At 72.0% G+C, this 57,671-nt stretch carries 38 protein-coding genes (1 of these 38 running past the window's edge); 17 read left to right on the forward strand and 21 right to left on the reverse strand.

Going from position 1 to position 57,671, the window contains the following annotated elements:
• Positions 1-332 precede the first annotated feature (332 nt).
• The 4 genes from ACZ7CD_RS35600 (at position 333) to ACZ7CD_RS35615 (ending at position 5,322) form a co-directional block, all read left to right on the forward strand.
• Positions 333-2,045 carry an acyl-CoA dehydrogenase family protein gene (locus tag ACZ7CD_RS35600; RefSeq protein WP_470380617.1) on the forward strand — a complete coding sequence of 571 codons (1,713 nt, stop codon included), beginning with the start codon at positions 333-335 and terminating at the stop codon, positions 2,043-2,045.
• Positions 2,032-2,907 (forward strand): alpha/beta fold hydrolase, encoded by an 876-nt coding sequence (locus ACZ7CD_RS35605; protein ID WP_470380637.1) that lies wholly within the window; start codon positions 2,032-2,034, stop codon positions 2,905-2,907. Before ACZ7CD_RS35600 ends, ACZ7CD_RS35605 begins: the two co-directional genes overlap by 14 nt.
• Positions 2,904-3,905 (forward strand): zinc-dependent alcohol dehydrogenase, encoded by a 1,002-nt coding sequence (locus tag ACZ7CD_RS35610; RefSeq protein WP_360388308.1) that lies wholly within the window; start codon positions 2,904-2,906, stop codon positions 3,903-3,905. The genes ACZ7CD_RS35605 and ACZ7CD_RS35610 overlap by 4 nt, the downstream gene beginning before the upstream one ends.
• A gap of 61 nt (positions 3,906-3,966) precedes the next feature.
• Positions 3,967-5,322 (forward strand): hypothetical protein, encoded by a 1,356-nt coding sequence (locus ACZ7CD_RS35615; RefSeq protein WP_470380618.1) that lies wholly within the window; start codon positions 3,967-3,969, stop codon positions 5,320-5,322.
• Here the strand turns inward: ACZ7CD_RS35615 and ACZ7CD_RS35620 are convergent.
• Positions 5,251-5,937 carry an SDR family oxidoreductase gene (locus ACZ7CD_RS35620; protein WP_470380619.1) on the reverse strand — a complete coding sequence of 229 codons (687 nt, stop codon included), beginning with the start codon at positions 5,935-5,937 and terminating at the stop codon, positions 5,251-5,253. The genes ACZ7CD_RS35615 and ACZ7CD_RS35620 overlap by 72 nt on opposite strands.
• Positions 5,934-7,469, reverse strand: a complete 1,536-nt coding sequence (locus tag ACZ7CD_RS35625) for an AMP-binding protein (RefSeq protein WP_458432997.1) — start codon at positions 7,467-7,469, stop codon at positions 5,934-5,936. The genes ACZ7CD_RS35620 and ACZ7CD_RS35625 overlap by 4 nt, the downstream gene beginning before the upstream one ends.
• Before the next feature lie 381 nt (positions 7,470-7,850).
• Between ACZ7CD_RS35625 and ACZ7CD_RS35630 the strand changes: the two genes are divergently transcribed.
• A complete protein-coding gene (locus ACZ7CD_RS35630; RefSeq protein ID WP_470380620.1) occupies positions 7,851-9,425 on the forward strand; it encodes an HAL/PAL/TAL family ammonia-lyase in 1,575 nt (524 codons plus the stop codon).
• A gap of 28 nt (positions 9,426-9,453) precedes the next feature.
• The gene (locus tag ACZ7CD_RS35635) at positions 9,454-10,152 is read left to right on the forward strand and encodes an O-methyltransferase (RefSeq protein WP_360388294.1); all 699 of its coding nucleotides are present in this window, start codon (positions 9,454-9,456) and stop codon (positions 10,150-10,152) included.
• A gap of 90 nt (positions 10,153-10,242) precedes the next feature.
• On the opposite strand, the gene ACZ7CD_RS35640 is transcribed toward ACZ7CD_RS35635, so the two are convergent.
• Positions 10,243-11,076 (reverse strand): L-tyrosine 3-hydroxylase, encoded by an 834-nt coding sequence (locus tag ACZ7CD_RS35640; RefSeq protein WP_470372055.1) that lies wholly within the window; start codon positions 11,074-11,076, stop codon positions 10,243-10,245.
• Between the two features lie 404 nt (positions 11,077-11,480).
• Between ACZ7CD_RS35640 and ACZ7CD_RS35645 the strand changes: the two genes are divergently transcribed.
• Positions 11,481-11,702 carry a hypothetical protein gene (locus tag ACZ7CD_RS35645; RefSeq protein ID WP_470376106.1) on the forward strand — a complete coding sequence of 74 codons (222 nt, stop codon included), beginning with the start codon at positions 11,481-11,483 and terminating at the stop codon, positions 11,700-11,702.
• 77 nt (positions 11,703-11,779) lie between these two features.
• The gene (locus ACZ7CD_RS35650) at positions 11,780-12,424 is read left to right on the forward strand and encodes a GNAT family N-acetyltransferase (protein WP_470380621.1); all 645 of its coding nucleotides are present in this window, start codon (positions 11,780-11,782) and stop codon (positions 12,422-12,424) included.
• Here ACZ7CD_RS35650 and ACZ7CD_RS35655 read toward each other — a convergent pair.
• From ACZ7CD_RS35655 to ACZ7CD_RS35665, 3 genes are read right to left on the reverse strand one after another with little or no spacing between them, the layout of a single operon-like run.
• Complete coding sequence (locus ACZ7CD_RS35655) at positions 12,402-13,277, reverse strand: alpha/beta fold hydrolase (RefSeq protein WP_470380622.1); 876 nt, start codon at positions 13,275-13,277, stop codon at positions 12,402-12,404. The genes ACZ7CD_RS35650 and ACZ7CD_RS35655 overlap by 23 nt on opposite strands.
• Complete coding sequence (locus ACZ7CD_RS35660) at positions 13,264-14,457, reverse strand: hypothetical protein (RefSeq protein WP_470380623.1); 1,194 nt, start codon at positions 14,455-14,457, stop codon at positions 13,264-13,266. The genes ACZ7CD_RS35655 and ACZ7CD_RS35660 overlap by 14 nt, the downstream gene beginning before the upstream one ends.
• Positions 14,454-15,587, reverse strand: coding sequence for a cytochrome P450 (locus ACZ7CD_RS35665; RefSeq protein ID WP_470380624.1), 1,134 nt, complete (start codon positions 15,585-15,587; stop codon positions 14,454-14,456). Before ACZ7CD_RS35665 ends, ACZ7CD_RS35660 begins: the two co-directional genes overlap by 4 nt.
• Positions 15,588-15,743: 156 nt before the next feature.
• Between ACZ7CD_RS35665 and ACZ7CD_RS35670 the strand changes: the two genes are divergently transcribed.
• The 4 genes from ACZ7CD_RS35670 to ACZ7CD_RS35685 are packed head-to-tail and all read left to right on the forward strand — an operon-like array spanning position 15,744 to position 20,857.
• On the forward strand, positions 15,744-16,850 hold the full coding sequence (locus tag ACZ7CD_RS35670; protein ID WP_360388275.1) for a methyltransferase domain-containing protein: 1,107 nt from the start codon (positions 15,744-15,746) through the stop codon (positions 16,848-16,850).
• A gap of 34 nt (positions 16,851-16,884) precedes the next feature.
• Entirely contained in the window at positions 16,885-18,030 is a 1,146-nt protein-coding gene (locus tag ACZ7CD_RS35675) for an acyl-CoA dehydrogenase family protein (RefSeq protein WP_470372052.1), read from the forward strand.
• On the forward strand, positions 18,027-19,505 hold the full coding sequence (locus tag ACZ7CD_RS35680; protein ID WP_470380625.1) for an amino acid adenylation domain-containing protein: 1,479 nt from the start codon (positions 18,027-18,029) through the stop codon (positions 19,503-19,505). Before ACZ7CD_RS35675 ends, ACZ7CD_RS35680 begins: the two co-directional genes overlap by 4 nt.
• Positions 19,502-20,857, forward strand: coding sequence for an NAD(P)/FAD-dependent oxidoreductase (locus ACZ7CD_RS35685; protein WP_360388268.1), 1,356 nt, complete (start codon positions 19,502-19,504; stop codon positions 20,855-20,857). Before ACZ7CD_RS35680 ends, ACZ7CD_RS35685 begins: the two co-directional genes overlap by 4 nt.
• Positions 20,858-20,884: 27 nt before the next feature.
• On the opposite strand, the gene ACZ7CD_RS35690 is transcribed toward ACZ7CD_RS35685, so the two are convergent.
• Complete coding sequence (locus tag ACZ7CD_RS35690) at positions 20,885-21,481, reverse strand: helix-turn-helix transcriptional regulator (RefSeq protein ID WP_470380626.1); 597 nt, start codon at positions 21,479-21,481, stop codon at positions 20,885-20,887.
• A gap of 301 nt (positions 21,482-21,782) precedes the next feature.
• Between ACZ7CD_RS35690 and ACZ7CD_RS35695 the strand changes: the two genes are divergently transcribed.
• The gene (locus ACZ7CD_RS35695) at positions 21,783-22,310 is read left to right on the forward strand and encodes a DUF2017 family protein (RefSeq protein ID WP_470376102.1); all 528 of its coding nucleotides are present in this window, start codon (positions 21,783-21,785) and stop codon (positions 22,308-22,310) included.
• Here ACZ7CD_RS35695 and ACZ7CD_RS35700 read toward each other — a convergent pair.
• On the reverse strand, positions 22,258-22,575 hold the full coding sequence (locus ACZ7CD_RS35700; protein ID WP_470372049.1) for a hypothetical protein: 318 nt from the start codon (positions 22,573-22,575) through the stop codon (positions 22,258-22,260). The genes ACZ7CD_RS35695 and ACZ7CD_RS35700 overlap by 53 nt on opposite strands.
• Positions 22,576-23,193: 618 nt before the next feature.
• On the opposite strand from ACZ7CD_RS35700, the gene ACZ7CD_RS35705 reads away from it, so the two are divergent.
• From ACZ7CD_RS35705 to ACZ7CD_RS35720, 4 genes are all read left to right on the forward strand, one after another.
• Positions 23,194-24,102 carry a cytochrome b5-like heme/steroid binding domain-containing protein gene (locus ACZ7CD_RS35705; protein ID WP_470380627.1) on the forward strand — a complete coding sequence of 303 codons (909 nt, stop codon included), beginning with the start codon at positions 23,194-23,196 and terminating at the stop codon, positions 24,100-24,102.
• The gene (locus tag ACZ7CD_RS35710; protein ID WP_470372047.1) at positions 23,999-25,318 is read left to right on the forward strand and encodes a PrnB family protein; all 1,320 of its coding nucleotides are present in this window, start codon (positions 23,999-24,001) and stop codon (positions 25,316-25,318) included. Before ACZ7CD_RS35705 ends, ACZ7CD_RS35710 begins: the two co-directional genes overlap by 104 nt.
• A 211-nt stretch (positions 25,319-25,529) precedes the next feature.
• Positions 25,530-26,030: a hypothetical protein gene (locus tag ACZ7CD_RS35715; RefSeq protein ID WP_470376099.1), complete on the forward strand. Its 501-nt coding sequence runs from the start codon at positions 25,530-25,532 to the stop codon at positions 26,028-26,030.
• 147 nt (positions 26,031-26,177) lie between these two features.
• Positions 26,178-28,286, forward strand: coding sequence for an Hsp70 family protein (locus ACZ7CD_RS35720; RefSeq protein WP_470380628.1), 2,109 nt, complete (start codon positions 26,178-26,180; stop codon positions 28,284-28,286).
• A gap of 62 nt (positions 28,287-28,348) precedes the next feature.
• On the opposite strand, the gene ACZ7CD_RS35725 is transcribed toward ACZ7CD_RS35720, so the two are convergent.
• The 13 genes from ACZ7CD_RS35725 to ACZ7CD_RS35785 all read right to left on the reverse strand — a co-directional run.
• Positions 28,349-31,693, reverse strand: a complete 3,345-nt coding sequence (locus ACZ7CD_RS35725; RefSeq protein ID WP_470380629.1) for a right-handed parallel beta-helix repeat-containing protein — start codon at positions 31,691-31,693, stop codon at positions 28,349-28,351.
• Positions 31,693-34,290, reverse strand: coding sequence for a hypothetical protein (locus ACZ7CD_RS35730; RefSeq protein ID WP_470380630.1), 2,598 nt, complete (start codon positions 34,288-34,290; stop codon positions 31,693-31,695). Before ACZ7CD_RS35730 ends, ACZ7CD_RS35725 begins: the two co-directional genes overlap by 1 nt.
• Before the next feature lie 48 nt (positions 34,291-34,338).
• Positions 34,339-35,712 carry a type VII secretion protein EccB gene (gene eccB / locus ACZ7CD_RS35735; protein ID WP_458433018.1) on the reverse strand — a complete coding sequence of 458 codons (1,374 nt, stop codon included), beginning with the start codon at positions 35,710-35,712 and terminating at the stop codon, positions 34,339-34,341.
• A gap of 3 nt (positions 35,713-35,715) precedes the next feature.
• Positions 35,716-37,119, reverse strand: coding sequence for a type VII secretion integral membrane protein EccD (gene eccD, locus ACZ7CD_RS35740; protein ID WP_470380631.1), 1,404 nt, complete (start codon positions 37,117-37,119; stop codon positions 35,716-35,718).
• Positions 37,116-41,147: a type VII secretion protein EccCa gene (gene eccCa / locus ACZ7CD_RS35745; protein ID WP_470380632.1), complete on the reverse strand. Its 4,032-nt coding sequence runs from the start codon at positions 41,145-41,147 to the stop codon at positions 37,116-37,118. Before eccCa ends, eccD begins: the two co-directional genes overlap by 4 nt.
• Positions 41,144-45,085 carry a WXG100 family type VII secretion target gene (locus ACZ7CD_RS35750; RefSeq protein ID WP_470380633.1) on the reverse strand — a complete coding sequence of 1,314 codons (3,942 nt, stop codon included), beginning with the start codon at positions 45,083-45,085 and terminating at the stop codon, positions 41,144-41,146. The genes eccCa and ACZ7CD_RS35750 overlap by 4 nt, the downstream gene beginning before the upstream one ends.
• Positions 45,086-45,174: 89 nt before the next feature.
• Positions 45,175-45,777, reverse strand: a complete 603-nt coding sequence (locus ACZ7CD_RS35755; RefSeq protein WP_458433021.1) for a hypothetical protein — start codon at positions 45,775-45,777, stop codon at positions 45,175-45,177.
• A 72-nt stretch (positions 45,778-45,849) separates the two neighbouring features.
• Positions 45,850-46,152, reverse strand: a complete 303-nt coding sequence (locus ACZ7CD_RS35760; RefSeq protein WP_143091682.1) for a WXG100 family type VII secretion target — start codon at positions 46,150-46,152, stop codon at positions 45,850-45,852.
• Between the two features lie 45 nt (positions 46,153-46,197).
• Positions 46,198-46,518: a WXG100 family type VII secretion target gene (locus ACZ7CD_RS35765; RefSeq protein WP_360388235.1), complete on the reverse strand. Its 321-nt coding sequence runs from the start codon at positions 46,516-46,518 to the stop codon at positions 46,198-46,200.
• Between the two features lie 367 nt (positions 46,519-46,885).
• On the reverse strand, positions 46,886-47,536 hold the full coding sequence (locus ACZ7CD_RS35770) for an ESX secretion-associated protein EspG (protein ID WP_360388232.1): 651 nt from the start codon (positions 47,534-47,536) through the stop codon (positions 46,886-46,888).
• 105 nt (positions 47,537-47,641) lie between these two features.
• A complete protein-coding gene (locus tag ACZ7CD_RS35775) occupies positions 47,642-49,873 on the reverse strand; it encodes an ATP-binding protein (protein ID WP_360388229.1) in 2,232 nt (743 codons plus the stop codon).
• Between the two features lie 50 nt (positions 49,874-49,923).
• On the reverse strand, positions 49,924-52,218 hold the full coding sequence (locus ACZ7CD_RS35780) for a helix-turn-helix domain-containing protein (protein ID WP_470380634.1): 2,295 nt from the start codon (positions 52,216-52,218) through the stop codon (positions 49,924-49,926).
• Positions 52,219-52,489: 271 nt separating this feature from the next.
• Positions 52,490-57,671, reverse strand: partial view of a protein-glutamine glutaminase family protein gene (locus ACZ7CD_RS35785; RefSeq protein ID WP_470380635.1) — the final stretch only. 6,014 nt of this gene lie beyond the right edge of the window; only the last 5,182 of its 11,196 coding nucleotides appear in the window; its start codon lies off the right edge, out of view — the gene reads right to left on this strand; it ends in the stop codon at positions 52,490-52,492.

Raw genomic sequence — 57,671 nt, forward strand, 5'->3', positions numbered from 1 at the left:
CGCGGTGCCCGCCAGCAGAGCCGCACTGCCCAGCAGAAGACGGCGACGGTTGACTGTCATGGAACGCTCCTCGACGCTGAAGAATCCATTGTGGACCGGACAGTGCCGGCGAACGGCGCGTTCGTCGGCAGTGGAACGACGGTACGCCCGCGACTTCGAGGTCACAGCGGAGGCATACCAGGCGGTGGGACGAGGGCGTGATCAACTCGCGGATCACCGCTAGCTTCGCCTCGGACGCTCCACCGCTCATCGGTCAGCCGCAGACCGAAGACTTCTCACCGGTACCCGCCCGTCGTGCCGCGCGTACCCGCAGATCGAGAGGATTCGACCACATGACCGCGACAGCAGGTCCTCACGAGCACCAGCTCCTCACCTCGACCGACCGCCGGCAGACGATGCGCGCCCTGTTGCGGGAGGACCTGTTCGATCCGCGGCTGCGGGACGACCTGCCCCTGCGCGACTACATGGACCTGACCATCGAGCGGATGAAGGCGATCTTCCGGGAAGGCCTCGTCGACAACGACATGTGGATGGGCCGGCCGGATGAGCACGCGTTCCGGTCCATGTGCGACGTGATGGGCCTGACGGGTGCTTTCGACTTCGCGCTCACCTCGACCATCACCGACCACCTCATCGCGGGCAGTGCGCTGTTCAACCACGGCTCTCCCGAGCAGGTCGACCGCTACCACGCCGAGATCACGCAGATGCACCAGGTCTACGCCTTCTGCTGCACGGAGATCGGGGGCGGCACCAACCTGCGGGAGATCCGCACGACGGTGACGTGGGACCGCGCGGAGCAGTGCTTCACGCTCGACACCCCCTCGGACGCCGCGTGCAAGTTCTGGATCGGGAACATCAAGCACGCCGCGACCGTCGGCATGGTCCTGGCCCGCCTCGTCATCGACGGCGAGGACGTCGGCCACCACTGGTTCCGCGTCCCGCTGCGCGACGAGGAGAACGGCCCTGCCCTGCCGGGCATCACGATCCTGTCCTGCGACCCGAAGGGCGGCATCCAGGCCAACCAGGTCGGCGGTGCCCGCTTCACCGGCGTCCGGCTGCCCCGCGAAGCGTTGATGGGGCGGTACTCGCGCATCGACGAGGACGGGCGTTTCTCCAGCACCCTGCCCGATGCCGGCACCCGTTTCGTGAGGTCGATCGAGACCTTCGTGCAGGAACGCATCTTCCCGCTCAGCGCGGGGGCGCGGGCCGCCGAGCTCGCGACCCACCTCACCTGGCGGTTCGCCGGTCACCGCGAGACCCGCGGCGCGCCCCGGCGCAGGACCCTGCTGGACGAGCCGCTGTTCCGCGACCGCCTGTACCAGGTCCAGCTGCGCAGCCTCGCGCTGCGGCTGCTGGAACGCGCCGTCGTCAGGGGTGTCGAACGCGACTGGCACACCGACCCCGGCCGCAAGAACATGCACGTCCTCACCGCGACGGGCAAGTGCGGTTCCTGGCTGGCCCTGGAGGTCCTGGGCGCGTGCCGGGAGATGTGCGGCTCGCAGGGTTTCCACGGCCACAACCAGATCGTCACCCTGCGGACCGACTTCGAGGTCAACGTGACCTTCGCGGGCGACAACTCCGTGATGGCCTACCAGGTGGCGCGCAGCGCGCTGAGCTCCGACCGGTTCGCCTCCCGCCCGCCGGTGACGTTGCCGGAGCGGGTCGAGAAGGCGCTGACCGAGACGTGGCGCAGCCGCGCGGACGGGTCGTTCACGCACGCCGAGGCCGTCGTGCTCGTCCACGCCCGCATGCTCGACCTCATCCTGACCGAGCACGACGCCGAACCGCTGGTGCCACAACAGGTCATGGACGACCTGGTCGCCGACTTCGCCGCGCACCGGCTGCGCGAGCCGCACCGGGCCGTCTCGCCCGAAGGGGAGAAGATCGACCTCCTGGCCGAGCTGCTCGCACCCCTGCCGGAGCTCGTCACCGCCCCCATGGTCGACGACCGCTACCTGGCGGAGTTCACCTCCTCCGCGCGGGCCCTGGGCGTGCAGATCCCGGTGCAGGGCAAGGTGAACCGCCGTGGCGATGCGCGTTCATGAGGAGACGCGTGCGGCGGGCGGGCTGCGGTTCCGCCTGCGGCGCGCCGGAGAGGGTCCGCTGGTCCTCCTGCTGCACGGCTGGCCGCAGACCGGCCACGCCTGGCGCCACGTCCTCCCCGCACTCGCGCGGGACCACGAGGTGGTCGCGCCGGACCTGCGCGGCTACGGGGCGTCCAGCCGGCCGCGCAGCGGGTACGACAAGCGGACCATGGCGGCCGACATGAGCGGGCTCATGCGCGAGCTGGGACACGAGCAGGCCGCCGTGGTCGGCCACGACCGGGGTGCGCGCGTCGCCCACCGGTGGGGACTGGACCGGCCGGACGAGATCAGCCGCCTGGTGTTGCTCAGCGTCGTGCCGACGCGGGAGATGTGGCGGCACATGGACGCACGCGTCGGGACCGCGTACTGGCACTGGCTCTTCCACCTCGTTCCCGACCTCCCCGAGTTCCTCACCGAGGGGAAGGGCGGGGAGTACGTGCGGTTCATGCTGGCGGCCGGGGCGGTCCGGCACGAGGCGTTCACCGAGGCGGACCTGCGCCACTACGCGGAGACCTACGCCCAGCCGGGGGCGCTTCGCGCGAGCTTCGACGACTACCGCGCCGCCCGCCACGAGGACCTGGAAGCCGACGACGCCGACGCGGAGGCGGGTCGTCGCCTGACGATGCCCGTGCGGCTGGCGTGGGGCGCCCAGGGACTCGTGGGGAGCATGCCCGTGCTCGACCTGTGGCGTGACTACGCCACCAGCGTCGAGGGGGCCCAGATCGACTCCTGCGGGCACTTCCCCGCCGAGGAGCAACCCGACGTCCTGGTCGAGCGGATCCGGGCGTTCCTCGCCGACGAGAAAGCTGTGGTGGAAGAATGAGGGCGCTGGTCGTCACCGAGGAGCGCGGGCTGAGCCTCGCGGAGGTCCAGGACCGCGAGCCGGCACCCGGCTGGGTGCGCGTGGACGTGGCGTTCTGCGCCATCTGCGGCTCCGACCTGCACCTGCGGGCCATGCCGCACGTCGTCCCCGCCGGGGCCGTGCTCGGGCACGAGATCTCCGGCCACGTCGCCGCACCGGGCGGGCAGCGGCTGGCTGCGGGACAGGCCGTGGTGGTGTGGCCGAAGGCGGGCTGCGGGGACTGCGACGTCTGCCGCACGGGCGACAACCACCTGTGCGCGGTGCAGCCGTGGCACCTGAGCTCCCTCGGCCTGGGCACCCGTCCCGGCGGCTACGCCGAGAGCATCGTGGTCCCCGAGCACACGGTCTACGCGGTACCGGACGGCGTTCCGCTGCAACACGCCGCCCTGACCGAACCGCTGTCCTGCGCGGTCCACGCCGTCGACCGCTCCGGCGTGTCGGCGACGGACACCGTCACGGTCCTCGGCGGCGGCACGGTCGGCTTCCTGCTGGCGCACGTGCTGCGGCTGCGCGGAGTCGAGGACGTGTGGGTGGTGGAACCGAGCGCCGTGCGGCGCGCACGCCTGGCCGCCACCGGGATCACCGCGGTGGACGTCGACGAGCCGATGGCGGCCGCGGACGTGGTGTTCGAGTGCGTGGGTTCGGTGACCGCGCTCGCGGAGTCGGCCCGGCGCGTGCGGACACGGGGAACGGTCGTCGCGCTCGGGGTGAACGAGCGGCCCACCGAACTGGACTCGGTCGCCCTCATCACCAAGGAGATCCGGATCGTGGGCAGCTTCGCCCAGAACAGGGGCGCGTTCGAGGCGGCACTGGGCCTCCTCGCGGGCGGCAGCGTCCCGGTTGACCAGATCATCACCGACGTCGTGCCGCTGGCCGACGGGCCGGTCACGGCGATGATGGACGCCCTCAGCGGACGGCCGGGCGACCACCAGGTGGTCATGATCGCTCCCGGCGGGTGACGCGGCCGAACGCGGTCGTCCTCCACGTGGTCGTCCGCCGGCCAAGACCGGCGGGACGCCGATGAGCCACATCGGCCTGATCGACCTCTCCCCGGAGAACCGCCCGCCACGACTGCGGTGGCATCAGCCGTCCACTCACGCCGAGATCGCCGGGGTGCCGGGCGCGCCCGGTCTGTTCCACACCACGAACGCCGCCGGCACCGGCAGCACACCGCTCCGGCGTGCCTCCGGCAAGGTCCGGGAGCTCGTCGAGCTGCTGGGGGTCGAGGGCGTCGCGGTGCGTTCCGACGCCTACGTCGAGGTTTTCGGCCACGGCTCCAGCGTCGTCCACCCGCAGGTCGAGGTGGGCGGCAACGTCTTCGCGGTCCACGTCAAAGCCGTGCGGAACCGCCTGTTCGACGGCGCCGAGCGCATCGACGTCGTGTCCGGTGTCTGCCTGTTCAGCAACCGGCGGCTGCGGGTCCTCGACGCGGCAGGACGCGACGTGGGCCTGCTGCGATCGAACGCGCAACCGCTGAGGGAGAAGATCGTCAGCCTGCGTGTCGACGACCGGCTTTCGCTCTACGAGTACGAGTCGAGCCTGCGGCAGACGGCGTTGGTCCGCGGGGTCCTGGCAGGTCTGCCGGCATCGACTCCGGTCTCGGTGCTGCTCGACCTCCCGCGGGCCCAATACTACCTCTTCCTCGCCGATGCGCTGAGGCACGGCATGGTCGGCGCTGAGCTGGCTCTCGGGTGGTTCGACGAGGTGGACACGCGCAGGCAGCGCGTTGCGCAGCTGATGACCGACGAGCTCCACCGTCCCGGCACGGGGCCTCGGCGCAGCCTCACGGTCCGGCTGGCGACCGCGTTCGACGACCTCGCCGAGCACGTGCGGTCGGTGGTCGCCACGGGCGGCGTTCTCGAGCTCGCAAACTGCGTGACCGTCTTGGACGCCGGCGGAGATCACGTGTGGCAGCTGCTCAGAACGGTGTGGAGCCCGCGCACGTTCCACGAGCTCGGCCACGCCGGTTACACGATCGAGAAGCTGCGGGCCTCGCTGTCCGTCGAGGGGATCTCCCCCGGCCTGGGCTTGGTGGTCGACAGCGCCTCCGAGCGGCGCGGCCACGCCGCTGCCGAGTCGGTCCAGCGAGACCTCGCCCGCCTCCACCCCGGGCTCTCGTTCACGATGGCCGGTCTGTACTCGCTGGAGAAGCTGGTGGTCGCCGGAGACTCCCGGCGGTCGAGATCCCTGTTCTTCAACGACCCCGGCACGGTCGCCGTCGATGCCACGGGCAACGAGGTGGACCTCTTGGAAGCGGTGGAGGAGCGCTACGGCCGAGCGGAACCCGGTGAGGTCCGGGTCCCGCTACCAGCTGAGCGGCATCGGTTCCCACGCGGTGCGCACCAGCGGGTCCTCGGCGGTCAGGTGCTCGCCTGACCGGTGGTCCGCCGTGCCCTCGACGATCCGGCGCAGCACGGCGGCCGCCTCGGCAGCCGCCGGACCGGTGACACCGGGGTCCACCGGTCCTGGGTGGTAGCTCAGCACCGCGACGCCGTGTTCGCGGGTCTCCGCCGCCAGTCCCTCCGTCAGCCCGGCCACCGCGGCCTTCGCCACCGAGCAGGCGGTCGCACGGGCTCCGGTCGCGTGGCTCACGACGGTGACGATCCGGCCGTGCTTGCGCGGCACCATGCGCGCGAGCACCGCCGCGGTCGTCACCGCCGTGCCGCGCAAGGCGACTTCAACCGCCCGCCACCAGTCGTCCTGGTCGACCTCCCAGGCCGGACCGACCGGGCCGGCCACGTCGACGACGTGCACCAGCGCGTCGAGCGGTCCGGACGCGGCTTCCGCGGCGGTCACCGCCGCCTCCACCGAAGCCCGGTCGGTGCTGTCCATGGTCACCGCGCAGACGCCGGGCAGCTCGTCGCGGGCCTGCCGCAGCGCCCCGGAGTCCCGGCCGGTGATGACGACCGCCGCTCCGGCGCGGCACATCTCCTCCGCGAAGACGCGACCGAAACCCGTGGCTCCGCCCGTGACCAGCACCCCCGGTCTCATCGCGTTCCTCCGGCAGGGACGTCGGTCAACCGGTGCACGAGCGCCTTGCCCATGGCGGAGCGCGGAATCCGGTCGACCGCGGTGATCGACCGGATCTTCTTGTACGGCGCGACCCGGCCCGCCACGAAGCCGGTCACCTCGGACAGCTCCACCGGCTCGCTCAGCACGACGAACGCGACCGGGATCTCGCCCGCGACCTCGTCCGGTGCCCCGACCACCACGGCGTCGGCGACGGCGGGGTGGCTGAGCAGCACGGACTCCAGCTCGGCCGGTGCGATCTGGTGGCCCTTGTACTTGATGAGCTGCTTGATCCGGCCGATGATCGTGACGTGCCCGTCCCGGTCGCGCCGGGCGATGTCCCCCGTGTGCAGCCAGTGTTCGTCGTCGGCGAGGCCGTGCACGGTGCCGTCCTCGTCCAGGAAGCCCGGTGACACCTGCGGGCCGCGGACCCAGATCTCCCCGGTCTCGCCGTCCGCTCCGGTCGCCGGGTCCACCAGCCGGATCTCGGTGCCGGGCAACGCCTTGCCGATCGAGGTCGGCACGGACGGGGTGCCGTCGGGCGGGGCGAAGGTGCACCCGGCCTCCGTCATGCCGTAGCCCTGCACCACCGGTACGCCGAGCATGCGGGCACAGCTCCGCGCGACGTTCGCGGGGAGCGGGGCGCCGCCGGAGTAGACCAGGCGCAGGCTGCCCGTGTCGCGGTCGCCGGTGTCACCGCGCCGGGCGAGCTCCGCGAGGGTGCTCGGCACCAGGTACGCGACGGTGACCTTCTGCGTCTCGATGACCTCCAGGAGATCGTCGACGTCGAACGGGGTGCGGACCGTGACGAGCGTGCCGCCGGCGCGGAGCGTCGGGTTCATCGCCATCTGCATGCCGTAGATGTGCCGGAACGGTGTCGTGGCGAGCACGACGTCGTCGGCGGTGAGCCGGTGCACCGCGTCGATCTGGTCCAGGTTCGACACCAGGTTGCGGTGCGTGAGCACGATCTGCTTCGGGAGCCCGAGGGACCCGCTCGACGTGGCGAGCAGCGCCGGTCGTCCGTCCCCGGTGGCTGCGGGCGCGGCGACGGCCGGCCCGTCCAGCCACTCCTGCCAGCCGGTCGTCCTGTCGCCGGAAGGGATTTCGTCGAGCACGATCACGGTGCGCACCGACGCGGCGGCCGGGAGCGCGGACAGCTGCCGCCACGCCTTCGCCGAGGCGACCACGTGGGCGGCACGGCACCGCTCCAGCACCGGCTGCCACTCGTCCGGGGTGCCCAGCGGTTCGAGCGGGAGCACGACGCCACCGGCCAGCAGGGTGCCGTGGTAGGCCACGACGAACTCGGCCGTGTTGTCGCACACGAGCGCAACGACCTCGTCCGGGCCGCGAAACCGGGACCGCAGCGCGGCGGCGAACCGTTCAGCGGCCTGCTTCAGCTCCGGGTACCGGTAGGAGCGTCCGCTGCTGTGCTCGATGAGCGCTGTGCGCCGGGACGTGGCGTCCTGCCAGACCGACTCGGCGAGGTTGGTCGACCACTGCCCATATGCCGTCATGTCTTCTCCTGCCGCTCGCACGCGCCACGCCGAGGAACCCCGCCGCTGCGGAACGCGGCCCGGTAGGACGCTCCCGACAGTAGGGGCAGAGCCGAGCAGAACACTGCTGTGGAGTTCCGCAATTGTCGCTCGCACGTGGAGGGACCAGGGCCGGCTGTCACCCGGATGCAGCAGAGCCGGCGCACCGGCCTGCCGAACCGGTTGCGCTGCCGGCCTGTGCGAACGACGTTCCAGCGCTTGGAACGAGCGGCAGACAGCACGCGTCCACCGACACACAATCAGCCGGTGGACGTCGAAGACGCGGCAGGCGCGCACCGGTGACCACGCACGAGCCGCTGGTGCACCCGTTCACCCGGCCCACCACCACCCACTGGAGCCCGCATGTCGACGGTTCACGACATCGTCACCCACGACGTCACCCTGCCGGGCCGGCTCGACGCGGCCATGCTGGAGCGGGCGGCCGGGGTGCTCCACGTCGGGTTGTCCGAGACCGCCCGCGCCGAGCTCGAACGCTGCCGCCGGTTCGTCGACACGGTCGTCGCCGACGGCCACGAGGTGTACGGCGCCACAACGGGTTTCGGTCCGCTGGTGACCTACGCCGGCCGGGACACCGCCGCCGGGCAGTGCGACAACACCCTGCAGCACCTCACCGCGGGACAGGGCGCCGACCTGCCGGTCCCCGTGGTGCGGGCGACGGTCCTGGCTCGGCTGGCGTCGCTCACGAGGGCCAGGTCCGGTGTCACACCCTCCGTTGTGGACGGTCTGACCGCGATGCTGCGCACGACGTTCACCCCGGCGGTGCCGACCTACGGGTCGGTCGGCGCGAGCGGCGACCTCGTCCCGCTCGCCTACGTCGCCCAAGCGCTGCGCGGCACCGGTCACGCCTATGTGGACGGTGTGCGGCTGCCGGCGGCCGAGGCGCTGCGGGCGGCGGGCCTCACACCGCTGGAGCTCGACGGGCGCGACGCGCTCGCGCTGGTCAACGGCACCTCGCTGACCGCGGCCACCGCGGGTCTCGCGTGGCGGTCGATCGGCCGGTCGCTGCACACCGCCGCCGCGTTGAGCGCGCTGCTGGCGGACGTGCTCGGCAGCACCACCGCGTTCCTCGACCACCGGCTGCTCGCCGCGTTCGGCCACGCCGCCGCCGGTGAGGTCGGTGCGCGGATGACCGCGATGCTCGACGGCACCCGTCCGACCGGCCTGCGGCCCTTGCAGGAGCCCTACAGCGTCCGGTGCACCCCGCAGCTCCTCGGCGCCGCGACGTCGGCGCACCGGTACGCGGGCGGGGTGGTGCACGACGACCTCAACGGGGTCAGCGACAACCCGCTGTTCTTCGTGGACGACGAGGCCGTCGCGCACGGCGGCAACTTCTTCGGCCAGCCCTGCTCGTTCGTGAGCGACCTGCTCACCACCGTCGCGGTGCAGGTCGGCAACCTCGCAGAGCGGCAGCTGGACCTGCTCGTCGACCCCAACCGGAACACCGGGCTCCCGCCGATGCTGTCACCGCGTCCCGGTGTGCACCACGGGGTCCAGGGCGTGCAGCTGGCGTCGACGGCGATCGTGGCGGCGATGCGCCGGCAGGCGGTGCCCGCGAGCGTGCAGAGCCTCCCGACGAACCTGCACAACCAGGACGTCGTCCCGTTCGGCACGCAGGCGGCGCAGAACGCGTGGGAGACCGCGCGGTTGCTGCGGCACCTGCAGGGCGGGCTGGCGGTCGCGTTGCGGCAGGCGGTGCACCTGCGCGCCGACCGGCCGACCGCGCCGTTCTGCACCGGCCTCGCCGACCGGCTGGCCGAGGCGATCCCGCCGATCGAGCAGGACCGGCCGCTGGACGCCGACGTGCGCCTGGCCGCCGACGTCGTGGACGCCCACGTCGCCGGCGCCGGGATGGCCGAGCCCTGCGACCCCGGGGGTTCCGGGGACGTCACGGCCGCCGCGTGGAACCAGGGCCTCTGAGCCGCCGCACCGACCGAGGAGGTCTGGCATGAGCGTGACCCTGAACGGCACGACCCAGGTGGACAAGCGGATCCGGTTGACCCCCGAGATCCTCGACTACGTCCTCGCCTGCACCGAGCAACCGGTGCCGGTGCAGCGGTGGCTGATCGACGCCACGACCGCCCTCGGCCAGGTCGCCGAGATGCAGATCGCCCACGAGCAGGCGGTGCTGTTCACCCTGCTCGCCGCTGCGAGCGGGGCGCGCCGGATCGTCGAGGTCGGCACGTTCACCGGCTACTCCGCGCTCGCCTTCGCCAGGGGCATGCCGGCGGACGGCACCATCGACACCTACGACATCACCGACCGGTGGGCGCCGACCGCGCGCCGGGCGTGGCAGGAGGCCGGGTTCGCCGACCGCATCCGCCAGCACATCGGCCCGGCGGCCGACCTGCTGGACCGGCTGCCCCCGGAGCCGGCCGTGGACCTCGTGTTCATCGACGCGGACAAGGTCGGCTACATCGGGTACTGGGAGCAGCTGCTGCCGCGGGTCGTCGACAACGGGCTGATCATCGCCGACAACGTGCTGTACGCGGGTGAGGCGACCAGCGCCCACTCCGAGGGCAACGCCGCCGCGATCCGCGCGTTCAACGAGCACGTGCGGGCCGACGACCGGGTGCAGGCGGTCATGCTGCCGCTGGCCGACGGGCTGACCATCGCGCGGAAACTGCCCGCCGGGTACCGGCGGTGAGCTGACCAGGACGGTTTGAGCGCGGGCACGAGAATCGAGCTGACCGAGTCGGTCAGCTCGATTCTGCTGTCACGAGGACGGCAGGGACGGTCACGGCAGTGCGGCCCCGACGGGTGCCTCGGCCGGCAGGGGCCCGGCGACGACGGCGATCAGCTCGTCGACCATGCCGGGGAGGCCGGTCGGCAGGAGGGCGAACACCTCGGCCCGCGCGTCGACCGGGTCAGCGGCGAGGTCGTCCCGGATCGCGTCCAGCCGCGTCAGCATCGCGGCGGTGAAGCCCGCTTGCGTGACCACTCCGCGGTGCACCAGGAAGAACTCGTCGAACAGGTCGCGTTCGGCGTCCGTGATGTCGTTGCCCGCGCGGCCTCCGTGGCCCTTGAACAGCGAGGCCCCCTCGGGCACCAGCATCTGCGCCACGGTCATGTGCACGAGGCGGTTGCGCTTGAGCGCTCGCTTGAGCACGCCGTCGCGGGGCACGCTCAGCGTGCCGAGCAGGCTGGCCACCCGCTCGTGGTCGCGGGCCCACAGGCCGCTGAAGGCCGGGTGCTTCGCGGCCATCCGCGGGCGGATGGACCGGGCGTAGACCTCCGGGGTGCAGCTGCCCGCGTAGAGCAGCAGCGCGCTGTAGCAGTCGTACCACCACGCCGCCCGTGCCGTGCCGGCCTCGGACAGGCCGCCGGTTCGTCCCGCGTCGGCGAGCAGGTCCGCGAGCATGCGCCACACGCCGAACGTCACGTGGTGGCCGATCATCCAGCGGTAGAACGCCCGATCCGCGTCGTCGGCCGCCACCCTCGCGACGGGCGCGGACAACTTCGGCGCCACCGGACCGGCTTCGAAGACGGGGTCCGGCTCGGCCAGCGGATCGCCGGGCATCGGCAGGCACAGGACGTCGAGCCCGAGCGGTCGCTCCCACGCGGTCGTCATCAGGCGGTCCGGAGTCCGTCGGGCGGGTTCGCGGTGAGCGGAACACCGACGCACCGACACCCGGACAGAGGGGAAATGCTTTGTGCGCACATGGTCAATCGCCTTCTTGGCCCGATGACGGAGATGTCCCGACCGGCGGAACGCCTGGTGTGCCGGCTGGTCGCGCCCTCCCGTCGTCGCCGGTGGAGCCATCGAAACCTGCTGTGCGGCAACGGCGGAAGTGCGCGTTCCACCGTCCGGGACGAGGACGGGTGCGCGCCATTACCCGTGGGCGTAAAGGAAATCAAGTGTGCGCCCAATGCCCTTGTCGTCGGCTTTCCCTTGGCACCACCACGTCTGTTCGCCAGGCTGTGCGACACATCGCCCCACCCGGGCACGCTCATGGACTTTTCGAGAGGAACAGCATGCTGAAGAAGCTGATCGCCGGCGCCGCACTCACGTGCGCGTCGCTCGTGGTGGTCGCCCCGGCCGCGCACGCCGCGTCGTTCGCGGGCGTCTACCCCAGCCACAACGCGGCGGTCAAGGCCTGCAAGCAGGGTGTCGCCCAGGGCCGTTGGTACGACACGTGCAGGTACCAGGGCTACACCAACTCCAGGCAGGTCGGTCTCTGGGTCCAGCCCCGGTAGTTCCCCCTGACCGCCCTGTCCGCGGGCGTGGCAGAGCCGGTTCGGCTCTGGCACGCCCGCACCGGTTGGAAGCCCTCATGACCAGCTCGGTGGAAGACCTCCGGATCGAGTGGCCGGACGATCCCGCGGCGTTCTTCCGCCGCCACGCCGAGGTGCTGGCGGGCATCGGCGCCGGCGCTTTCGCCCAGCCCGAAATCGTGATGAGGCACCAGGTCGCCGACCGGTTCGCCAAGGCGGCGCTCGCGCAGATCCTGCGGGTCGACGGCGAGATCGTGGGCTTCGGCTTGTTCGACCGGCTGGACGTCCCCGGACGGGAGCAGGGGCTGTGGGTCGTCGAGGGCCGGGCGATCGCACCCGCTCACCAGCGGGGAGGGCTGGGAACGCGGTGCTTCCGCGAGTTCGTGGACACCACCGGGGCGAGCGCCGTCGCCACGGTCACGCGCAACCCGGCGGTGTGCCGGATGATGGCGGCCGAGTTCCGCACGGTCCTCCCGGACCTGACGTCCGACCGTCCACTGCGGACGCTGCACCACCCCGGCGTCGCCATGGCCGTCCGCACTTACGCCGCACACCTCGGCGCCGACGGCGCGGGACTGCCGTTCATCCGCAACCGCTACCCCGGTGGGCTGTACGGAGTGCGCGATCCCGGCCTGCGCATGCCCCTGCCGGAGATCAGCCGTGACCCGTCGTGCGGGGTCATCACCGTGGGAGTGGCGTGCTGACGCGGTCGTCCGGCGCGGTCACCAGCGCGCGCACCGCCGAGGCGACCCCTGCGGGATGGGTCAGGAACCCCTCGTGGCCGCCGGGCAGGACGGCGAGGTCCTCCCCGAGCACGTCGGCCAGTCTGACCGTGGTGCGGCGCAGGAACGCCGAGCTCACCGTTCCGACCGCCGGCCGCACCCTCGCCGTGCCGGACCGCAGGGCGGCCCAGCCCTCCTCGCCGATCCGGTAGGCCCACGTCATGCCCGCCTCGACGGCGAGGAACGAGTCGATGTTGGCGATCGTCCGCCTGCTGGGCGGTTCCCAGCCGACGTCCGGCTCCCGGTCGAGCGGGTCGCGCGCCTCCGCGCCGAAGCCGACGTGCAGCAGCCTCGCCGCCCTGCGCCAGCCCGACTTCCCGTGGACCCGCCGAACCTCGTCGTGCAGCGCGTCGAACTCGACGCGTTCCGCCGCGTTGGCGAGACACCGCAGCGGGGGTTCGTGGGCGACGAGCACGCTCACCCGCTCCGGTCGCTGCCGCGCCAGCTCCAGACCGATGACCGCGCCGGTGCTGCACCCGAACACCGCGACCGGGGTGTCCCCGTGGACGTGCGCGGCCAGCGCCGCCACGTCCTCGGCGTGCTGCTCGATCGGCACCGGGCGCAGCGGGTCGGCGACCGAGGTGCGGCTCTGCCCGCGCCGGTCGTACGTCAGCACGGAGTGCGTTGCGGCGAGCCGGACCGCCAGCGGGGCGGCGCTGTGCGCGTCACTGCCGCCACTGGGCAGCACCAGGACCGGCGGACCACCACCGCGGACGGTGAAGCTGATGTCCGCGCCGTCGACCCGGAGCGTGCCCGTTCGTTCAGCGATCGCCACGGCCGGCTCCGCCGCCCCCGTGGAACCGTTCTGCCAGCGCGAGGTCGCCGTTGGACAGACCGTGGCGCCGGAAGAACATGCGGGGGTTGAAGTACACCGCGACGCGCGCCGGACCGTCGGCGGAACGCTGTGCGCTGAGGAAGGAGTGCGCGTACATCTCGCCGCTCGCGTCACCGCCCAGGAAGAACTGGGCGCACCGCTCGTAGGCCGCACGGCTTTCCGGTGACACGTCGTAGGCGTCGAGCACCTCCCGGACCATCCACTGCGCCTCGGCGTCCGAGCGGCTGCGCGGGGTGAGCCCGAACTGGTGCATGACGGACTCGATCGGGCGGGCGCGCCCCGGCAGGAACGAGACGTACGTCCCGTACGACCAGAAACGGCGGTGGTTGGAGCGCCATTCGAGGCGGGTGCGCGACGGCACGTCCTGCCGCCAGGCCGACCGTTCCCAGGCCCTGGCCGCGATCCGGGCCATCGTGGGGCCGTCGTCCAGCTCGGCCGACGGCCCGAGCCGGTCCCAGCGGGCGAGCCGGTCCGGTGTGAGGGACCCGCGGTGCTGCACGTAGAGCTTCGTCCTCGCCGACGGTCCCGCGGCGAGGTCGAGGCACAGGTAGGACACGGTGTCGTCGTCGTCCATCACGTCCGCGACGACCTTCCACTGACCGGGGAACCCCAGGGCGGTGAGCACCGCGTCGGTGCGCTCGGCCGTGGCCGACCGGCCGCCACCGGCCAGCCACAGGTGGATCTTGCCCTCCGGTGGCCTGCCCCGCACCCACCCCAGGGTGTGGAAGGCCGCCATCGGCGGACGGTCGGCCGGCCGTGGCGCCACCAGGTGCTCGATCTGCCGCAGCCTGCGCAGGTCGAGGCCGTGGACGGAGGACAGGCGCTCGCTGAGCCGGAGGGCGCTCTCCCAGTAGGACAGCGGGCTTCCGGGTTCGGCCTGCGCCTCGACCGAGGCGCGCAGCCCGAGCGGCCGGTCGCCGAGCACGACGGAGAGCTCCAGCGGTGTGCTGTCCGCGGTGAGCGTCGACCAGGCGGGCGGCGTGCCGGGTGAGCGGTGTCCCCACGACTCGCCCATGAGCCGCACGTCGGCTGCTGTCCGGTCGGCGAGGTCGGTGAGACCGCTGGCCCGGCACAGCCCGCGCACGGCGGCGTCGGCGAGGTCGGCGCACGTCGTGCTCATCGGCTGAACCTCATCGGCAGGCCCGTGATCCCGTTGACCACAGTGGACACGAGGTGGCGGGGCGGACCGGCGAGCTCGAACCGGACACCGCTGTCGGCCAGTTCGCCCACCAGTGCGGCGAGCAGCGTGCGACCGGCCGCCGCGCCGACGCAGAAGTGCGGACCGAGCCCGAACGCCAGGTGCGGGTTCGGTGCGCGCCGGGGGTCGAACCGGTCCGGGTCGGCGAACACGGTCTCGTCCTGGTTCGCCGACGCGAGCCAGGCGACGACCCAGTCCCCCGCGCGCAGGTGCGCACCGGCCAGCTCCGCGTCAGCGGTGACCCGGCGGACCAGCTGACGTGCCGGGGTGCTCCAGCGCGCTGCCTCGTCCACCAGTCCCGGCACCAGCGAGCGGTCCTCGACCACCTCCCGCCACAGCTCCGGTGTCCGCGCGAGGTGCAGCAGGAGGTGCAGCGCCGTGCTCAGCGTGGCGGTGGTGCCCCCGATCAGTGCGCTGTGGACGTTCGCCATGACCTGGCGGCGGGTGAGGGCGGACCCTTCGACCGAGACCTCCGACAACGTCCCCGGCAACGTGTGCGGCATCGTCAGCGACGTGGTCAGCGCTTCCCTGATGGCACCGAACAACCGGGTGCTCGCCCGCAGCACCGTCTCGGTCCCGTCGCCGTCGGCGTGCAGCGGGTCGTGCGGCGCGATGGTCGCGGTCGAGGCGGACACCGCCATCTCCCACGACTTCTCCGGCAGGCCGAGCATCGGCCCGGCGGCGACCATCGGCAGCCGGCGCAGGACGACGGCCAGGTCGTGGACACCTCCGGCGAGCACCGGTTGCAGCAGTTCCCGCACACCGCGGTCGATGCCGTCGGCGTGCGCCCGCACGGCCACCGGACCCAGCGCGCGTGTGGACGGTCTGCGCAGGGCGGCGTGCCGCGGCGGGTCGGTCGTCGCCAACGTGTGCCCACCGAGCGGGTCGGGTGTGCCCACCGAGGTGAGCAGGGTGCCCGAGGTGGAGCTGAACAGAACGGGATCACGCAGGATCGTCTGGCAGTCCGCATGGCGGTAGAACGACCGGAACGGCACCCCGCCCTGGCTGGTCTCCTCGCGCACCGGACAGGTCCGGCGGAGCTCCCGCCACACGTCGCGATCCTCTTCCACACCCACCCGCAGATCTTCACCGCCACCGCGGTCGTCGTCCAGGGCAGAGTTGGCTGCCCTTCCGGTCAACCGGTCCCGCCGACCCACCGGACGAGGATGACCATGTGTCCCATCAGCACCGAACCCCGGGGGTCCGCAGTGGACGATGTGGAACGCGCGATCAAGGACTTCGTGGCGGAGGTCCTCCTCGAAGGCGAGCACGTCGAGTTCGACGAGCACACGCCGCTGCTGGAGCACCGCCTGATCGACTCGCTCAACGTGGAGGAGCTGCTCGTCCACGTTGAGCAGACCTTCGCCGTGTCACTCAGCCGTTGGCCGCACTCGGACTGGAAGACCATTCACGCCATGGGAGAACTCATCCGCACCCACGCGCCCGCCGATCACGCACAGGCTCCCGACGAGGAGCCGGCGGCCATCGTCAGCGACTACGAGAAGTGGGTGGCCGGTTACTGGAACGAGAAGCAGAACGACCCCATCAACCTCCTCCTCGGCGAGGAGGACGGGCTGGTCCACCACCACTACGGCCTCGGCGAGTACGACCCCGCCGTGCTGACCGCGCCCGACCGGGAGGCCGCGATCATCCGCGAGCTGCACCGCCTGGAGTGCGCGCAGATGGACGTCGTGCTCGACGCCCTGGGTCCCATGACCGCGGACGAGCGGTTGCTCGACGCGGGGTCGGGCCGGGGCGGGGGTTCGTTCAGCGCACACCTCAGGTTCGGCTGCCGGGCGGACGGCATCACGCTCTCGCAGTACCAGGTGGACTTCGCGACGAAGCTCGCGGCCAGGCACGGCTGCACCGACGAGGTGAGCTTCCACCTGCAGAACATGACGCGCACGGCGTTCCCGGACGGCCACTTCGACCGCATCCTCACCAACGAGACGACGATGTACGTCGAGCTGGCCGACGCGTTCAGCGAGTTCGCGCGGGTGCTCAAGCCCGGCGGGCGGTACGCGTGCGTCACCTACTGCGTCAACGACACGCTCGCACCGACGAGCGAGGCCTGCGAGGCGGTGGACGCGCACTACGGCACCCGCATGCACAAGCGCAGCGAGTACCTGGCCGCGCTGTCCGCGGCCGGTTTCTCGCCCAGCCGCGTCAGCGTCCTCAACGCCGACACGATCCCCTACTGGGAGCTGCGCACCCGGTCCGAGCACAGCACCGGCGTCGAGAAGGCGTTCCTCGACGGCTACCGGTCGAACGTCCTGCAGTACGTCCTGATCGTGGCGGACAGGCTGCCCGCCTGACCTGCCGGCACCCGTTCACCTGGCCGAGGAGCCCATGGACTTCGCACCGGACCCGGACCAGTCGTTGCTCGCCCGGCGCAGCCACGAGCTCGGCCTGGCGCTCAACGCACCCGACGAGCACGACCGTTCCGGCGACCCGTGGTTCAGCAGGCGGAAGTGGCGGCGCTGCGCGGAGTTCGGCCTGCTGGGCCTGAGCGTTCCCGAACGGTGGGGAGGTCTCGGGCTGGACTCCGTGAGCACCTGCACCGCCGTCGAGGCCTTCGCCAGGGGTCATGCCGACCTGGGGTTCGTGTTCTCGGCGTGTGCGCACACGTTCGCGTGCGGGATGCCGATCGCCGAGCACGGAACGCAGGCGCTGTGCGACGAGGTGCTGCCGCGGCTCGTCTCGGGCGAGTGGGTCGCGGCGAACGCGATCACCGAGTCCGAGGCGGGTTCGGACGTGTACGCGATGCGGTCGACCGCTGTCCGCGACGGCGACCGCTACCGGCTCAACGGCACGAAGAACTACGTGACGAACGCACCTCTCGCGGACGTGTTCGTCGTGTACGCGAGCACCGACCCGAGCAGCGGCTACCTCGGCATCAGCGCGTTCGTGGTTCCCCGCGACACCCCCGGCGTCACGGTCGGGGCTCCCCTCCCGAAGACCGGGCTGGCCTCGTCCCCGCTCGCACCGGTCTACTTCGACGACGTCGTGGTGCCGGTGGAGAACCGGCTGGGCGAGGAGGGCGACGGGCGGGCGATCTTCACCGGTTCGATGGACTGGGAACGCACGTGCCTGTTCGCCGCCTACGTGGGCGCGATGGACCGGCAGCTCGCCGCGACCGTCGCGCACACCGGTGAGCGCCGCCAGTTCCGCCGTCCGCTCGCGCGGCACCAGGCCGTCGCGCACCGGCTCGCGGACATGAAGCTCCGGCTGGAGGGCGCGCGGTTGCTGCTGTACCGCGCGTGCTGGCGCCGGGACCGGGGACAGGCCACCCCGCTCGACGTCTCCCTCGCGAAGCTGGCGGTGAGCGAGGCCGCGAAGCTCAACGCACTCGACGCGGTGCACCTGCACGGCGCGATGGGCGTCATGGCCGGGTCAGGAGTCGACCAGGCGATAGCCGACGCCGTTCCCGCGGTCATGTTCTCCGGCACCTCCGAGATCCACCGCGACATCATCGCGGCGCAGCTGCGGTCATGAGGCTCGAACAGCACGTCTCCGGCTTCGCGAAGGCCACACCGGAGGCGTTGGCGGTGTGCGGGCCGGACGGCGACCTGACCTACCGCGAGCTGGACGTGCGAGCCGACGTGCTCGCACGCGAGCTGGCATCGCTCGGTGTGGCGGCGGGTGACAGGGTGGTGCTGTGGGTGCCGAAGTCGGTGTTCGCCGTCGCGGTCACCCAGGCCGTCCTGCGGCTGGGCGCAGCCTACGTCCCGGTGGACCCGAGCGCTCCCCCGGCACGGGTGGCCGCGCTGATCGCCGACTGCGGGCCCGCCGCCGTGGTGACGACCGGAAGCCGGATCTCCGCGCTGCCATCCCTGCCCGCGCTGGTCGCCGAGGACGACCTCAGCGGGTGGGCGGCCAGACCCGCCGCGCGGCCGGCGGTGGAGCGTTCGCCCGACGCGGACCTCGCGTACGTGCTCTACACGTCCGGCTCGACCGGCACGCCCAAAGGGGTGTGCGTCAGCCACTCCGCGGCCTCCGCGTTCGTCACCTGGGCGGCCGCCGAGCTGGAGGTGACCCCGTCGGACCGCCTGTCCAACCACGCGCCGCTGCAGTTCGACCTCTCCGTGTTCGACCTCTACGCGGCGTTCCGGTCGGGCGCGTCGGTCCACCTCGTCCCCGAGCTGTCGCTCCCGCGGGACCTCGTGCGGTTCGTCGTGGACCACGCCATCACCGTCTGGTACTCGGTGCCGTCCGCGCTGACGATGATGATGGAGTTCGGCCACCTGCTCGACGTGCCCCGGCTGCCGCTGCGCGCCGTGGTGTTCGCGGGAGAGGTGTTCCCCGTCGCCCACCTCAGGGTCCTGCGCGAACGCCTGCCGTCGGCGGCCCTCCACAACTTCTACGGCCCCACCGAGACGAACGTCTGCGCCAGCCACCGCGTCGGGGACATCCCGGCCGACCGGTCGGAACCGGTCCCGATCGGCACGGCCGCGGCGGGCGACGAGATCTGGGCCGTGCGCGAGGACGGCACCATCGCGGCGCCAGGGGAGGAGGGCGAGCTCGTGGTCTCCGGTCCCACGCTGATGACCGGCTACCTCGGCCATGAGCCGTTGAAGGGCCCGTACGCCACCGGTGACGTCGTGCGCAGGCTGCCAGAAGGCGGGTTCCTGTACCTCGGGCGGCGCGACGGCATGGTGAAGGTCCGCGGCTACCGGGTGGAACCGGGTGAGGTCGAGGCGGTGCTGCACACCCACCCGGACGTCCTCGAGGCAGCGGTGACCGTCACCGGCTCCGGGCACCTGGCACGACTGGTCGCGTGGGTCAGCACCCGCTCCGGGCAGCCACTGCGCGCAGGCGAGGTCAAGCGCTTCCTGGCGGCGCGGCTCGCTCCCCACCTCGTTCCCGACCTCGTGCGCACTGCCGGCCGGTTGCCCAGGACGACCAACGGCAAGGTGGACCGCCGTGCGTTGAGCGAGCAGGACAACCGTTCAGAGAGGCTCCAACCGTGACAACGGATGTCTACGACGTGTGCATCATCGGTGGCGGTCCCGCGGGCTCCACCACCGCGTCCTACCTGGCGATGGCGGGCATGCGCTGCATCGTGCTGGAAGGCGACTCGTTCCCGCGCGAGCACGTGGGTGAGTCCCTGGTGCCGAGGTCCACGGTGGCACTGGACGAGATCGGCGTGCTGGACAAGATCGACAAGGCCGGTTTCGCCCGCAAGTACGGCGCCGCCTGGACGGCCTCCGCGGACGACCTCCCGCTGCCGGACGGCGTGCAACGGCGCCGGCGGGCCCGCTTCAGCATCCCGCAGGTCGAGTTCCGGTTCGCGGAACGCGAGCAGACGGGTGTGGCGTTCGACTACACCTACCACGTCGACCGGGCCAGGTTCGACACGATCCTGCTGGAGCACGCCGCCGAGCTGGGCGCGGTCGTGCGCCAGCAGGCCAGGGTGCTGCGGGTGGACCTCGACGGCGAGACCAAGCGGGTGGTGTACCGGCACAACGGGGTCACGTCGGAGGTGCGCGCGCCGATGGTGGTCGACGCGAGCGGACGCGGCACGTTGCTCGGCCGCCAGCTGAAGCTCAAGGTGCCCGACCCGGCGTTCAACCAGTACGCCGTGCACAGCTGGTTCGAGGGCCTCGACCGGGAGGCCGCGAGCGGCACCACCGGCATCGGTGACTACACGATCATCCACTTCCTGCCGTTCGCCGGTTCGTGGATGTGGCAGATCCCCATCTCCGACACCGTCACCAGCGTCGGCGTCGTCACCGAGAAGTCGCGCCTGCGCGGCGCGAGCGCCGACCTGGAGAAGTTCTTCGACGAGTGGGTGGGCACGCGCCCGCCGCTGGCGCAGGCACTCCGCTCGGCACGGCGGCTGCGCCCGTTCAAGGCGGAGGGCGACTACAGCTACTCGATGCGCGAGCTGTGCGGCGACGGGTGGGTGCTGGTCGGTGACGCGGCCCGGTTCGTCGACCCGATCTTCTCCAGCGGCGTGGGCATCGCGCTCAGCAGCGCACGGCTCGCGGCGAGCAGCATCATCGCCGCCGCTCCGACCGGGTTCTCCAAGGCCGCGTTCGCGGAGTTCGAGCGCAAGAGCCGCAACGCGACCCAGTGGTGGCGCAACTTCATCGTCCTCTACTACCGGCTCAACGTGCTGTTCAGCTCGTACATCCGCGATCCGGAGCACCGGCTCGACCTCGTCCGGTTGCTGCAGGGTGACTTCTTCGACGACGACGAGGAACCGGCGGTGCTCGGCAAGATGCGGGAGAAGCTGGAGCTGGTGGAGAACAACCCGAACCACCCGTGGCACGACGCCCTCCGCTCGCTGCAGACGCAGGCGTGGCTCGACAGCAGGTGACAGCGGGCCGTTCCCGGTGTCGTCACGTCACCAGATGAGCCCCCGGCGCAGGGCCTGCAGGACCATCGCCGCCCGGTCGCCCGTGCCGAGCTTCCTCCCGATGCGTTCCAGGTGGGACTTGACCGTCATGGGGGACAGTCCGAGCTGCCTCGCGGCCCCGCTGTTGGTGCAGCCCGCCGCCACCAGCCGGATGACCTCGACCTCGCGCGCCGTCAGGTCGCCGGGGCACAGGTCCCCCGACAGGACCCGGCCGGCCCAGCCACCCCGCGCAGGGTGGGTGTCCGGCCGGACCAGCACACCGTCCACGCCCGCGTCGAGAACCGCCGCGTGCGCCTGTTCGTCGTGCTGCGGCACCACCGCCAGCACGCTGCTCCACCCCAGCGTGCGCAGCGCCCTGATCAGGTGTGCACCCCGCCGCCCGGTGGCCGCCAGGTCGACCAGGGCGAGCCTTCCCGGCGGTTCGTCGAGGACCAGGCGGCGCAGCGACTCGAAGCCGGGCGCCGGGTGCACCACCCGCACGTCCACCGCGTCCAGCGAGTCCGCCACCAACGACGTGACGTGCGCGTCGACGCTCACGACCAACGCGGAACCCCCGCGGTCGCCCTGGAGAGGCGGCCAGAACATCATCCCCACCTTCGCCGCGCAGCAGGTCGCGGTCATCGAACTCCGTTGTCCGGACGGCCTTCCGAGCTCCTCGGGCGGGCCCCTCCCACGGTGACACGCCCCGACGAGGTCGTTCCGCCCGAAACGGCACCTGATCACACCCGGTCCGCGACCGTGGCCCCCGCACGGCCCGGGGAGGGGTGTTCGCGCACAGTTCATGCCCAAACGGACTCGAAAGCCCAGGTGAAGTCGAGAACCTCCGGCCGTCGGACGAGCATCCTCACTCGACCTGGTGAACACCCGACGACCCGGAGGAGTCCCGATGATCAGCTGGGACCGTTGCGGCGACTCCATCTACGTCGGAGTGCTGAGCAGGTACGAGATCGAGGTGCTGCGCAGCTACGCCGACGGGCTCGTCTCGTTGCTGGACCACCACCTCGCCCTGTTCGACACGACACCGGACGGGTGGGCCTGGCCGCACCCCTCGCTGCACAGCGACGTGAGGGCCACCGCGATCCTCCTGGCCGAGATCGGAGGGCAGGAACCCGACTGGGTCCACTCCCTCTCAGCGGCCGCGTGCCTGCGCGACGTCTCGTCCCGCGCTCGCCTCATGGGGTGCGCGCTGTCGTCCACGACCGGCGTCGTCCACCTCGCTTCCCGCGCGGAAGCGGAAGCCTGGCTGGGCTGCATCCGGCTCGTCCTCGTCATCATCACCGCGGTGGCGGACGAACGGGGAGAGGTGTGCGGCAACGCCTGCGAGCCGACGGTGTCCTGGTTGACCGAGGTGTCAGCGGGGCTCAGCGCGGTGCTGGACGGCACCGCCAGCCCGACGATGACGATCGGCCGCTGACACTCGTTGTCCGTTGTGGACGATTGGCCGTTCGCTTCTCACCGATGCGGAAGCCCGGGTTTCGCGTGCCTTCCACCTGACGGGCGAGCAGGTCGAGGTGGAACGCCACCGCTTCGTGGTCATCCCGCCCGAAGGCGGCCATCATCTCGGCGGCCGCGGCGACGGCGAACTGCAGCTCTCCCACGTCCTGCGCGGCGCGGCCCTCACCGGCACTCCGCAGTGCAGAACAGAGCCGGCGCAGCACTTCTTCGAGCGACTCCGCCACGTCAGTCCACCTCACGGAGCGGAGAACTCGTCGAGGTGCTTCCGGGAGACGCGCGAGGCGTTCGCGTGCCGAGGCGTCGATCCGCGCGGAGTCCGCCTCCACGGTCCCGGTGGCCTCACCAGAGGGCCGTGCCCGTTCTCCCCACCGGGCTCAGACGTCCGTTCTCCGATCGCGGTGGTGACCGCCGCCATCGGCGGTGTTCGCACAGGACAACCGAACCAGGCTTCCGCGCCCCGAGCGGCGGCTCAAGCTCGTTGCCCGAACGAACTTGCGATCCTGCCTGGAGGAGGCGACCGACTGAAGTCCTCAGTGGACAAAGATGCATCCCGGGCCCGGCCTGGTGGCACGAACCCGGGACGGGTACACCTCGGCGCGGCGTACGAACGGCTGGATCAGCCGCCGACCACTGTAACCCGGTCACACCCGGTCCTGGTTCCGTACTGCCCGAACGCACACGGAACAGCGCCGCCGTGCACTTCCGGTCAGGCGATCAACTCGTTCCGCCCGTCGGGACGGGACGTTCTCCAGGGCAGCCCGGCGCCATAGCATCCCTCTGGGCAGCACCGGTGAGCAGTCACATCGGCACCGACCGGCGAGCTCGACGAACGCACAACGGGTGTGGGGCGAGCAGTCCGTCCAGCTCAAGGACAAAGCGCCGGCAGCCCCCACCACCCGGGACCTGCGCCGGGCGGATATCTCGAAGGATCGGGAGACATCGTGAGACGCATTCCGGAAGAGAGCGTGCGAGCGCAGGCGGGCACCTCGGTTCCCCTCGTGGTTCTGGACGGCCGGGTACTGGATCTCTCGGGCTTCCTGGAACACCACCCCGGCGGGGCGTCCGTCCTCCTCGCGAACCTCGGCCGGGACGTTTCCGCGGACTTCCACCACGTCACCGCTCACGCTCGCGCCGCGGTGACCCGCAAGCTGGACCAGCAGGTGATCGCCGAGGTCGCTCCCCTGACGATCCCGCCTGCCGCGAAGGACTTCGCCAGGTTCGTCGACTACGTGCGGCTTCTGCTCAACTCGTTCGACGTGCAGGCGGACCCGGCGCGGGACCCGATCTCCGACGTCTTCTACGTCGGGCAGCTCTACAGCCACTTCGTCGGAGACCACCTCGTGTCACTCCTGAACACGCTGGCGGAGACGGTGGGCGTGCCGGTGGAACCGGCGGCGTCGCAACGGCTGCGGCGGGTCTTCGAGGCCGTGCCCGGCCGGGTGGAGGCAGTGGTCGTCGCAGCGGACGCACCCGCCGCGACCGAGTTGTCCTGGCAGATGCAGCAGCGCTGCCGGGCGCTCCTGGACGACCTGCTGCGCATCGGCTCCGAGGCGCTCGGCGAACTGCGCGCCGCGAACGTCCACCAGACCACCTCCTGTCATGCGACCAAGATGATGTGCCTTGCGAACGAATGGATCAGTGAGGAACATGACCTCGTCAACGCTGAGCAGCACCGATGCGCGCACGAAGAACGCGCTCACGGACCACGTCCTGTCGTGTTCCGATCCCGAGGTGCTGCACCTCGACGGTGATCTGACGTTCTCCAACGGGTTCATGCCGCGCACGGCAGCCAACCGGCCGCTGACCGGAGCCCACGAGGCGTGGGAACAGCTCGCGGGTCAGCTGCCCACGCTCACCACCTCTCCGCACGCGCAGCGGATCATCGCCGACCTCCCGATGATCCCGGCGGGAGTGGACGACCTGCCCGACTCCCAGCTCAAACGGGCCGCGACGGTGCTCGGGACGATCGTCCAGTCGTACTGGCGGTTCGGGATCGGCCCGATGTACCTCGCACGCGGCGAGCAGATCTCCTCGGACCTCCCCGCCGTGGTCGAACGCCCGTGGCGGCAGGTGAACCACCGACTCGGCCGCGCCGAGGTCATTCTCAGCACCGAGGACAGCTTCTTCAACAACTTCACCTTCATCGACGCCGACCGCATCGCCGACGACGGCACCTACCGCATCGAGGACGCCAGGATCGAGCTGATCCGCCCGAAGGTGCCGGCTTTCGGCAACGCGGCCGAGCGGGTGTTCATCTCGGCGTTCGTGGAGGTCAACTCGGTGATCGCACCGGTGGTGCCGCTGACCTGCCGGCTCGCCGAACTGCTCGCCGAAGGTGGTCCTGATGCGCACGGCGAGATCAGCGCCCTGTTGTCCGGCATCGCCGACTGTGCGCGCGGCGCCATGAAGGCCTTCCGCCGCGTCAGTCCGCACAAGGGTTCCGCGACCCACTGCGACCCGGTCGAACTGGCCAAGACCTTCGCCATGTGGGACGTGCCCGCTCCCGGCTACCCGACCGGCCCGAGCGGCTCCGCGACGCCGGTCCTGCACTTCTTCGACGCGCTGATCGGCCGCTCCCGCTACGACACCGAGCTGGGCAAGTTCGCGCACCACCTGCGGGACAACCAGCTTCCCGCGAAGCACCGGGTCTTCTTCGACCTGGTGCGCGAGCTCGACGTGCGCGGCTACGTGACGGGCCTGGCGGATTCGGCGCCCGCGCGGTACCGGGAGGTCTCCGCGGCGTTCAACGAGGTCGTGTCGTCGTTCGCCGGTGACGACGGCTTCCTCGGCGTGCACAAGGGCAAGGTCGTCGACTACCTGGGGGTGGGCACCGTCGTCGGCCGCAACCAGTCCACCGCGCACGACCAGATCTTCATCGCGGACGCCACCTGGACCAGCATGGCGGACAAGCTCCAGCAGGCGAGGGACGAGCGCACCGTCCGGGCGGTGGACGAGAACCAGATCTGATCGCGCCGGATCGTCCCGGTGTCGAGCCGCTGTGCCGCGACCTCGCCGAGGCGGGCGGATCGACACCGGTCCAGGTCGGGGAAATCCGCCCGCCGTTGGACCACAAGGGAGAACCGCGCTGCCCCTGAGCACCTGTTCCCACACCGGAGCGGAACTGGCTCCTAACCTCGGAACCGCACCCGCTCACGGGTGCTCAGCGAGGAGGTGGCCGATGGTGCTCACCAAGCCGGAGCCGGCGCAGGTCGGCGCGCGGTGGTACCGCGAACGCATGCTCTGGAACACGGCGGTCGCCGGCAGGTCGATCGTGTTGTCGCTCGGCGGCGGGCTGGTCGCGTTCGAGACCACCGCTTCCCTTCTCCTGCGGGCGCGGAAGGTCATGGAGCACAGCGGGATCGAGATGCCTCCCACTGTGCTGGACCGGCGCGGGAGGACGGCGGTGGTGCTCGCGGAGTCCGACGGTGCCGTGCTCGGGCAGTGCCAGATGCCCGGTGGCGTCCGCTACCTCATGGCACCCAGCACGGTCGAGCTGCCGGTGGTGCACGTCGCCGCGACCGCCCAGGACAGGAGCTGGGTGCGCTGCCCGAAGGCCGACGACCGCCGGCTGCCGTCCGCCAGCTCGGTGCTGGCGGCCTTCATGGCGGTGGTTCCGCCCGGCCTGCGCCCGGCGAGGTCCGTCACCGCTGCCGTGCGAGCGCGGACGCTCATCGGCTGAGACCGCTCCGGCTCCGCGGTCACCGGGACGCGTGGGCCGGTCGAAGGCAGACATGTCTGCCTGTTCGGTTCGAGTTCCGGCCGGTCGCCGCGATCTCCAGTTGACTGGGATGTCACCGCAGTGCGGCAAACACCATGGAGTACTCGCATGTCTTACGGTTTGGGTGTCGACATCGGCACGACCTACACGGCCGCCGCGGTGTCGGACGCCTCGGGCACCCGTGCCATCCCGCTCGGCCGCGACGTCGTCGTGTCCTCCGTCGTGTTCGCCACCGAGGGCGGCGAGCTGATCACCGGTGACGCCGCGGACGGGGAGTCGAGGAAGCAGCCGCTGCGGGCCTCCCACTCCCACAAGCGGCGGCTGGCCGACCCGACGCCGTTGAAGATCTGCGACGTGGTGCGGTCCCCCGCGCTCCTGATGGCCGCGCAGCTGCGCGACGCGGTCTCGCTGGCGACCGCGATGCGGGGACGGCCACCGGAGTCGGTCGTGCTGACCTGCCCCGCGGTGTGGGGGCCGTACCGCCGCGAGCACTTCTCGGAGGTGCCGCGGCTGGCGGGCGTGCAGGACGCCGTCATCGTCACCGAACCAGAAGCCGCTGCCATGCACCACTCGGTGGAACGCAGGCTCGGCGAGGGCGAGATCGTCGGTGTCTACGACCTCGGCGGCGGCACCTTCGACGCCACCGTGCTGCAGGCGCGGCGGCACGGCATGGAGATCCTCGGCACCCCGGAGGGGGTCGAACGGCTGGGCGGCATCGACTTCGACGACTCGCTCCTCGCGCTGGTGGACCAGCGCGTGGACGGCGAGATCACCCGGCTCGACGCGGCCGACGCCGAGCAGGCCCGCGTCCTGCTGTCGGTGCGGGAGGCGTGCCGCAGCGCGAAGGAGGAGCTGTCCGCGGCCACGGACACCGTGCTGCGGCTGGACCTCCCCGACGGCACCCGCGAGGTGACCGTGACCCGCGCGGACTTCGAACGTGCCATCGCACCCCAGCTCGCGCTCACGACGGACGCGTTCCGCCGCACGATCTCGTCGGCCGGTCTGCGCGCGGACGACCTCGCGAGCGTGCTGCTCGTCGGCGGGTCCTCCCAGATCCCCCTGGTGGCCGACACGCTGTCCAAGGCCGTCGGCAAACCGCTCCGCGCCGGACTGCACCCCAAGCTCTCCGTCGCCCTGGGCGCCGCTGCCCTGGCGCGCAACGCGCTTCAGCGCTCCCCTGCCGTGCCGGCCGCTGCTCACCGGTCCGCCGTGCCTGCTCACGCGGTGCCCGGACACCCGGCGGGGCCGCAGGCTCCTGCGGTCGGACCGGTTCCCGTGGGCGTGCCGGTGCACGCGAACCTGCCGACTCCCTCGGGTCCGTCGGTGCCCGCGGGCGCGTCATCGCCCGCAGGCCAGCCACCGTACGCAGGCCCGTCGCCCGCAGGCCCGTCGTTGCCCACAGGCCCGTCGATGCCCGGCATCCGGCCCGTCGCCTCCGTCGACGAGCTCCCGGTGCGGCGTCGCAACGTCACGACTACACCGCCCACCAGGTCCGCGCGCAAGCGGAACACCGCGGTGATCGCGGCAGCGGCCGTGACGGTGCTGGCCGCCGGCGCCATCACCGCGGCGGTGGTGCTGACCTCGGGAGAGGACTCCGGCGAACCGCCGGCCCCGGCCGCGGCGAACGGCACCAGCGCTCCCCCGGCGTCTTCCGGCCCCAGGTTCCTGCACGACGGCCGGGACGTGGCGCCGTTCCACAGCATGGTCGGCTCCGAGGCCAACTGGGCGGGCACCGCGCTGACGGCGGACGGCAAGGCCTCGCAGCAGGCGGTCGCGGTCCGCCCCGCCGACGTCAACGGCTCGAAGGACGGGCGGCAGGTGACGTGGACCGGCAAGGGCGCGGCGCAGTTCTACGTGCAGAACCCGCAGGGCCGGCTGGACGCCACGTCCTACCTGAAGTCGGGCACCCTGACGTTCGACGTGGTCGTCGTGAAGGCGCCCACCGCCGAGGTGTCGCTCGCCGCCCACTGCGGCTACCCGTGCGCGGCGCAGCTCAACGTCACGAAACCGTTGCAGCGGCTGCCGGTCGGGCAGAAGACGACGATGCGCATCCCGTTGAGCTGCTTCGCGGGCAAGGGCCTGGACACGGCCGCCGTCGACGTGCCGTTCCTCGTGCACACCACCGGCGCGTTCGAGGCCAAGTTCGCCGAGGTGCGGTGGGAACCCCTGGGGACAACGGGTTCGGCGCCGGTCACCCCCTGCACCGACCTCTCCTGAGCTTCCTCCTGACGTGACCAGCGGTTCCAGCCCGGGCTGGAACCGCTGGTCGCGTTGGCTGCTCAGCCCACGGAGGCCAGCCCCTCCTCCGCGGCGACCCGCGGCGTCCCGCTCCTCATGAGCAGTTCGAGATCGGCGGCGGTGAGGGTGCGGGAGGCCGCCGTGGTGGCGAGCCGCTGTGCGAGCCGGTGCACGTCCCTGGCCGTCCGGCCGCGGGTGTGCGGCAGGAGGTCGCGCAGTGCGGTCGTCACCTCCTCGGGCACCTCGTGCCCGCGGCGGGTCAGGTGGCGCACGACCAGCGCCGCCAGCTGGTCCACGTCGTAGTCCTCGAAGTCCCACCGCTGCGCGAAGCACCCGCTCAGCTCGGAGGAGAACTCCAGCAGGCGGGCCAGCGCGAGGTCTTCACCGCTGAGCAGGACGACGGGTCCGGCCGGGTTGCGCCGGGTCACCTCGACCAAGGCTTCCAGCACCTCGATGCGGCGTTCCGCCGAGTCGGCGGCCCACTCGTCGTCCACGTCGAGCAGCAGGACACCGCCGCGCGCGTCGTCGAAGGCCGTGGCCATCAGGCTCATCGCCTGTCCGGGCCAGCGCGGGCACAGGTCCGTGCCGAGCGACAGCCGCGTCACGTGACCGGAGTCGACCAGCCGCAGCTCCGCCAGCGCCTGCGCGTAGTGCGCGGCCACCGCGCGCCGTCCCATGCCCTTGCTGCCCGACAGCACCACGTTCGCGTGCCGGCCGACGCCCTTGTTGCGCGCCTTGAGCCCGCACAGCTGCACCAGGGTGCGGCCCAGGGCTTCGCGGACGCCGGTGAGCCCGGACATCGCGACGACGCGTTGCCAGCCGAGCGTCGCCTCCACTGCGGCGACGGGGTTCGTGGCCGAGTCCGGTCCCGCGGTCCTGGGCGCCACCTCGCCGAGCGCGGTGACCTCGGCGGCGAGGTCCTGGCCGGTGAGCCGGTTCAGCTCGGTGTCCTTGTCCGGTGGGGCCAGCGCGAGCCGGGACGCCTGGTTGTTCACCATCGACTCGAACAGCTTGCGGGCCACGCGGCCGTTGCCGAACGTGTCGTTCTTCGGCACGCGCTCGAAGTAGTCGGTGAGCGCGTCGACCGCGTCGTCGGTCAGCTCGTAGTAGTGCTTGCGGCACAGGTTGGTGGTGATCGTGACGAGCTCGTCGACGCTGTAGTTGGGGAACTCGATGGTGCGGGAGAAGCGGGACGCCAGACCGGGGTTGGAGGCGAGGAACTGCTCCATCAGCTCGGAGTAGCCCGCCACGATCACCACGATCTCGTCGCGGTGGTCCTCCATCATCTTCATCAGCGTGTCGATGGCCTCCTGACCGAAGTCGGGGCCGCTGCCGCCCGACCCGCTCGACAGGGTGTAGGCCTCGTCGATGAACAGGACGCCGCCCATCGCCTTCGTGACGACCTCGGCCGTCTTGATGGCCGTCGCACCGATGTACTGGGCCACCAGGTCGGCCCTGGCGACCTCGATCATGTGTCCCTTGGCGAGGATGCCGAGCTCCGCGAGGACGGAGCCGTAGAGCCGTGCGACCGTCGTCTTGCCCGTGCCGGGAGGACCGGCGAAGACCAGGTGGCGGCTCATGGGCGGCATCGGCAGGCCCATCTGCTGCCGCCGCTGGGACATCTTGATGAGGTTGATCAGACCGAGCACCTCGTGCTTCACGCCGTCCAGGCCGATCAGCGAGTCGAGCTCGGCCAGCGGGCCGTCCAGCTCGGCGCCCATCGCACCGCCGAGCGCGGACGACGCCGGGGACGCGGTGCCGGAGGGGTGCTCCGGCGCGGCCGGCCTGGGCGCGGGAGCCGCGGGCTGCGCGGGCCGCTGGGAGGCCTGCTCACCGGTGATGATCCCCGTGACGGACAGCCGTTCGTGCTCGACCGCGCGGCGCACCGGGCTGCCACCGCTGCCGGTGACGGTGCAGTCCGCGACGGTCACCGCCTCCTCGGTGTCCAGCAGGACGCCGTCGCCCGCGCTGTCGGTGATCTCGCACCCGCGCACCTCTCCCCGCGCGCCGCTGAGCAGGTGCACGCCGTGCCGCCGGGCGGACCTCACCCGGCACCGCACCGCCTGCAGGACGCTGCCCGCACCGGCGCTGAGGCCGTCTCCCGCCGCCGCGACCACCTCGCTGTCCTTCATGGACAGCGAGGCGTCGTTCGCGTGGACACCGCCGCCGCGGACCAGGGTGGAGGCGAACTCGCCCCGTGCTCCGCTCAGCACGGTGACCAGGTGCTCCGCGGACCCGGTGACGCGCACGTCCGTCACCTCGGCCTGCGCCGACTCCGCCAGCGAGATGCCCGCCGCGTCACCGACGTCGATCACGGCGTCGGCGAGCAGCAGCCGGGACTGGCCCTTCACCAGGACGGCGGGACCGCTCGCCGGGGTGGTGCGGAAGCCCTTGAGCTCCACCGCGGACCCGGAGTCGACCAGCACGGCGCCGCGGTCGCTGCCCTCGACGGTGAGCTTGCCGAACACGGCCTTGGACGCCGTGTCGACGACCACCCCGACCGGGCTGGCGCCGACGCGGCAGTCGTCGAACCGGGGTGAGGCCCCGCCGGTGACGTAGACGGCGTTGCGGCCGGCCGAGGTGAAGTGGCAGCCCCGCAACCGGGGGGAGGCACCGCCCGCGATGTGCGCGGACTGCACGCCCGCGCCGGTGAACACGGAGTCGGTGACGGTGACGTCGCCGGTGCTGCGCACGTAGAGGTCGAGGCTCGCGCTCTGGCTGATCTTGACGCCCCGGACGTCCGCGTTCGCCTCCTGCTCCACGACGAGCGCGGGCTTGTCCGCCTCGACGATCTCGCAGTCCTCGACGACCAGCCGTGCGCGGCCGTTGGCGCAGATGCCGTTGCCACCGGCCTTGCGCACGGCGACCCGGCGCAGCACGAGGTTGCCGTCCTCGGTGACCACGACGCCGGACGAGGCGTTGCCGACCACCTCGGTGTCCTCGACCGTGCTGAGGACACTCGACGTGACGACGATGCCCGCGCCACCGGTGCTGGTGATGGCGCACCCGCGCAGGACCAGGCTCCCCCGCCCCTGCACGAGCACCGCCCACGAGGACGCCGAGACCCGGCAGTCGTTCAGCGCGACCTCGCCGGCCCGGATGTCGACGGCCGGCACACCGGAGTCGGTGCACGTGAGCACCAGGCCGGAGAACTGGGCCGCCGCGGCGGCCACGACCGCGACGCTGCCGGTCTGGGCGACGAGTTCCACCGTGCCGGCTCCGTCCTCGGCGGTGATGGTGACCATCCGCTCGATGACGAGGTTCTCCTCGTAACGGCCGGGCAGGACGCTGATGGTCGCGCCGTCGCGGGCTTCCCGCAGCGCGGCGCCGATCGTCGGGTAGGCGCCCGGCCGGTCGGTGGCGACCACCAGAAGTTGCCGGTTCATCAGCTCTCCTCGTGGGTCGTGGTCCTGGTGAGCCCCGGCCGCTGGACGAAGCGCGCCAGCGACGACTCGGGGACCCGTGCCTCCTGCGTGCCCGCCCCCCAGGTCTGCACGCACCGCCGCAACGAGTTGAGCGCCAGCTCGTCGAGCGCCTCGCGGTTGCGGTCGACCTTGCCCGTCGGGTCGATCTCGCCGGCGGCGAGCTCGCGCAGCAGCAACCGGCCGCGCGCACCGTCAGCGGGAGGGGTCAGCTCCAGCACCTTGAAACTCGTCCCCGGCACGAAGAGCACGCGGTCGGCGACGGCGTCGACGTCCGGTTCCAGCAGCTTCGTCCGCCGGGCCGTCATCGACCAGACGAGCACGTCGACGTCGTTCTGCTCGGACTGGCGCGCACAGGGCGCGCTCAACGCGTTGATGAAGCCCCACTCCGTGACGAGCTTGCGACCGCCGTAGAAGTCGAGCTCCTGCTCGGTCAGGGAGGTGGAGAACACCGCCGGTCCCCGGTGCGACGGCAGCCTGCTCAGCCCCGACACGACGCAGCGCGCGAACGGCACGTGCGGGCCGACCCCGCCCGAGCGCAGGGACTGGTCGAGGCCGTCACCGCTGGGCGACAGGTACAGCCGGATCGCGACGGCGTCGGTCAGCACCGCGCCGGACGACCGCTCGATCGCGCCCTGGAACCCCGGGTGCTCCGACAGCACGCGGTTCACGGAGTTGGCCACGGCCGCGTACTCCTGGCTGAGCGTGCGGCGCAGCCAGCCCCGTTCCTCCTCCAGCCCGCGCTGCGGAACGAGCGCCGCCGCGGCGGCCGCCGGGGTCGGTTGCACGACCGTCACCACCGGGCGTGCCGCGGCCTGCGGCGGTGCCGGTTCTTCTGCCGCAGGCGGTTCCTCGGCCGGGGTCGCGGCAGGCGCGGAGACCGCGGGTTCGGTGACCGCGGGTTCGGCCGGACGCTCCGGTGGCGGAGCAGCAGCGGGTTCGGCGACGGTCAGATCGGGTGCCGAGGGCGGGAGCAGCGGTGGCGTGCTCGCCGGAGGCGCGGAGACCGGTCCGAAGTCCAGCACTGGCGCGGAAGACGCCGGCGCTGGCGCCGACTCGGAGACCAGCGGCGACTGCGCCGGCAGCGGGTCCGCGACCAGCTGCCCGTTCTCCAGGCGGACCGTCGCCGTCTCGAACGACGGCTCCAGGGCGAACGGCGCGTCGGTCGGCGCCGTGGTGAACTCGCGCGGCAGGTGCGGTGCGGGGGCCGGCAGCGACGGGACAGCGGGCTCGGCCACCGGCAGCGGCAGCGGCGCGACCTCGGTGGCCGGGGTCAGCACCGGAGCGGCGACCGGCTCGGCCGGCTGCTGTTCCACGACGCCCCACGCCTTGCCGCCGACCTGGTTGCGCTGCCGCGCGACCGCCAGTGCGGGCACCAGCTCGCTCACCCGGCGCGTCTGCGAGTCGAGCCTGCCCAGCAGGTCCTGGGCCGCGCGCCGCACCTCCGGTGCCACCGCGTCGACGCCCTCCTCGAACAGCACCAGGTGCCGCTCGCCGTCCGGTTCGGCCGTCCTGACCGCCGGAGCGTGGGCGACCTCCTGCTCCAGGCGCACCCAGAGCCCCGCGGGGACGACCTCCAGCAGCACGTCCTGGGTGTACCGGTAGACGGCCGGTTCGACCTCCTCGATGCCGAACAGCGGGTCCCGGTAGCTCAGCAGGGCCGGCAGCGGTGCGGCCTGCCCCTGCTGGGCGGGGAAGTAGGCCACCTCCAGCGCGAACGGCTGCCAGCCCGGCGTGCCGTCGGAGCGCAGGGTCACGATGCGGGGATCGGTGCGCGACCCGACCGGCAGACCGTTGTAGCAGGTGATCTGCTCGCCCAGCGCGTCGGCGACGTGCTGGCCGTACGGGCCGCTGTCGGGCAGCGTCATCGGGCCGAACCTGACCACGCGCAGCTTGGCCCGCAGGTCCTGGGGCAGCCAGCTCCAGAACCGGGTGATGTCGTAGAGCGTGATCGGAGGGGCGCCGGGGCAGCCCAGCACGATCGTGCAGACGTCGGGCTGGCACGGCATGGTCTCGATCAGCCGCTGCCGGTGCTGCATCAGCAGGCTCTCCGACCCGCGCGGACGCAGCCACACCCCGCCGGGCAACGGTTCGCTCACCGCGCTCGCGCTGGTCGGCATGACCTCGGCGAGCGCGGACACGGTCTCCCAGGTGGGCCTGGGGAAGCGCTTGCCGTCCCGCTTGGGGGGCTTGCCCGGCTGGAACCGCACCCATCCGGTGCCCCAGCCCGCGTCGACGAAGAGCGAGCCGCCGACGCCCGGCATCACCGTGCCGTCGGGTGCGATCACGGTGCGGCCGAGCCGCTCGGAGAACCACTGGCCCGCGAGCACCGTCGTCTCCCTGGTGCGGCCACCGATGACGAGCCGCACGCCACGTCGCTTGCGGGGCAACAGCTTCGCCGCGGACTCCCACGTCGTGAACGTGCTCGACGGTGGCAGGTCGACCACGACGAGCTCGTGGTCGGGGTCGGCGGCGAGGTTCAGCGCCATGTCGCGGACCTCGTCGCGCAGGACATCGCGCGGGTGCACCACGAGGGCGTTGCCGATCGTGTGACTGGTCATGTCCCGGTCACCACCGCGGTGATCCGGCCTCCTGGTCAGCAGGCTCACTCAGCCACGTCCTTTCCCACTCACGCCCACGGCGGCCCGGCTGAGGCCCGGACCGCTGGGAATCTGCGCCAGCACCCCGGCGGCGACCGGTACCGGTGCGACACCGCCGAACCCGAGTGCGCTGATGCTGTCGTCGTCGGCCAGCCGGTACTTCAGGCCGCGATCGGTGATGAGGTAGCGGTCGGGCTTCGCACCGGCACCCTTCGGGGCGGGCACCGACGCGGCGAGCACCCCGGTGCCGGGCTTCGCGCGCACCCCGACCCGTTCGTTCATGCCGAACCCCGCGTCCGCGCGGTCGACCGTGACGGCCTGGCTCACGACCTCCGCGCCGTCGGGTTGCTGGCGCAGGCAGAACGCGCGCTCCCCTGCGGGAACCGGCTTCGCGGCCAGCAGGTCGGGAACGCGCTTCACGAGCGAGTCGTCGTCCGAGTGCGGTGCGCTCGCCAGCGCCTCGGACCCGATCTCGACGGCGGCGCCGCCGTTCTTGGCCTGCAGCAGCACGGCCTCGGTGCGCGACACCGGGGCCAGGCCGTCCTCGCGCAGGACGGAGAAGTTCTCGACGCCGTTGCCGGCCACGTGCCGGAACACCGTGCCGACCGGCCGCGCGACGCCCCCGACGTCCACGTTCTTCTTGCCCTGCTGGGGAATGACCGCCGGTCCCACCTCGGGACCGTCCGGCAGCGCGGAGAGCCACACGGGCGGCGCGACGGGCGGCTTGCCCCCGCCGAGCCCGAGCGCCAGGGGGACGAGCGGGTCGGTGAGCCGCAGCTTCCGGTTGCCCCACACCACGTACTGCTGGCCCTCGGTGGACGCCACCCAGAGGTACTCGGTCCCGGCGACGGGAGCCGAGGGCACGTCGGGGTCGACGGTCATGCTCATCAGACCGGTGCCCTCCACCTCGACGCCGGCGCTGCGCGGCAGGCACAGCAGCCAGTGCCCGGCCACCAGCGAGGAGGCCGGGGGCACCGGGTCGGGCGCGTCGGGGATGCCGACCGGCTGGCCGCGTTCCAGAGCGGCGAGCGACGCCCGCGAGATGGACTCGACCTTGGCACCGGCACCCTTGAGGAGCATCGCGGACGCGTGGTTGAGCACGGGCACGAGCTGTCCCCGCTCGTACACGAACCGCGCGCCGCTCTCCTTCTCCACGAGGATGGCGTTGGGCTTCTTCCACGCCATGTTGCCGCCGGGGTTGATCAGGCCGTACACCCAGAACGCCACACCGATCAGCAGCGCCAGCACCACCCCGAACACCAGGCCCATGAGGGCGCGCCGCGCGGGTGCCTCGCTGTAGTTGGTGTCCCCCAGCAGCAACGCCGAGCTCATCCGGCCGACGAGCGTCTGGTAGGCGTGGACGTGGTCCTTCTTGGTCTGCACCGCTCACCCCGCCAGTCCGCGGGCCCAGGCGAAGAGGCCCAGTGCGTGCAGGACGAACGGCACCAGCGCGAGGCAGAGCAGGTTCTCCACGACGTCGCTCAGGTGCGGCCAGATCGGCAGCACCCGGCGGTAGGACGGGCGCAGCGCCGCCAGCACGAGCAGCAGGGCGGCGGCGAACAGCATCAGCACGCCGAAGAGGCGCTCCAGGTCGCTCATACCGGACAACATGTGCAGAGCGGGCAGCACCGCGCCCCAGGTGCCGGCCAGCGCGAGGGACGTGCGCTGGCCGACGTTCAGGAACTCGCGGGAGCGCAGCAGCACCAGTGCCGCGAAGAGCCCGCTCAGCGTGTAGTCGAGCCAGCCGGGGTCCGCCACCAGGTAGACGAACCCGACGGCGAGCACCGCGGACGCCCCCGTCGCGAGCACGCTCAGGTAGCGGTCGGCGGTCCCGGTCTGCTCGATCACCTGCGCCGCGGGCATGGGCTCGACGTCGATCTTCATCTCGTCGGCGTTGCGGGGCAGCTGCGGGCCGCGCAACCGGGCGACCCTCGTCGCGAGCTTCGGCGCGAACAGCAGCAGTGCGAAGAAGGCGCTCATCAACGACGCCGCGATCTGCAGGCGGGTCAGCTCCAGCCCGAGGTGCAGCCACACCGCCAGCACCATCGCCACGCCCGCGACCGCCGCGCACCCGAACGGGACGATCGGCAGCTTCGGTGCGAGCAGCCGTTGCACCACCAGCAACACCACCGACGTCGCCATGAGCACGACGCCGCAGATCAGCACCCCGTGCGGGTCCAGGGCGAGCGCCCCGTCCACGCCGGCGACACCGATCAGGCCGGCCAGTCCGGCGTACCCGCAGCCCGCCACCCCGATCAGCCCGGCGAGCACGCCGTCCTCGATGGTGCGCGCGACGAGCACGGAGGCCAGGCACAGCACCAGCGCCAGGACACCGGCCGTGATCGTCGCCGCGACCGCGCTCGCGTTCTCGAACAGCGAGACGGCGATGGCGAGGAGCACGAACCCGCTCAGGCTGAGGAACAGCTTCCGGTTCACCGCCTCGTTCCAGCGGTTGCCCTGCCGGTTCACCGCCGTGGCCATGCCCTCGGCCACGTCGTCGAAGTCCAGCTCCGGCAACGGGTCCTCGGCGCGGGAGAGGTGGAACTGCTCGCCGTCGAGCCAGTCCAGCGTCTCCGGTGTGCCCTCCGGGTCGAACGGGGCGCCGCCGAGCCGTTGCAGCACCCACGAGCCGTACAGCTCACCCTCGTGACCCCGGTCGTGGTCGCGCACCACGTGCCGCACCAGCGTCGGCAGCAGCACCGCCACCGTCGTCGAGACCGGCACGGAGAGGTCGGCCTTGCCGCTGGGACCGTGCACGGTGATGCGACAGAGTTCGGAGGTCGTCGTCACATGCCCTCGTTCCGCGCGAACGCGCCGACACCGGCCGGCTCGTCCTGCGACTTGTCGACCGGCACGAGACCGGTCTGGATCAACTTGACGCCGCGTCGCGTCACCAGCTGGGCGCGGCCCTGCGGGAGGGTGCGCGGAGCGGCCTCGCCGAGGAACTTCCCCTCCTCCTTGGGGTAGGAGAAGAGCAGCGCGGGCGAACCGAGCTCCCACAGCCGGCGCATGACCGGGTCCATCATGCCGCGCAGGGCGTTCGCGCTGCTGCGCGCGACGATCAGGTGGAACCCGATGTGGACGCCCTGCGCCAGCAACGGCAGCAGCGTGTCGAGCGGGGTGCCCATGCCGGTGCCCGAGGTCATCAGCTCGTAGTCGTCGACGACCACGAAGAGCTGCGGTCCCTCCCACCAGTCGCGCCGGCGCAGCTGCTCGGACGAGATGTCCGGGCCCGGTACCCGCTTGTGCAGCGACACCGCGGCCTTGGTCGCGAGCTCGGTCAGCGCGTCCGAGCTGACCACGTGGCCGATCCTGTACTCGTCCGGCACCATGTCGTCGAGGTCGCGGCGCGAGTCCGCGACGAGGATCTTGGCCTCACCCGGCGGGAAGCCCTCGACGATCGACCGGATCACGAGCCGCAGCGCGTTGGTCTTGCCGGTCTCCGCGTCGCCCATCACGAACAGGTGCGGGATGGCGTTGAAGTCGTGCCACACCGGGTTCAGGCGCTGTTCGTCGAGGCCCAGGCACACCTTCAGGCCGCCGTTCTGCGGCTTCGGCAGGTCGACGATCGGCAGCCGGGTCGGCAGCAGCCGCACACCGGGCGCGCTGCGGCCCGGCCAGAAGGTGCGGACCTCCTCCACGAACGACTTGGTGGCGCTCGCCAGGTCCTCGGTCGCCGAGGACCCGTCCAGCCGCGGCAGGGCGGCGAGGAAGTGGAAACCGGAGCTGGTCAGACCGCGACCGGGCTGGTTCGGCACGGTGGCGGCCTTGCGGCTCTGCACCTCCGACTCCATCGAGTCGCCGAGGCGCAGCTCGAACCGCGTGCCCAGCACGTCGCGCAGCCACGGCCGGATCTCCGACCAGCGCGTCGAGGACACCACCAGGTGCACACCGAAGGAGAGGCCGCGGGCGGCGATCTCGGTCAGCTTCGTCTCCAGGTCGCCGAAGTCCTGGCGCAGGGTGAACCAGCCGTCGATGATCAGGAACACCTCGCCGTGCGCGTCCTCGACCCGTCCGGCGCGCCGTGCGGCGCGGTAGTCGGCCATCGACTCGAAGCCGTGCTCGGCGAACGCCGCCTCGCGCAGCTCCATGACCTGCACGACCTCTTCGAGGGTGCGCACCACGCGGTCGCGTTCCATGCGGGTGGCGACCGAACCGACGTGCGGGAGGCCGCTGATCGACATGATGCCGCCGCCACCGAAGTCGAGCCCGTAGAACTGGACCTCCTCGGGGGTGTGGGTCAGCGCCAGGCCGAGGACCAGCGTGCGCAGCAACGCGGACTTGCCGCTCATGGGGGCGCCGACGACACCGACGTGGCCGTCGGCTCCGGACAGGTCGGCCACCAGCAGCTCGCGCAGCTGCTCGTAGGGCAGGTCGACGACGCCGACGGGCACCCGCAGGCGCCCTCGGGTGCCGGGGTCGTCCACGCACATGCCGAGCTCGGGGTGCGGCACCACGCTGGGCAGCAGTGCGTCGAGGCTCGGCGACGCGGACAGCGGCGGCAGCCACACCTGGCGGGCGGCGGGTCCCGCACCGGCGAGCCTGCCGATCAGCACCTCCACCACGCTCGGGGCGTCCTCCGCGGGCGTCTCCGCCTTCTCCTGCTTGGCCTCCGGTTCCGCGGGCTCGCTCTGCCGCAGCTCGTGCACGCGCGGGCTGGGCTGGGTGTAGAACGGCACGATCTCGCCCGCCGCGCGGTCCTCACCGCTGATCGCACCCTGCTCGGGCGCGCTCGTGAGGCAGGGACCGGACACGTACGCGCCCTTGAAGCGCGTCAACGTCGTCGTGTCGAACTTGAGGTACCCGTTGCCCGGACCGGGAGGCAGCTCGTAGGCGTCGGCGACACCGATGACGCTGCGCGACTCCATGGAGGAGAAGGTGCGCAGCGCGATGCGGTAGGACAGGTGGCCCTCGACGCGGTGGATCCGCCCCTCGTCGAGGCGTTGCGAGGCGAGCAGCAGGTGCACGCCGAGGCTGCGGCCCAACCGTCCGATCGAGACGAACAGGTCCATGAACTCCGGCTTTGCGCTCAGCAGCTCGGAGAACTCGTCGACGATCACGAGCAGCGTCGGCAGCGGCGGCAGCTGGCCACCGGTCATGCGGGCCTTCTCGTACTCGAACAGCGACGAGTACCCGCTCTCGCGCAGGATCTCCTGGCGCCGCGTCATCTCACCGTTGATCGAGTCCTGCATGCGGTCGACCAGCGGGAGCTCGTCGGCGAGGTTGGTGATCACCGCGGAGGTGTGCGGCAGCTTCTCCATGTTGAGGAACGTCGCACCGCCCTTGAAGTCCACCAGGACGAAGTTCAGGGTCTCCGACGAGTGCGTGGCCGCGAGCCCGCACACCAGGGTGCGCAGCAGCTCGCTCTTGCCGGAACCGGTGGCGCCGATCAGCATGCCGTGCGGTCCCATGCCGCCCTGCGCCGACTCCTTGAGGTCGATCTCCACGACCTCGCCGTCCTCGGTGACGCCGATCGGCACCTGGAGGCGGGCGCGCTGCGGCGTCTTCTGCCGCCACATCGCGTTGACGTCGAACGTGTGCAGGTCGCGGATGCCCAGCAGCGAGGGCAGCTCGAAGTCTGTCTCGAAAGGACGGTCCACGACGTCGACCGTGCCGCTGGTGCGCTTCGGCGCGATCAGCCGGGCGAGGGCGTCGGCCTGCACCACGCCGAACGAGTCGTGCTGAGCGGTGCCGGTCTCGTCGCCGACCGGGTAGGTGACCTCACCGTCGCGGCAGGTGAGCCGCAGCACCTTCGCACCACCGGGCAGCGCGCCGGTGGCGTCGAGCAGCACCGTGTTGCGCAGGCCTGGGCCGAGCAGCGGGGAGTGCTCGGGGATCGACGCCAGGTGCGCGACGACCACCACGAACGGTTCCACCACACCGGGCAGGACGGACTTGTCGTGGTCGCCGCGGTCCGTGACGTCCTTGCCGAGCAGGTCGACCAGCTCGTCGTGGTCGCAGGTGAGCATCCGCAACGGGCCGGCGGCGTCGCGGGCGGTGGGGTGCGCGAGGTGCGGCAGCCACTTGACCCAGTCCCAGTCCGCCTGGTTCGAGGGCGCGGTCAGCACGGCGATCCGCAGCTCGTCCGGCGCGTGGAAGGTGACCAGCTGACCGATCATCGCGCGCACCAGGCCGACGACGGCGTCCGGTTCGCCGGCGAGCTCGATGCTCGTGAAGCTGCGCAGCCCCACCGAGATCGGGATGCCGGTGACGGTCCGGTAGGTCTCGCTGAAGCGCCGCAGCGAGATCGCCGACAGCGGTTCGAGGTCCTCGATCGGCTTGGTCGACGGCGGCAGGAACTCCATGGCCGCCTGCTGGGTGCCGAGCCCGATCCGCACGCGGGCGAAGTCGTCGTGGCTGCCCCGCCGTTCCCACAGCCGCGGCCCGGTGGCGACCGACCACAGCCACGACGGGTCGGGGTTGTCCCACGCGACGGCCGCACGCTGCTCGTTGCTCGTCTCCCTGGCCCGCCGCCGCAGCTGCCCGATGTAGCGCAGGTAGTCGCGGCGTTCCGCGTCGAGCTTGCGCTTGCGCTCCCCCGCGTTGCGGAAGAGCTGGTTGATCGCCATCGCGACCATGCCGATCGACATCGCGCCGGCCATGATGAAGATGAACGGCGACCCGCCGCTCGATCCCATGGAGGAGAAGATCAGGATCATGGCGATCGGCCCGAGCGCCATGGGCAGGAACATCAGCACCGAGCTGAAGTCCCGCACGGCGGGTTCGGGCATCACCGGCGGTTCCTGCAGCTCCTCCTGACCCTCCGGCATCGGGGGCCCTTCGGCACGCGGCCCCCGCTTCGCCGTGACGGTGCTCATTCGATCACCCCCGGCGCCGCCTTCTTCCTGCCGCTGTCCGCCCACACCCCGGTGTCCTGCTTGAGCAGGTCAGCCGACGTGCGCTCGTCCTCCCCGTCCTGCTCGTCGTCGGTGTCGTCCACCGGCTCCTCGTCCTCGGGGGCGTCGAGACCGGCGCACCCCAGGCCCGACACGTTCGGGTCGAACCGGGGCAGGTAGGACGACATCTCGATCGGCCGCGCAGCCGTCTCCTCCTGCACCCGCACAACCCCCTCACGTCCCGCGCTGTGCCCCCACGCCGTCGAGTCGCGCAACGTGTAGTCGGGCTTCTCCGGCGCGCTCTCCTCCCGCAGTGCGGCGGCGGTGGGCAGCCAGGGCAGCCCACCCGACGCACCGGCGTCCCACGCGCTGAAGTCCTCTTCCCCGCCGGCGTGGACGAGCGCCACGCGGTCGTCGTCGAACGGGGCGATCAGCGGCTCGGTCAGTGGTGCTCCGGCCGGGGTGTCGGTGATGGGCAACGGCACGCCTACGAGGGCGTCTTCGCGGCGCCTCTCCCCCGGACCTGCCGGGGCCGCCGGGGCTGCCGGAGTCGCCTGGGCCGCCGGGGTTGCCGGAGCCACCGGGACCAGCGGAACCGGCGGGATGATCGGCAGCACCGGTACCTGAGGCGCCGGGGGCTGGGGCGCCGCCGCCTGGGACGCAGACGGCTGGGGTGCAGGGGGCTCGGGCGCGGAGGGCCGAGCCACCGGGTGCTCGGAGGCAGGGGCCTGGGGCACCTGGGCCTCGGACGCCGGAACGTGAGCCGCCGGAACGTCGAGCGCCGGAACCTGCGGCACCACGCCCCCGGCCGCCGGAGCCTGTGGCACCAGGGACTCGGCCGCCGGAACGTGTGCCGCAGGAACCTCGGGCGCCGGAGCCTGTGGCACCAGGACCTCCGACCCCGGACCGTGGGCCGCGGGAACGTCGAGCGCCGGAACCTGCGGCACCGACCCGTCCTGCGTCCACGGCTCCGGCCGCCCACGCGGCGCCTCCGCACCACCCGGATCACCGGTGGGCACCGCGGACGCGTGCTCCCACGGAGCCGTCTCACCGTCCACGAGACCGGACGCGTCCGAGCGTTCGGCCGCGCCGGCACCACCCGCCGCGCCACCCTGTCCGGGCGCCATCGGCATGGGCGGCATCATCGGCGAGCCGGCACCAGGCTGAGCAGCGCCCTGCGGTGCCGCACTCCACTGCTCCGGCGTGCTCTTCTCCTGGCCGGGCGTGTTCGGCTCACCGACACCGGGCAGCTCGACGCCCTCCCACGGCTTCGCCTCCCCACCGATGAGCCCGGCGGCGTCCGGACGCTCCCCAGCACCCGAACCACCACCGGTACCCGCACCGGGCGCACCCGGCGGCATCATCGGCATACCGCCACCGGGCATGCCGGCACCGGGCATCGCAGAGCCGTTGTGCTGGGACGAAGCCCATTCCTCCGGCTTACCCCCCACCTGACCGATGGCCTGCGGCTCACCGACACCGGGCAGCTCGACGCCCTCCCACGGCTTGACCTCGCCACCGATGAGCCCGGCGGCGTCCGGACGCTCCCCAGCACCCGAACCACCGCCAGTGCCCGCACCGGGCGCACCCGGCGGCATCATCGGCATACCGCCACCGGGCATGCCGGCACCGGGCATCGCAGAGCCGTTGTGCTGGGACGAAGCCCACTCCTCCGGCTTACCACCCACCTGACCGATCGCCTGCGGCTCACCCAGACCAGGAGCGTCGACGCCCTCCCACGGCTTCACCTCGCCACCGATCAGCCCGGAGGCGTCCGGACGCTCCCCAGCACCCGAACCACCACCGGTACCCGCACCGGGCGCACCCGGCGGCATCATCGGCATCCCACCGGGCTGCCCGCCACCGGTCATGCCGCCGGGCAGCAAAGGAGTGTTGTGCTGGGACGAAGCCCACTCCTCCGGAGTCGACGGCAGCTCGGGGACGCCGCCGTGCGGGTCGCCCAGGCCGGGGGCCTTGGAGCCCTCCCACGGCTTGACCTCGCCACCGATCAGCCCCGAGGCGTCCGGACGCTCCCCAGCACCCGAACCACCACCGGTACCCGCACCAGGCGCACCGGGCGGCATCATCGGCATACCGCCGCCGCCGAGGGCGTTGCGGTCGTCGTTCGACGCGCCCGAACCCTTGCCCGCGGTCCAGTCCTGGGGGCTCGGCACCTCGCCCGGCTTGAACTCACCGGGCTTGAAGTCACCCGGTTTGAACTCGCCCGGCTTGAAGTCAGCCGGAGGCGCACCTTGGCCAGCACCGGGCGACACCTTGCCGCCGGGGAACTCGCTCGGCTTGAAGTCTCCGGGCTTGAACTCGCCCGGCTTGAAGTCACCGGGCTTGAACTCACCGGGCTTGAGCTCTCCCGGCTTGAGCTCGCCGGGCTTGAAGTCACCAGGAGGCGTGACCTTGCCACCGGGCGGCGTCTTCCCACCGGGGAACTCGCCCGGCTTGAAGTCACCCGGCTTGAACTCACCGGGCTTGGGCACGTTGGGAACAGGCGTGTTCCCGCCACGACCGGACGCCGGCGGCTTGGAGCCCACGAACGAGCCGACGGGCGGCGGAACCGCTCCCTGACCACCGGGGAGGCCACCGCCACCGGGACCGTTGCCGGGGGTGAACTCACCCGGCTTGAAGTCGGGCGGCGGCACGTTCCCACCGGCGGACTTGCCGCCGGGAAGCTGAGAAGCGTTGAAATCGCCCGGTTTGAACGAGTTCGGCGAAGGCACGCCTCCACCGCCGGGGAGGCCGCCTTGGCCTGGGCCCGCTCCAGGGGTGAACTCGCCGGGCTTGGGGATCTCCGCGCCGGAGCCACCGAGTCCGGAACCGGGACCGCCGAGGCTGCCGGGGTCGAACTTGCCCGGCGGTGGCGTGGCGGAGAAGTCCCCGGGACCACCGGCACCGCCGAAGGCGTTCCCGCCGGGCATGTCCGACGGCTTGAAGCCGGGAATCTCCGGGGACTTGACCTCGGGGATCTCCGGGGACTTGACCTCGGGGATCTCCGGCGTCTTGATCTCGGGGACTTCCGGGACCTTGCCCTTGGGCGGCGGCGGGATCTCGGACTTGGGCGGCGGCGGGACCTCGATCTTGGGCGGCGGCGGGACCTTGGACGGTGGCGGAACCTTGATGTCCGGCGGCTTGAAGCCGGGGATCTTGATCTCCGGAACCTTGATCTTGGGAGGCTTCGAGTCGGGCCCACCGCCCAACGGGTCCGGCTTCGGGATGGTGGTCAGCGTGGTGTCGTAGGCCTGCTTCTCGTACTCCGCCGCCAGTGTCTTCAGCACCTGCCGCATGTCGCGGTCGAGCAGCTTGACGATCTCGGGGAACTTGCTGATGTGGACGAGGTTTCCCTTGTCGCTCTCGATGATGACGTCCTCGCCCTTGATCGCGGCGATGCGCTGCGCTTCACGGGCGTAGAACTGGTCGATGTCGTGGACCGTCTTGATGGCCCACGCGAGGTAGTTGCCCGCCGCCCACAGCTGTTCGGGCACCGGGGCGAGCCGGGCCGCGCCGCCGTCGATCTGCGTGGCGTGGGCGGTGAACGACTTGGAGAACTCCTCCATCAACCCCATGAAGGCCTTGGACGCCTCGCCCTGCCACGGGCCGCCCTCGCCACCCAGCGCCTTGGCCTGCTCGGCGATGCTCCTGCCCGTGGAGGCGAGGATCTCCTTGACCATGCGGAAGCTCAGCGCGGCGTCCCACAGCGTCTGCGGGTCCGAGGCGGCGCTCGCCCCCAGCTCGGAGCGCTCCTCGGCACCGATCGCGGCCGACCCGGTGATGCGGGCCATGATCTCTTTCCAGCCCCACGAGTCGTAGTCCGACGTGGACGAACCCGACCCGTCGCCGGTCGCCACCACGGCACCGTTGTCCTTGACTTCGACTTCTTGGCCGCCGGGCTTGGGCGGATCTTCAGCCATGGTGGTGCCTTCGTGTTGCGCGGGTGCACTGCCCGCAGGGCCGACAGGGGTGGACGCGACGCCGGGGAGGCCGTTGCTCGGACGACGCCCTAGGAGGCGGGGGTGGCTCCGGAGATCGCCTTGCTGACCTCGGCCCTCGCACCCGCGATGTGCTCGTTGAGGTCCTTGCCGGTGGCGGCGTTGAGCTCCTCGGCGGTGTCGTAGGCGCGCGCGAGCTTCTCGAGCTCGTCGGCGACCGTCGTGATCGCGTCGATGCTCCTGCGGAGGAACTCGCGGGTCGTGGGCTGGATCGCCGTGCCCTCACCGCCGCTGACGACCTTCACCTGCAGCTGGTGCGCGTCGTAGAAGATGCCGGGAGCGACCTTGACCTTCTCGATCTGCTCCAGCGCGGTCTTGAGGGTCGGGATCAGCGAGCGGATGTTGGTGGCGAACGTCTTCAGCGCCTCGGTGCTGACGCGGATGCCGCGGCCGGAGTGGTCCTTGTTGCGCGGCACCTTGGGCGGCGGGTACTTGTTCGCGAAGTGCTCCCCTTCGGGACCGCCCCAGTCGCCGAGACCGTCCCTGGGCCCCTCGGCGTCGTACTCCTCGGGGTTCTTCTTGGCCTCCTCGTACGACTCCTTCTTCTCGATGCGGTCCGCGATCGTCTTCTTCTCGTCTTCGGTCAGCTGCCGCGTGGTACCCGGCATGGTCACAGCCCTTTCTCTTCGATCGGTGTCACAGCGGAACGGGGGCGTCGCCGGGACGTCCGGCGACGCCCCGGGGACTTACTTCACGCTGTAGCCGCCCCAGGCGTTCATGCCGGTGTGCTCGATCTTGAGGTAGCCACCGGTGATGTTGTTGAGGGCGACCTCGGCCGAGTTCAGGCTGTGCGGCATGCGCGCGGCGGCGGCGTCCCACTGGGACTTCGCGACCATGTACTGGTCCTTGGCGCCGTCCTGCCAGTCCCCCAGGCTCTGGAGGATCTGCTGGTGCATGCTCTCCAGCTCGGTCTGCAGGCGCTTGGTGACCGCGGCCATCTGGTCGCGGACCGAGTCCGCCATGCCGCGGTCAAAGGTGTAAGTGGGCAAAGCACTGTCCTTTCGATGGCTGAGCGGGGTGGGGTGTGGCGGCGATCAGAGGCCGGCCAGGCCCGGACCCACGGGGATGCTCGACGCGGTCTCGGTGTTGGAGCTCTCACCGGCGGTGATGACCTGCCGGTTGCCGTTCATGACCTCGATCATCTCGCCGAGCTTGTTCACGATGAACGTGCAGTCGTCCATCCAGGCCCGCATCGAGGTGTCGAAGGCCGCGGACGCGTCACCGGTCCAGGTCGACTTCAGCGTTCCGAGCGCGTCGCCGACGGTCTGGACACCGCTCTTGGCCACGTTCTGCGTGTTGCCGAGGTGGCCTGCCGCCGCCTGCATTCCCGGGGTAGTAGTTGACACTCCGGCCATTGGCTGTCTCCCTATGTGAACGAGCTAGTGGTCGCTGACAAACGAAGCTTGCTCAAGCAGCGCCCCGCCGCAGAAGAGCTTGCTCCCACTCGCCGGACCGATCAGCACTCTGCGGACGTTCTTTCCCTTCCACACACCTTTGGTGGCGCGTTCGCCCTCGCCTCCGGTGAACCGCAGGTGGCAGGCTTGTCCGGATTCGGACAACAGCGTTTGCGGTCAACCGACCGAGGCCACCGGACGCGCGACATCGCCATTCGCCGAAGATCGCCATTGCGAATACGCGAAAGCAATGAGAACAACGAAAGATCACGCACGGCCGAAGAACGCCGAATCCGGCGCTCTTCTCACCGGACGCCCAGGACAGCGCCTAGGACGTCACCGGTGCGGGTTCGTCGACGTCGCACGACGCGAGCAGCTCACCGACCCTGCGCGTGACGTGGTCGTGCGCCATCAGCTCGGCCTCGCTCGACCCGGTCTCCGTCACGAGGTAGTGCTCGCCGTCCGTGCCGCACCACGTGAGAGCGGGGAGGGCGGAGGACCGGCCAGCCCCGGAGAACCCGATCCGGCCGGTCGCGGGAGGTCCGTCCGCGGCACCCGACCGAGCAGCGGACCAGCGGCCCTCCGACAACAGGTCGGTGATCGCCACGGCCAGCTCGTCGGGTCTGATCGAGGACAGCCACAGCTCGCCGCCGGCGAGCACGGCGAGGACGGCGTCGTCCGCACCGCGGGCGGCGAGCGCCTGCAGCGGATATCCCACGAAGGCGACCAGGTCGACGGCCTCGCGGTAGTTCCCGAGCAGGTGCAGCATCCGGGTGAGGCGGGCGTCCGCGCGGCGTCCGCGGTCGGCCAGACCCCGGTTGACCAGCTCTCGGTAGACCTCTTCGACCAGCACGGCGCCGCATTGGGACCGTCCCCCGGTCTTCGGCACCATCAGGGGGTACGGCATCGGGCCGGGGCAGACGTCCGCCCACAGCACCTCGAAGTCGTACGTCGACAGCGGGAACTGCGGCATGCGCATCCCCCGAGTCAACACCGCAGCGGGCCGCCGTGCAGCCCGCCGCCCGTGTTTGAGCCCGTTCGATCGCCCGGTCCTTCCCACTCGGTCAGAAAACGGGCGATGAGGTCACGAAATCCGGGCCAGCTCGATCTCCACGTTGGCGCAGCGGGTCGGCATCGCCATCTCGTCGAAGACGGTCCACGCGTACTCGAGCAGCTCGCGCGCCTCGTCGAGCGCACCCGCGTCGATGCAGCACCGGCCCTCCCACAGCGCCGCGTCGGCCGCGAGCCCCGTGGCCCCCACCTCCTGCTGCATGACGCGGGACCGCGCGAACAGCGGCACGGCCTGGTCGCACCGGCCCATCGCGTGCAGGCAGCGGGCCATCCCCTCGACGAGAATGGCCGTCAGGCGGTTGCGGGACTTCGTCTCCTCGCCCGCCTGGCCGCGGCGCACCGCTTCCTCGTGCAGCGCCTCCTTGAGAGCAAGCGCCTGCTCGTGCTGTCCGTCGAGCAACAGCAGCGCACCGAACCGGTATCGGACCGGCAGCTGCACGGCCCAGAAGTCGTAGGAGGCGGCGAGCTCCACGGACTCCCGTGCGTGCTCCATCGCCGTGGCGCGGTCGACCTGGGAGTACTCGAAGTAGGAGGCGTAGGCCAGCGCCCACATCCGTTCCAGCCGGTCGCCGGCCACCTCGGCGCGGCCCAGGGCGAGCAGGTGCTGTTCCAGCGCGGCCTTGGTGTCGGCCACCATGGAATGCGCCCACCCCAGGAAGTTGAGCTGCTGCGCCTCGGCGGTCACGTCGCCCAGCGCCCGTGCCGCCTCGACACCGGCGCCGAAGACCTCGACCCACTCGACCACCTGCCAGCGGTCGTCGGAGTACCAGTGCATCGCCTGCGCGAGCGTCAGCACCTCGCTGTGCCAGCCCGTGCGCACCGCTTGCCGGAACGCGGCCAGCCAGCTCGACCGCTCCTGCTCCAGCCACGACCGCGCCTCGTCCAGCGTGTCGAAGACCTCGTTCGCGGGTTCCTCCGGCGAGAACCTCCTCCCCGCCGCGATCGCCATGTCCAGCAGGTGCTCCACCACCGCTTCGGTCGTCAGCGCGCGGTCGGCCTCGTCGTGCTCGGCCTCCCAGCGCTCACGCGCGAACAGCCGCAGGAGGTCGTGGAAGCGGAACCGGCCCTCCGCCGGACCGGCCAGCACCATGCTCGCGTCCACCAGCTCGTCGAGCTGGCCGAAGGCCTCCGACTCCGTCAGGCTTCCGACGACCTGGGTCAGCTCCACGCCGAAGTCCGCGCCCGGCATCGCCGCCAGCCGCCGGAACAACATCCGGCCCTCCGGTGACAGCCCCCGGTAGGACACCTCGAACGCCGATCGCACCTGCAGGTCTCCCGCGGACAACGACGACAGCCTCGTCCGCTCGTCCCGCAACTGGCCCACGAGGTACCTCAACGTCCAGTGCGGCCGGCTCGCCAGCCGGTTCGCCGCGATCCGCAACGCCAGCGGCAGGTTCCCGCACAGCTCGATCAGCTCACCAGCCACACCGGGCTCGGCCCGCACCCGGTCCGCCCCGACGACGGCCTCCAGCAACGCCTCCGCGTCCCCGTCGTCGAACGGTTCCAGGTGCAACCACCGCACACCCTCCAGGCCCGCCAGCGTCCGGCGGCACGTGACGAGCGTCCGGCAGCCCGGAGCCGCCGCGAGGAACGGCCGGACCTGCGCCTCCGAGGCCGCGTTGTCCAGCAGCACCAGCACCTTGCGCTTCTCCAGCAGCGCCCGGTACCGGCTCGACTGCTCGTCCACCACCGCGGGGACCTCCCCCGGTCCCACGCCCAGCGCTTGGAGCAGCCGGTCGAACACGACCTCCGCGGGCAACGGCAGCTCGTCCATCCCGCGCAGGTCGACGGCCAGGCACCCGTCGGGGAAGTCCTCGCGCCTGAGGTGCGCCGCGTACGCCGCCAGGACGGTCTTGCCCACGCCGGGCTGCCCCACGATCGCCACCGTCGGGTTCGCCTGCAACAGCCGTTGCAGCTCCGCGAGGTCCGCCACCCGCCCGACCGGGTGGGAGGGCAGCGGCGGCATCTCGGCCGAGCCTGCGGCCGACACCGCGGGCCGCCGCCTGCGCCCCTGTTCCGCGACCCGCAGGAACTCCTCGCGTTCCTCCGCGCCCAGCTCGAAGGCGTCCGCCAGCACCTCGGCCGACCGGCGCTGCGCCGCACGGGCCCGGCCCTGCTCCAGCTCCCGCAACGCCCGCACGCTGATGCCCGACCGCTCCGCCAGGCCCGCCTGGCTCAGCCCAGCGGCACGCCGGTACCCCAGCAACAGCTCACCGAAAGTCGTCTGGCCATCCGAGTCGCGCACGAGGCAAACGTAACCGCCCGCTCCGGGCCGATCGAGACAGCGACACCCGTTCAGCCCAATCCGTTTCCATCACACCCTGGTGCGTGGTGCTCCGCCAGGGCGGTCAGCGCGGCGTCCACCCGCTCGCGATCGGTGCGGTAGACCGGACCGTCCAGCAGCTCGCGCGCGGAGAGCAGGCAGCGCCGCGCCCGGTCCGGCTCCCCCGCCGCGCGCCACGCGAGCCCCTCCCTGACCGCCTGGTCCGCCTCGTGGTGGGCCGACTCGTTCTCGACGGCCAACCGGCGCGCCTCGTGGTGGCTCTCGGCCGCCTCCCGCCACCGGCCGAGACCGGCGAGGCAGAGGCCGATGTTCTCCGTCATCAGCATCATCACCCAGCGCACCACCTCCTGGCCGGCCTCGTGCCGGTGCTCGTGCGCCTCGGTGAGCAGGGTCTGGTGCACCGCCAGCGCGTCCTCGTAGCGGCCCGCTTCCTGGAGAGCCACACCGAGGGTGCTGCGCATCCAGTACCGCATCTCGAAGAAGCCGTACTCCGCCGACAGCTCGTGGGCCACGCGGAGGTGGGCCAGACCCTCCTCGGCCTTCCCGAGCCGCGTCAGCTCGACGCCGAGGTAGCAGTGCGCGAACGCCTTCCCGCGGTGGTCGCCGATCTCCTCCGCGAGCGCCAGCGCACGCGAGCTGGTGCGGAGGGCGAGCTCGTTGTCGTTGCGGCACATGTACTGCGCCCAGCCGAGCTGGTTGAGCATGTCCACCTCGGCCACCTGGTCGCCGAGCCGCCGCGCGGCCTCCAGACCGAGCCGGTAGACCTCGTCCCAGCGGTAGTCGAACTCCTGGCTGTCCGCGAACCAGTGCATGGCCTGCGCCAGACCGAGCACCTCGGCGTGCCGGCCGAGCGCCGCCGCCTCGCGCTGCGCGGCCGACCAGTTCGTGCCCTCCCGCACCAACCAGTCCCCCGCGCTCTCCTGCGAGGGGAACGGCGAGCCGTCCGCGTCGGCCGGGCTGCGGAACACGGACGCCCCCGCGGCCGTCGCCGTGTCCAGCAGGTACCGGAGGGTGTGGTCGCGCAGCTGCTCCCGCACGTCCTCCGGTTCCTCCTGGGCCAGTCGCTCGGCGGCGAAGAGCCGGAGCAGGTCGTGGAACCGCAGGCGTCCCGGCGACCGCGCGGTGTCCAGCAGGGACGCCTCGACCAGTTCGTCGAGCAGTGCGCCGACCTCCGGCCGCGGCGCACCCGTGGCCACCGCGGCGAGCGCCTCGTCGAAGTGCTCGCCGGGGATCACCGCGAGGCGCCGGAGCACCCGGCGTGCGAACGGGGACAGCCGCCGGAACGACACCTCGAACGCGGACCGCAGCTGGAGGTCGCCCGCCGACAGGGAGCTGAGCCGCATCCGTTCATCGCGCAGCTGCGACACGAGGTAGGACAGCGACCAGTGCGGGCGCGTGGCCAGCCGGTTGCCCGCGATGCGGATCGCCAGCGGCAGGTTCCCGCACAGCGCCACCAGCTCGGCGGCCACGTCCGGTTCCCCGCGCACGACGTCGTCGCCCACGATCGAGGCGAGCAGGGCCACCCCGCTCTCCGCCGTCAGCGGCGCGACCGAGATCCAGCTCGCGGTCGTCAGGCCGGCCAGGACCCGGCGGCAGGTCACCAGGGTCACGCCGCGGTGGCCCGTGCCGAGCAGCGGCCGCACGTGCGCCTCGTCGACCGCGTTGTCCAGCAGCACGAGCACCCGCCGGTCGCGCAGCAGTGCCCGGAACAGCTCGACGCGGTCCGCCTCGGCCTCGGGAACACCCCTGGCGGGCACGCCGAGGGCCCGCAGCATCCGCTCCAGCGCCTCGTCCGCCCCCATCGGCCGGTCGCCGGAACCGCCCAGGTCGACCGCGAGGCAGCCGTCGGGGAAGTGGGCGGCCAGCCGGTGCGCCGCCGCGACGGCGAGCGAGGTCTTGCCGACACCGGGCGGTCCGGTGACCACGACGACGCCGGCGGGCTCCGCGGTGCCGAGGCCGATCAGCTCGCACAGCTCCCGTTCCCTGCCGACCAGCTCGGTGACCGCGGGCAGCGAGTGGAGCATGGTGGGGTCGACGGGCTTGGCCGTGCGGCGACGGCCCTCCCTGGCGAGCGTCAGGAAGACCTCCCGGTCCTCGCCGGTCAGTTCGAGGGCGTTCGCCAGCACCTCGGCCGAGCGCTCCTGGGCGGAGCTCGCCCTGCCCCGTTCCAGGTCCCGCAGGGCGCGCACGCTCATCCCGGACGAACGGGCGAGATCGACCTGGGACAAACCGGACTCCCGCCGGAGTCTGAGCAGCACCTGACCGAAGGCGGGAATCGCATCATCCGGGACGCTCACGGTCAGCATTAGACCTAGAACAGCGGCTTGATAATTCCTTGATGTTCGCGCGGATGACGACTACCGGCGAGATCGGCACCGACTCGGGTCACGCTTCCCACCAGGTAAAACACCGCTGACGTCAGTTCCACGAGGGCACCGTGGCACCTCATGGGGTGAATTCACTCTGCACGTCCACACCATGATCGATGTACGTTCGGACACTCTTTCCAGCGCCGCGTTACTCCCTTTCAGTGAATTTCCCGGAAGACCACGCAGAATCTCCCCCGCCGTTCTCGGGTTACCGCCTGGGCTGCTGAACCGGAACAGCCGCGTCCTGCGGTGCGGGGAGCCCGAACCGCTCCGCGACCTCCTCCGGCACCTCCAGCGCACACGTGCCCGCCCTCTGCTTCCCGTCCGGCCAGTACCAGCGCCAGCCGTCGGCGGTGGGCCGGGTCACCACGACGCCGAGCCGCGCGGCGAGGTCGGCGGCATCGGTGCCGGGGTTCACGTCGTCGTGCGCGGTGAAGAGCCGGACCGCCTCGTCGCCGTTCCACCCGGCGGCCCGCAGCACGCGGCGCACGTCGTCCGCGCCGAGCGCGACGCCGCGGTCGAGCACCAGCGCCACGACGTCGTCCTCGGCGGGCAGGTACCGGGCCGCGGTGGAGAGCGGGCCGTCCGGGTCGGCCCCGACGAACACGCCCGCGTCGACGCGGACCGCGCTCGCCGCGGGCAGGTCGACGCTGAGCCGCTCGTGCCGGTGGAACGCGGCGTCGCCGGCGAACACCGACTCGGGCGCGGACCAGCCGTGGCGGTGGGCGAGGTCGCCGAACTCGGGCAGCGCGTGCAGGCGCTGTTCCGCCCGCCGCGGGTCGCCGAGCGCCACCAGGTTCCTGCCGTCGAGCCGGACCGCCCTGATGTGCACGGCGCTGCTCCCGCCGTGCAGCACCTGCCCCGGTCCCGCGGCGAGCCACGACCAGAAGCCGTACTGCGACCGGGCGGTCGTGAGCTTCGTCGAGACCGGGACCATGCGCTCCCCCGCAGCCGCGGCGAACCCGCCCCCGAAGGCCGTTCCGCCCGGCTCGGGTGCGAGCACGGCGCCCAGCGCGGCGAGGTACCCCGCCAGCTCCGGCTGCTGCCTGCGGCGCACCGGCAGGTCGACGAGCTTCAGCGCGGCGCCGAGCCCGCTGACGTGCGGGCGACCGGGCGCGGCGGTGGGAGTGAGCACGGGCAGCCGGGGCCCGGTGAGGTCCGTGGCCGCGAGCTTCTGCATCGTCCTCGACCACCGGTCGGTCAGTTCGCGCCAGGCCGCCGGGTGCTGGTCCGCGGCGGCGGTGAGTTCCCCGGCGCGCGTCCGGATGTCCGCGAACTCCTCTCGCGCGAAGGCGATCCGGTCACGCACGCGGCTGCCCTGCACGCGGCCCAGTGGCCGGTCCCGGTGCGTGCGGAAGTCGACGGACGTGGCGGGCAGCGCGGCCGCCATGGCACTCACGACGGCGTCGCCGGCGTGCAGCATCGACACGATCGTCAGCGCCCGGTCCCGCACGGCGATGTTCACCGCGGCGGGACCGCCGGTCGTCTGGAAGTGCCGGGGCTCGTGCCCGGCCGAGGCGAACAGCGACTCCGCGAGCGCGTCCGGGTTGCCGAGCAACGCGGTGAACAGCGGGTCGCCGAGCACCTTCGCGCGGGCCGGGCCGGTGAGGTTCACCGTCGCGAGCACCGCCAGCCGTGACTGCACCGGGGCGCCCACCGGGTAGGAGATCCCGTGCAGGAGGGACCCCTCGGTCGTGAAGGGGTCGTGGCCCTGTTCGAGGTGCCGGGCCACGTCGGTCAGCAGGTGGACGAGCCGGTCGGGGCTGAGCGGCCGGACTGCCCGGTGGTCACCGGACCGGGCACCACCGGCACGGACCGGTACGACCGTGGCGGCGAGCACGGCGTCGTTGAGCACCGCGCGCACCTGGTCGCGCAGAGCCGTGCCGGACACGGTCCCCAGCGCGTCGTCCAGGTTCCGCAGCAGCTCCGCCGTGCCGTCCGCGAGGTCGTGCTGTTCGACCGCGCCGGACGACAGCGCGACCACCTCGCCGGCCCAGTCCGCCAGATCGGTCTCGGACAGGGACAACCGGGCACGTCCGCGGGTCGCGTTGCGGTACGCCGAGGTCAGCCTGGTCCGGTGCCGCGGGTCCGCGTCGGGCTGCGGGCGACTGGTCGCGGGCGAGATCTGACCGGCGGGCGGAGCGCTCTGGCCGGTGCCGGCGCCGGGTGGTGTGAAGCCGAGTGCGCGCGCTCCCGCCAGGTCGACCTGCAACCAGACCTCGCCGTCCACGCCGTCCACGCCGTTCTGCCCGGTCGCGACGGCGGCGGAGGTCCTCCCGTCCCGGTACCCGAGCGTGAGCGTGGCGCGCAGCTCCGCCAGCACGAGGTAGGCGCTGTCCTGCCGCACCTCGGCGGGAACCGGCTCGGCCTCGCGGGAGGCGTACCGCGAGGCGGCCAGCGTCCGCTCGACCTCTCCCGTGCCGATGAGGTTCTCCGCGATCGGACCGGCGAGCAGGGCGGCCTTCCCGGTCACGTCCTCCTCGGTCGTGACGACCGGGCCGGTCCCCTCCGCCGTCGTCTTGCGCAACGACGCACCGGGGATCGGGCCGAACAGCTGCCGCCTGCCCAGGTCGAAGGTGATCTTCGCCGTGGACACGGTCCTGCTGCCGACGTCGACCTGGTAGCCGTCGGGCGACAGACCCGCCACGAAGCGGGCGGCCAGCTGGGTCGCGGTCGTGGACACGAGCAGCCCGTTCGCCCGGCCCGCGTTCAGCTCCGGCAACAGCTCCGCGAGCCGGGCGTGCAGCCCCTCGGCGTGGAACGGCGTGGCGTTGATCGTGGCGTCGACGGGCAGGCCGGTGCCGTGCGTCAGCTCGCTCAACGGGATGTCGATCGTCTCCAGCGGCGTCCTGGCGAGGTCCAGGACGGACGGCACCGGCGTCTGGACGGCCGACTCCAGCGTGAAGCCCGGCAGCACCTGCATGTCCCGCACCGGTGTCTGCCGCAGCCCGGGCAGGTGCCTGCGGTAGACACCCGACCGCGCCCAGGGCCGCACCTGCACGGTCACCCGCATGCCGTGGCCGTGCCGTCGCGCCTGACCGGACCACCGGTAGCCGATGGTGGTCCGGGACAGCACCCGGTCGTCCTGCCCGCGGCGGGCCGCCGCTGCCAGCTCGATCGCCGGGTTGACCAGGCCGCTGGTCAGCGCCGACCCGATCCACTTCGGAATGGACGGCGGCAGGGCCACGCCCGCGGACCCGGTCCACTCCGACCGCTCGCCCCCGCTCGACCGCCGGGTCGTCGTGACCTCGGAGTCGACCAGGAAGGCCTCCTCCACGCCCAGGTCCGCGCCGTCGACGCGCTGCGCGCTCACGACGACCAGCTGTTCGAGCTTGCCCGACTCCCCCAGCCGCTCGCCGAAGATCGGCGAACCACCGTTGAGGACGTTGGCCAGCACCTGGTCCCCGCCGAGCTCCAGCCGCCTGCCGAACGCCTGCACCATCTCGTCGTGCAGCCCGGCGAACTGCTTGCGCACCTTGGGATCGGTGATGGTCTGCTCGTAGTCGCGCAGCAGGTCCCGGAGGTCCCGCACCATCCGCAGGGCCAGGTCCGGCCGCAGCGGCTCCGGCATCCCCAGCTCGATGCCGGCCTCGCTCGTCGAGGTCGCGGGCGGCGTCACCGCGTCCGCGTTGTGCGCGGCCTCGTATGCCCGGAGGTCGTCGGGCAGCAGGACGTGGTCGAGGTCGTGCCGGCTGAGCTCACCGATCCTCGGCACCTCGCTCGCCGGAATCCACAGCGTGACGGCCCGCGGCACGTACTTTCGCCGGTCGCCGCCGGCCACCGGACCGTCGTGCTGATCGCCGAACGGACCGGTCCACGTGTGCCGGGCCGACGTCGTCAGCCGGTGCCGCGCGTCGAACTCGACCAGGTAGCCGCGCTCGACCCAGGCGACCTTCGTGCGCGCGTCCACGGTGGTGGTCTCGGTGGTCTCCGGTCCGCGCAGGTAGGAGGCCGCTGCTTTCGCCTCGGCCGTGGCCACCTCCCCCAGCTTCACCTTCGCGGTGAGCCCGGCGTTCGGTCCGGTGCGCCGCTGCCGGTGCGACTCGACCGTCGTGTGGGTGGCGTTCGAGCGGGTGAACTCGTGGGCTTCGTCCACACCGATGATCCGGGCGTTGCCGTAGGTGCTCGTCAACGTCGCCGTGCCGGTGATCCTGCGGCTGCCGAGCTCCAGCGGCGCGAACCCGCTGTCGCCGTTGTAGTTCTCCAGCCGCAGCTCGTCGCCGGGTCCTTCGGCGAGCCCCAGCCTGCCCTGCCGCGACTGCCAGCTCACCCACTGCTCCAGTGCCCGGCGCGACACGTCCTGCGCGTCGTCCTCGCCGGAGCTGCCCAGCTGTGCCGGACGCGCGCCGACGAGCCGGCGCTTCGCCAGCTCCTGGGCCCTGGCGCGGGAGCCCTCCGGTTCGGGAACCGCCAGCAGCCCGGCGGTCTCGGCGCCCAGGCGGGTGATCGCGGCCATCGAGTCGACCTCGAACCGCTTCGGCAGGTCCGCGGCCCGCTCGAACTCCGCGGCACCGCCCGGCCGGGTCCCGGCGTCGACCCAGTCGCTCTCGGTCCCTGGCTCGACCGGTCCGGCGTCCACCGCACGACCCGGTCGCTGGGCGACCGCGATCTCCAGCTCCGCCGCGATGCCCGTCCGGAGCTCCGCGTCGGCCGCGGGGTCCGGGCGCTCGGACCACGTCATCGGCGGGTCCAGGTCCGACCAGTCGGTGCCGGTCCGCACCTCGATCTCCGCCGGGTGCCGGTAGAGGTGGACCGGGACGTCCTCCCCTGTCCAGGCGCGCTCCTCCTCCATCGTCTCGCTGATCTGGCCGCGCCGCTGCTCGGACCGCGTCACGCCGGCCGTGCCGCCGAGCTCGACCGGCCCGGCGTCGCCCTCGACCGCGACCTTGAAGCCCTTCGACCGCGTCCGCTCCGCCGTCAGCTTCGTCGTCTCGCTGGTCGCGACGAACCCCTGCAGCTCCTTCGTCGACGCCTTCTTCACGTACTCGCCACCACCAGGGGCGACCACGCCGCCGAGGAACAGGTCCTTCTCGGCCCCCGGCAAGGAGATCCGCTTCGGGTCGCCGCCGAAGAGCGCCCTCGGGTCGTCGACCAGGGCGTCCCGCAGACTCCGCTGAACGTCCCGTGCGTCCTGCGCGCCGGAGACCACCCCGTCGGCGTAGAGCCTCCGCACGACCCGGCTGATGACCGCCTCACGGGACACGTCGCTGAGCTTCCACCGGCTCCGCGCGTAGCCGGCGACCTCGTCCGCGCTCAGCCCGGACCGGTCCCGCGCGCCGGCGGCCCGAACCGTCCCAGCGGGCGCCGGCTCGTCACGGGCACCGACGTTGTTGCCGCTGTCACTGTCCACAGGGGAGAAGAGCAACACCGCAGCGGCTTCGACGTGCAAC

This window comes from Lentzea sp. NPDC036949 (assembly GCF_055608075.1).

Excerpts from the sequence above, each read along its gene's own strand:
- ACZ7CD_RS35660 (WP_470380623.1), bottom strand. The coding sequence starts at position 14,457 with ATGAGCACGACGTGCGCCGACCTCGCCGACGCCGCCGTGCGCGGGCTG.
- ACZ7CD_RS35770 (WP_360388232.1), bottom strand. The coding sequence starts at position 47,536 with ATGCGCATGCCGCAGTTCCCGCTGTCGACGTACGACTTCGAGGTGCTG.
- ACZ7CD_RS35625 (WP_458432997.1), bottom strand. The coding sequence starts at position 7,469 with ATGACGGCATATGGGCAGTGGTCGACCAACCTCGCCGAGTCGGTCTGG.
- ACZ7CD_RS35750 (WP_470380633.1), bottom strand. The coding sequence starts at position 45,085 with ATGGCTGAAGATCCGCCCAAGCCCGGCGGCCAAGAAGTCGAAGTCAAG.
- ACZ7CD_RS35710 (WP_470372047.1), top strand. The coding sequence starts at position 23,999 with ATGACCTCGTCAACGCTGAGCAGCACCGATGCGCGCACGAAGAACGCG.
- ACZ7CD_RS35725 (WP_470380629.1), bottom strand. The coding sequence starts at position 31,693 with ATGAACCGGCAACTTCTGGTGGTCGCCACCGACCGGCCGGGCGCCTAC.
- ACZ7CD_RS35650 (WP_470380621.1), top strand. The coding sequence starts at position 11,780 with ATGACCAGCTCGGTGGAAGACCTCCGGATCGAGTGGCCGGACGATCCC.
- ACZ7CD_RS35680 (WP_470380625.1), top strand. The coding sequence starts at position 18,027 with ATGAGGCTCGAACAGCACGTCTCCGGCTTCGCGAAGGCCACACCGGAG.
- ACZ7CD_RS35780 (WP_470380634.1), bottom strand. The coding sequence starts at position 52,218 with ATGCTGACCGTGAGCGTCCCGGATGATGCGATTCCCGCCTTCGGTCAG.
- ACZ7CD_RS35645 (WP_470376106.1), top strand. The coding sequence starts at position 11,481 with ATGCTGAAGAAGCTGATCGCCGGCGCCGCACTCACGTGCGCGTCGCTC.
- ACZ7CD_RS35615 (WP_470380618.1), top strand. The coding sequence starts at position 3,967 with ATGAGCCACATCGGCCTGATCGACCTCTCCCCGGAGAACCGCCCGCCA.
- ACZ7CD_RS35630 (WP_470380620.1), top strand. The coding sequence starts at position 7,851 with ATGTCGACGGTTCACGACATCGTCACCCACGACGTCACCCTGCCGGGC.
- ACZ7CD_RS35635 (WP_360388294.1), top strand. The coding sequence starts at position 9,454 with ATGAGCGTGACCCTGAACGGCACGACCCAGGTGGACAAGCGGATCCGG.
- ACZ7CD_RS35715 (WP_470376099.1), top strand. The coding sequence starts at position 25,530 with ATGGTGCTCACCAAGCCGGAGCCGGCGCAGGTCGGCGCGCGGTGGTAC.
- ACZ7CD_RS35765 (WP_360388235.1), bottom strand. The coding sequence starts at position 46,518 with ATGGCCGGAGTGTCAACTACTACCCCGGGAATGCAGGCGGCGGCAGGC.
- ACZ7CD_RS35610 (WP_360388308.1), top strand. The coding sequence starts at position 2,904 with ATGAGGGCGCTGGTCGTCACCGAGGAGCGCGGGCTGAGCCTCGCGGAG.
- ACZ7CD_RS35720 (WP_470380628.1), top strand. The coding sequence starts at position 26,178 with ATGTCTTACGGTTTGGGTGTCGACATCGGCACGACCTACACGGCCGCC.
- eccCa (WP_470380632.1), bottom strand. The coding sequence starts at position 41,147 with ATGAGCACCGTCACGGCGAAGCGGGGGCCGCGTGCCGAAGGGCCCCCG.
- ACZ7CD_RS35620 (WP_470380619.1), bottom strand. The coding sequence starts at position 5,937 with ATGAGACCGGGGGTGCTGGTCACGGGCGGAGCCACGGGTTTCGGTCGC.
- ACZ7CD_RS35675 (WP_470372052.1), top strand. The coding sequence starts at position 16,885 with ATGGACTTCGCACCGGACCCGGACCAGTCGTTGCTCGCCCGGCGCAGC.
- ACZ7CD_RS35640 (WP_470372055.1), bottom strand. The coding sequence starts at position 11,076 with ATGACGACCGCGTGGGAGCGACCGCTCGGGCTCGACGTCCTGTGCCTG.
- ACZ7CD_RS35600 (WP_470380617.1), top strand. The coding sequence starts at position 333 with ATGACCGCGACAGCAGGTCCTCACGAGCACCAGCTCCTCACCTCGACC.
- ACZ7CD_RS35690 (WP_470380626.1), bottom strand. The coding sequence starts at position 21,481 with ATGTTCTGGCCGCCTCTCCAGGGCGACCGCGGGGGTTCCGCGTTGGTC.
- ACZ7CD_RS35695 (WP_470376102.1), top strand. The coding sequence starts at position 21,783 with ATGATCAGCTGGGACCGTTGCGGCGACTCCATCTACGTCGGAGTGCTG.
- ACZ7CD_RS35730 (WP_470380630.1), bottom strand. The coding sequence starts at position 34,290 with ATGACCAGTCACACGATCGGCAACGCCCTCGTGGTGCACCCGCGCGAT.
- ACZ7CD_RS35605 (WP_470380637.1), top strand. The coding sequence starts at position 2,032 with ATGCGCGTTCATGAGGAGACGCGTGCGGCGGGCGGGCTGCGGTTCCGC.